This window comes from Affinirhizobium lemnae, from assembly GCF_022968395.1.
Classification (GTDB): Bacteria; Pseudomonadota; Alphaproteobacteria; order Rhizobiales; family Rhizobiaceae; genus Neorhizobium; species Neorhizobium lemnae.
In genome coordinates this window covers 115,344-172,148 of sequence record NZ_JALJQZ010000001.1, presented here as the reverse complement: position 1 = coordinate 172,148, position 56,805 = coordinate 115,344, and the positions used below count along the sequence as shown (strand labels likewise).

58 protein-coding genes (2 of these 58 running past the window's edge) are annotated in these 56,805 nt (G+C 56.8%); 12 read left to right on the top strand and 46 right to left on the bottom strand.

From position 1 onward, the window contains the following. Positions 1-756 carry the 5' portion of a BaiN/RdsA family NAD(P)/FAD-dependent oxidoreductase gene (locus MUU53_RS00835; protein WP_247259158.1) on the bottom strand. The gene continues 447 nt to the left of window position 1, outside the view, so 756 of the gene's 1,203 nt are visible here — the first part of the coding sequence; its start codon is at positions 754-756; the stop codon falls past the left edge of the window. Between the two features lie 129 nt (positions 757-885). Here MUU53_RS00835 and MUU53_RS00830 point away from each other — a divergent pair, with 129 nt between their 5' ends. From MUU53_RS00830 to edd, 5 genes are all read left to right on the top strand, one after another. Then, entirely contained in the window at positions 886-2,325 is a 1,440-nt protein-coding gene (locus MUU53_RS00830; protein ID WP_247259157.1) for a glutamine synthetase family protein, read from the top strand. Between the two features lie 15 nt (positions 2,326-2,340). Beyond that, positions 2,341-3,627 (top strand): NAD(P)/FAD-dependent oxidoreductase, encoded by a 1,287-nt coding sequence (locus MUU53_RS00825; RefSeq protein ID WP_247259156.1) that lies wholly within the window; start codon positions 2,341-2,343, stop codon positions 3,625-3,627. 90 nt (positions 3,628-3,717) lie between these two features. After that, positions 3,718-5,190, top strand: coding sequence for a glucose-6-phosphate dehydrogenase (gene zwf / locus MUU53_RS00820; RefSeq protein ID WP_247259155.1), 1,473 nt, complete (start codon positions 3,718-3,720; stop codon positions 5,188-5,190). Positions 5,191-5,194: 4 nt separating this feature from the next. Beyond that, on the top strand, positions 5,195-5,893 hold the full coding sequence (pgl, locus tag MUU53_RS00815) for a 6-phosphogluconolactonase (RefSeq protein ID WP_247259154.1): 699 nt from the start codon (positions 5,195-5,197) through the stop codon (positions 5,891-5,893). Positions 5,894-5,997: 104 nt separating this feature from the next. After that, positions 5,998-7,818 carry a phosphogluconate dehydratase gene (gene edd / locus MUU53_RS00810; protein WP_247259153.1) on the top strand — a complete coding sequence of 607 codons (1,821 nt, stop codon included), beginning with the start codon at positions 5,998-6,000 and terminating at the stop codon, positions 7,816-7,818. Between the two features lie 39 nt (positions 7,819-7,857). On the opposite strand, the gene MUU53_RS00805 is transcribed toward edd, so the two are convergent. Beyond that, the gene (locus MUU53_RS00805; protein ID WP_247259152.1) at positions 7,858-8,457 is read right to left on the bottom strand and encodes a bifunctional transcriptional activator/DNA repair enzyme AdaA; all 600 of its coding nucleotides are present in this window, start codon (positions 8,455-8,457) and stop codon (positions 7,858-7,860) included. Positions 8,458-8,569: 112 nt separating this feature from the next. On the opposite strand from MUU53_RS00805, the gene MUU53_RS00800 reads away from it, so the two are divergent. Then, complete coding sequence (locus tag MUU53_RS00800; RefSeq protein WP_247259151.1) at positions 8,570-9,505, top strand: DMT family transporter; 936 nt, start codon at positions 8,570-8,572, stop codon at positions 9,503-9,505. A 118-nt stretch (positions 9,506-9,623) separates the two neighbouring features. On the opposite strand, the gene MUU53_RS00795 is transcribed toward MUU53_RS00800, so the two are convergent. From MUU53_RS00795 to MUU53_RS00770, 6 genes are all read right to left on the bottom strand, one after another. After that, complete coding sequence (locus tag MUU53_RS00795; protein WP_062555498.1) at positions 9,624-9,980, bottom strand: hypothetical protein; 357 nt, start codon at positions 9,978-9,980, stop codon at positions 9,624-9,626. A 174-nt stretch (positions 9,981-10,154) separates the two neighbouring features. Continuing rightward, complete coding sequence (locus tag MUU53_RS00790; RefSeq protein ID WP_247259150.1) at positions 10,155-11,243, bottom strand: ABC transporter ATP-binding protein; 1,089 nt, start codon at positions 11,241-11,243, stop codon at positions 10,155-10,157. A 102-nt stretch (positions 11,244-11,345) separates the two neighbouring features. Then, the gene (bglA, locus tag MUU53_RS00785; protein WP_247259149.1) at positions 11,346-13,001 is read right to left on the bottom strand and encodes a beta-galactosidase BglA; all 1,656 of its coding nucleotides are present in this window, start codon (positions 12,999-13,001) and stop codon (positions 11,346-11,348) included. Between the two features lie 28 nt (positions 13,002-13,029). Beyond that, a complete protein-coding gene (locus MUU53_RS00780) occupies positions 13,030-14,193 on the bottom strand; it encodes a carbohydrate ABC transporter permease (protein WP_247259148.1) in 1,164 nt (387 codons plus the stop codon). Position 14,194: 1 nt separating this feature from the next. Beyond that, complete coding sequence (locus MUU53_RS00775) at positions 14,195-15,208, bottom strand: carbohydrate ABC transporter permease (RefSeq protein ID WP_247259147.1); 1,014 nt, start codon at positions 15,206-15,208, stop codon at positions 14,195-14,197. A 192-nt stretch (positions 15,209-15,400) separates the two neighbouring features. Then, entirely contained in the window at positions 15,401-16,762 is a 1,362-nt protein-coding gene (locus MUU53_RS00770; protein WP_247259146.1) for an ABC transporter substrate-binding protein, read from the bottom strand. A gap of 271 nt (positions 16,763-17,033) precedes the next feature. Here MUU53_RS00770 and MUU53_RS00765 point away from each other — a divergent pair, with 271 nt between their 5' ends. Continuing rightward, complete coding sequence (locus MUU53_RS00765; RefSeq protein ID WP_247259145.1) at positions 17,034-18,059, top strand: LacI family DNA-binding transcriptional regulator; 1,026 nt, start codon at positions 17,034-17,036, stop codon at positions 18,057-18,059. Positions 18,060-18,065: 6 nt separating this feature from the next. Here MUU53_RS00765 and folD read toward each other — a convergent pair whose 3' ends face one another. From folD to flgF, 38 genes are all read right to left on the bottom strand, one after another. Continuing rightward, positions 18,066-18,965 (bottom strand): bifunctional methylenetetrahydrofolate dehydrogenase/methenyltetrahydrofolate cyclohydrolase FolD, encoded by a 900-nt coding sequence (gene folD / locus MUU53_RS00760; RefSeq protein WP_247259144.1) that lies wholly within the window; start codon positions 18,963-18,965, stop codon positions 18,066-18,068. Positions 18,966-19,247: 282 nt separating this feature from the next. After that, a complete protein-coding gene (locus MUU53_RS00755; RefSeq protein WP_247259143.1) occupies positions 19,248-21,167 on the bottom strand; it encodes a GumC domain-containing protein in 1,920 nt (639 codons plus the stop codon). An 18-nt stretch (positions 21,168-21,185) separates the two neighbouring features. Further along, a complete protein-coding gene (locus MUU53_RS00750) occupies positions 21,186-21,773 on the bottom strand; it encodes a hypothetical protein (protein WP_247259142.1) in 588 nt (195 codons plus the stop codon). A 344-nt stretch (positions 21,774-22,117) separates the two neighbouring features. Further along, the gene (locus tag MUU53_RS00745; RefSeq protein ID WP_247259141.1) at positions 22,118-22,657 is read right to left on the bottom strand and encodes a hypothetical protein; all 540 of its coding nucleotides are present in this window, start codon (positions 22,655-22,657) and stop codon (positions 22,118-22,120) included. Beyond that, the gene (locus tag MUU53_RS00740) at positions 22,657-23,022 is read right to left on the bottom strand and encodes a hypothetical protein (protein ID WP_247259247.1); all 366 of its coding nucleotides are present in this window, start codon (positions 23,020-23,022) and stop codon (positions 22,657-22,659) included. Before MUU53_RS00740 ends, MUU53_RS00745 begins: the two co-directional genes overlap by 1 nt. A gap of 25 nt (positions 23,023-23,047) precedes the next feature. Continuing rightward, on the bottom strand, positions 23,048-23,605 hold the full coding sequence (locus MUU53_RS00735) for a rod-binding protein (RefSeq protein ID WP_247259140.1): 558 nt from the start codon (positions 23,603-23,605) through the stop codon (positions 23,048-23,050). A 386-nt stretch (positions 23,606-23,991) separates the two neighbouring features. Beyond that, positions 23,992-24,402 (bottom strand): hypothetical protein, encoded by a 411-nt coding sequence (locus MUU53_RS00730; protein WP_247259139.1) that lies wholly within the window; start codon positions 24,400-24,402, stop codon positions 23,992-23,994. A gap of 7 nt (positions 24,403-24,409) precedes the next feature. Continuing rightward, on the bottom strand, positions 24,410-25,162 hold the full coding sequence (gene fliR / locus MUU53_RS00725) for a flagellar biosynthetic protein FliR (RefSeq protein ID WP_247259138.1): 753 nt from the start codon (positions 25,160-25,162) through the stop codon (positions 24,410-24,412). Further along, entirely contained in the window at positions 25,159-27,246 is a 2,088-nt protein-coding gene (flhA, locus tag MUU53_RS00720; RefSeq protein ID WP_247259137.1) for a flagellar biosynthesis protein FlhA, read from the bottom strand. Before flhA ends, fliR begins: the two co-directional genes overlap by 4 nt. A gap of 105 nt (positions 27,247-27,351) precedes the next feature. Next, positions 27,352-27,618, bottom strand: coding sequence for a flagellar biosynthesis protein FliQ (fliQ, locus tag MUU53_RS00715; protein ID WP_247259136.1), 267 nt, complete (start codon positions 27,616-27,618; stop codon positions 27,352-27,354). 143 nt (positions 27,619-27,761) lie between these two features. Then, positions 27,762-28,283: a flagellar hook assembly protein FlgD gene (flgD, locus tag MUU53_RS00710; protein ID WP_247259135.1), complete on the bottom strand. Its 522-nt coding sequence runs from the start codon at positions 28,281-28,283 to the stop codon at positions 27,762-27,764. Further along, positions 28,274-28,723 carry a flagellar biosynthesis repressor FlbT gene (gene flbT / locus MUU53_RS00705; RefSeq protein ID WP_062555372.1) on the bottom strand — a complete coding sequence of 150 codons (450 nt, stop codon included), beginning with the start codon at positions 28,721-28,723 and terminating at the stop codon, positions 28,274-28,276. The genes flgD and flbT overlap by 10 nt, the downstream gene beginning before the upstream one ends. Continuing rightward, a complete protein-coding gene (flaF, locus tag MUU53_RS00700; RefSeq protein WP_247259134.1) occupies positions 28,720-29,067 on the bottom strand; it encodes a flagellar biosynthesis regulator FlaF in 348 nt (115 codons plus the stop codon). The genes flbT and flaF overlap by 4 nt, the downstream gene beginning before the upstream one ends. Before the next feature lie 34 nt (positions 29,068-29,101). After that, a complete protein-coding gene (locus tag MUU53_RS00695; protein WP_247259133.1) occupies positions 29,102-30,190 on the bottom strand; it encodes a flagellar hook-associated family protein in 1,089 nt (362 codons plus the stop codon). 3 nt (positions 30,191-30,193) lie between these two features. Continuing rightward, on the bottom strand, positions 30,194-31,639 hold the full coding sequence (gene flgK, locus MUU53_RS00690; protein ID WP_247259132.1) for a flagellar hook-associated protein FlgK: 1,446 nt from the start codon (positions 31,637-31,639) through the stop codon (positions 30,194-30,196). A gap of 29 nt (positions 31,640-31,668) precedes the next feature. Beyond that, complete coding sequence (locus MUU53_RS00685; protein ID WP_247259246.1) at positions 31,669-32,889, bottom strand: flagellar hook protein FlgE; 1,221 nt, start codon at positions 32,887-32,889, stop codon at positions 31,669-31,671. 223 nt (positions 32,890-33,112) lie between these two features. Next, a complete protein-coding gene (rem, locus tag MUU53_RS00680; RefSeq protein WP_062555367.1) occupies positions 33,113-33,784 on the bottom strand; it encodes a transcriptional activator Rem in 672 nt (223 codons plus the stop codon). Positions 33,785-34,067: 283 nt separating this feature from the next. Beyond that, complete coding sequence (locus tag MUU53_RS00675; protein WP_377307258.1) at positions 34,068-34,646, bottom strand: transglycosylase SLT domain-containing protein; 579 nt, start codon at positions 34,644-34,646, stop codon at positions 34,068-34,070. Continuing rightward, complete coding sequence (gene fliK / locus MUU53_RS00670) at positions 34,573-36,054, bottom strand: flagellar hook-length control protein FliK (protein WP_247259131.1); 1,482 nt, start codon at positions 36,052-36,054, stop codon at positions 34,573-34,575. Before fliK ends, MUU53_RS00675 begins: the two co-directional genes overlap by 74 nt. A 4-nt stretch (positions 36,055-36,058) precedes the next feature. Further along, positions 36,059-37,336, bottom strand: coding sequence for a chemotaxis protein MotC (gene motC / locus MUU53_RS00665; RefSeq protein ID WP_247259130.1), 1,278 nt, complete (start codon positions 37,334-37,336; stop codon positions 36,059-36,061). After that, on the bottom strand, positions 37,336-38,640 hold the full coding sequence (locus tag MUU53_RS00660; RefSeq protein WP_247259129.1) for a MotB family protein: 1,305 nt from the start codon (positions 38,638-38,640) through the stop codon (positions 37,336-37,338). Before MUU53_RS00660 ends, motC begins: the two co-directional genes overlap by 1 nt. Next, positions 38,637-39,269, bottom strand: coding sequence for a hypothetical protein (locus tag MUU53_RS00655; protein WP_247259128.1), 633 nt, complete (start codon positions 39,267-39,269; stop codon positions 38,637-38,639). Before MUU53_RS00655 ends, MUU53_RS00660 begins: the two co-directional genes overlap by 4 nt. A gap of 245 nt (positions 39,270-39,514) precedes the next feature. Next, complete coding sequence (locus MUU53_RS00650; RefSeq protein ID WP_247259127.1) at positions 39,515-40,483, bottom strand: flagellin N-terminal helical domain-containing protein; 969 nt, start codon at positions 40,481-40,483, stop codon at positions 39,515-39,517. Positions 40,484-40,808: 325 nt separating this feature from the next. Then, positions 40,809-41,771, bottom strand: a complete 963-nt coding sequence (locus tag MUU53_RS00645) for a flagellin N-terminal helical domain-containing protein (protein ID WP_247259126.1) — start codon at positions 41,769-41,771, stop codon at positions 40,809-40,811. Between the two features lie 255 nt (positions 41,772-42,026). Next, a complete protein-coding gene (locus MUU53_RS00640; protein WP_247259125.1) occupies positions 42,027-42,989 on the bottom strand; it encodes a flagellin N-terminal helical domain-containing protein in 963 nt (320 codons plus the stop codon). Between the two features lie 498 nt (positions 42,990-43,487). Continuing rightward, entirely contained in the window at positions 43,488-44,225 is a 738-nt protein-coding gene (gene fliP, locus MUU53_RS00635; protein ID WP_247259124.1) for a flagellar type III secretion system pore protein FliP, read from the bottom strand. Continuing rightward, entirely contained in the window at positions 44,222-44,758 is a 537-nt protein-coding gene (locus MUU53_RS00630) for a flagellar basal body-associated FliL family protein (protein WP_247259123.1), read from the bottom strand. Before MUU53_RS00630 ends, fliP begins: the two co-directional genes overlap by 4 nt. Positions 44,759-44,784: 26 nt before the next feature. After that, positions 44,785-45,495 (bottom strand): flagellar basal body L-ring protein FlgH, encoded by a 711-nt coding sequence (gene flgH / locus MUU53_RS00625; protein ID WP_247259122.1) that lies wholly within the window; start codon positions 45,493-45,495, stop codon positions 44,785-44,787. After that, on the bottom strand, positions 45,492-46,040 hold the full coding sequence (locus tag MUU53_RS00620) for a MotE family protein (RefSeq protein ID WP_377307259.1): 549 nt from the start codon (positions 46,038-46,040) through the stop codon (positions 45,492-45,494). Before MUU53_RS00620 ends, flgH begins: the two co-directional genes overlap by 4 nt. Further along, positions 46,037-47,152 (bottom strand): flagellar basal body P-ring protein FlgI, encoded by a 1,116-nt coding sequence (locus MUU53_RS00615; protein ID WP_376748543.1) that lies wholly within the window; start codon positions 47,150-47,152, stop codon positions 46,037-46,039. The genes MUU53_RS00620 and MUU53_RS00615 overlap by 4 nt, the downstream gene beginning before the upstream one ends. Further along, a complete protein-coding gene (gene flgA / locus MUU53_RS00610) occupies positions 47,149-47,631 on the bottom strand; it encodes a flagellar basal body P-ring formation chaperone FlgA (RefSeq protein WP_062555355.1) in 483 nt (160 codons plus the stop codon). Before flgA ends, MUU53_RS00615 begins: the two co-directional genes overlap by 4 nt. Positions 47,632-47,650: 19 nt before the next feature. Beyond that, entirely contained in the window at positions 47,651-48,439 is a 789-nt protein-coding gene (gene flgG / locus MUU53_RS00605; protein WP_247259121.1) for a flagellar basal-body rod protein FlgG, read from the bottom strand. Positions 48,440-48,460: 21 nt separating this feature from the next. Beyond that, entirely contained in the window at positions 48,461-48,796 is a 336-nt protein-coding gene (gene fliE / locus MUU53_RS00600; RefSeq protein ID WP_247259120.1) for a flagellar hook-basal body complex protein FliE, read from the bottom strand. After that, positions 48,793-49,212 (bottom strand): flagellar basal body rod protein FlgC, encoded by a 420-nt coding sequence (gene flgC / locus MUU53_RS00595; RefSeq protein ID WP_247259119.1) that lies wholly within the window; start codon positions 49,210-49,212, stop codon positions 48,793-48,795. Before flgC ends, fliE begins: the two co-directional genes overlap by 4 nt. 6 nt (positions 49,213-49,218) lie before the next feature. Beyond that, the gene (gene flgB, locus MUU53_RS00590; RefSeq protein ID WP_247259118.1) at positions 49,219-49,611 is read right to left on the bottom strand and encodes a flagellar basal body rod protein FlgB; all 393 of its coding nucleotides are present in this window, start codon (positions 49,609-49,611) and stop codon (positions 49,219-49,221) included. 53 nt (positions 49,612-49,664) lie between these two features. Then, on the bottom strand, positions 49,665-50,234 hold the full coding sequence (locus tag MUU53_RS00585; protein WP_377307260.1) for a flagellar protein: 570 nt from the start codon (positions 50,232-50,234) through the stop codon (positions 49,665-49,667). Between the two features lie 2 nt (positions 50,235-50,236). Next, positions 50,237-51,622, bottom strand: coding sequence for a flagellar protein export ATPase FliI (fliI, locus tag MUU53_RS00580; RefSeq protein ID WP_247259117.1), 1,386 nt, complete (start codon positions 51,620-51,622; stop codon positions 50,237-50,239). 21 nt (positions 51,623-51,643) lie between these two features. Then, positions 51,644-52,378 carry a flagellar basal-body rod protein FlgF gene (gene flgF, locus MUU53_RS00575; RefSeq protein WP_247259116.1) on the bottom strand — a complete coding sequence of 245 codons (735 nt, stop codon included), beginning with the start codon at positions 52,376-52,378 and terminating at the stop codon, positions 51,644-51,646. 228 nt (positions 52,379-52,606) lie between these two features. Between flgF and motA the strand changes: the two genes are divergently transcribed. From motA to flhB, 5 genes are all read left to right on the top strand, one after another. Beyond that, a complete protein-coding gene (motA, locus tag MUU53_RS00570; protein WP_247259115.1) occupies positions 52,607-53,485 on the top strand; it encodes a flagellar motor stator protein MotA in 879 nt (292 codons plus the stop codon). 5 nt (positions 53,486-53,490) lie between these two features. Next, the gene (locus MUU53_RS00565) at positions 53,491-54,438 is read left to right on the top strand and encodes a FliM/FliN family flagellar motor switch protein (RefSeq protein WP_247259114.1); all 948 of its coding nucleotides are present in this window, start codon (positions 53,491-53,493) and stop codon (positions 54,436-54,438) included. A gap of 63 nt (positions 54,439-54,501) precedes the next feature. Further along, positions 54,502-55,080, top strand: coding sequence for a flagellar motor switch protein FliN (gene fliN, locus MUU53_RS00560; RefSeq protein ID WP_247259113.1), 579 nt, complete (start codon positions 54,502-54,504; stop codon positions 55,078-55,080). A 27-nt stretch (positions 55,081-55,107) separates the two neighbouring features. Further along, a complete protein-coding gene (fliG, locus tag MUU53_RS00555) occupies positions 55,108-56,154 on the top strand; it encodes a flagellar motor switch protein FliG (protein WP_247259112.1) in 1,047 nt (348 codons plus the stop codon). Positions 56,155-56,257: 103 nt separating this feature from the next. Beyond that, on the top strand, positions 56,258-56,805 hold the 5' portion of the coding sequence (gene flhB / locus MUU53_RS00550; protein ID WP_247259111.1) for a flagellar biosynthesis protein FlhB. The gene runs 529 nt beyond the window's last position; 548 of the gene's 1,077 nt are visible here — the first part of the coding sequence; it begins with the start codon at positions 56,258-56,260; its stop codon lies beyond the right edge, outside the window.

Genomic DNA, 56,805 nt, shown 5'->3' with positions numbered 1-56,805 from the left:
TGCGTCCCCCTCGCGCCAGTAGGAAGAGATCTGCAAAATGGCAGGCCCACTCAGACCGCGATGTGTGAACAACAGCGCCTCTTCGAATCCGGTCTTCCCGCAGGATGCCCGCGCATCAACCGCAATGCCGGAGAGAGGCGAGAGCTTTTCAAGCAGCGCTGGGTCGAGCGTCAATGGCACCAAGGCCGGCCGGGTCTCCGTCACGGCAATACCAAACTGCTCAGCCAGCTTGTAGGCGAAGCCGGTTGCGCCCATCTTGGGAATGGACTTGCCGCCCGTGGCAACGACCAAGGCCCTGGCCTCAACATCCGTATGCTCAAGGCGAACCCGAAAACCATCAATCGTCTTCTCGACCGCAGAAATCGGCTGCTGCAAATGCAGTTCCACCTGCCCTTTACGCATTTCCTCGAGCAACAATCGCACGATGTCTTTTGCACTGTCATCGCAGAACAATTGGCCGAGCATCTTTTCGTGCCAGGGGATACGATAGGCATCCACCAGGGCAACGAAATCCTTTGCCGAGTAGCGCGCAAGCGCGGATTTGGCGAAATGCCGGTTGCCCGAAATGTAGTTGGCAGGGCTTGCATGAAGATTGGTGAAGTTGCAGCGACCGCCACCGGAGATACGGATCTTCTCGCCAGGTGAGCGCGCATGATCCAGCACCAGGACCGAGCAGCCTTTTTGACCTGCCTGTGCCGCACACATCATGCCCGCAGCGCCCGCACCCAGCACAATCACATCATATATCGGCTTCATGCCCGCAGTCCCTTGGTCATTTCCGGCTTCTGTGTTTGTCGGAATGCCGATAAAGTCAATGCTGGGGCCTCGCCAATCATGTGGTTGCGACTATGATGCGATGCTATCGTCAACAACGACCGGTGAATCATGCCGCCCAGAAAGAAGCCGTCTGCACCTGCTTCGAAAAGCATTCTCAAATCTGCCGCCACGCAGCCACCCTTGACCTCGCTGCGCGGTGTTTCAAGCTGGCGCGAGGCTGCAGCCTGGCTGAAGGCTCGTGGTATCGAGGACGTGGAATGCATCACGCCGGATCTTGCAGGCGTGCCACGCGGCAAGATGATGCCGACATCGAAGTTCACCTCGAATACCTCGCTGGCGCTTCCGTCTGCGCTTTATCGGCATACGATTTCCGGCGAATACCCGGATGAGACGGAAAACTTTCGCTACGAACCGCGCGACAGCGACCTGAAGCTGGTGCCCGATCTTTCAACGCTTTCCGTCGTTCCTTGGGAAACGGACCCGACTGCGCAGGTGATTTGTGATGTCGTCGGCACGACGGGCGAACAGGTGCCCTACACGCCGCGCAATGTGCTGAAGAACGTTTTACGCCTTTACGAGGAAAAGGGCTGGAAGGCTGTCGTTGCGCCAGAGATTGAATTCTATCTTGTGGCGATTAATGAAGATCCAGACTACCCGCTGCATCCGCCGAAAGGCAGATCCGGCCGGTCGATCGTTGGCGGTCAAGGCTACTCGATTGCCGGGATCAACGAATTCGACGAGCTGATCGATGATATCTACCATTTCTCCGAAAAGCAGGGATTGGAGATCGACACGCTGATCCACGAAGAGGGACCGGCTCAGCTGGAGATCAATCTGCGGCACGGCGATCCCATTCAACTGGCGGACCAGGTTTTCCTGTTCAAGCGCACGATTCGGGAAGCGGCTTTGAAGCACGGGATCTATGCGACCTTCATGGCCAAGCCCATGCAGGGCCAGCCCGGCTCTGCCATGCACATCCACCAGTCGGTCGTGGATACCAAAACCGGCAGGAACATCTTTTCGAACGAGGATGGATCGCCTTCCCGCGCCTTCTTCCATTTCATCGGCGGCATGCAGAAATACGTGCCGAGTTCGCTGGTGATGTTTGCGCCCTACGTGAACTCCTACCGGCGACTGACGCCGGACATGGCATGCCCTGTCAACAATGCCTGGGGCTATGACAACCGCACGACGGCATTTCGCGTTCCGATTTCGGAACCGGCTGCGCGACGCGTGGAAAACCGTCTGCCAAGTTCGGATGCAAACCCCTATCTGGCGCTTGCCGCCTCGCTGGCCTGCGGCTGGCTGGGCATCATGAAAGGCATCGAGCCGACGGAGCCGACCTATGATTCCGCAAACGAGGGATCGATCGAGCTGCCGCGCGGCCTGCTGGAGGCTGTGGCTCTTCTCGAGGATGAACCAGCGCTGGAAGAGGTGTTCGGCAAGGAGTTCATCGGCCTTTATGCGGGCGTGAAGCGTGGCGAGTTCGAAACCTTCATGCAGGTGATCAGCCCATGGGAGCGTGAATTCCTGCTCCTGAACGTTTGATGCGGGGCGCAGCACATGAACTGGCAAAGCCCGATTGCACCCGGCATCTCCTGGTATCAGGACAGCCTTGGAGAACGACCGGACTATCCGGCCCTTGATGGTTCCGTAACGGTGGATGTCGCCATCATCGGCGGCGGCTACACCGGGCTTCAAGCGGCCTACAATCTGGCCAAGCGTGGGGCATCGGTCGCGCTGATCGAGGCTTCACGTTTCGGAGACGGAGCCTCTGGACGTAACGGCGGCCAGCTTGGAACCGGTCAGCGCGCCTGGCCGGACGAGCAGGAGGAAGAACTGGGCTATGAGCGGGCCAAACTTCTCTTCGATCTTGCCGAGAATGCCAAACGGCATCTGCTGGAGTTCGCCGAGATCCATGGCATCGATATGGACTATATCCCCGGCCAGATGAATGTGTCGCATAAAGAGGCCTATGAGCGGGATTACAGGCGCTCGGCAGAGATCCTGGCGACACGCTACAACTACCCGCATGTGCGCTTCATGGACAGAGCGGAAACTTCGGAGCGTCTTGGTTCCAGCCGCTATCACCATGGCATTCGCGACATGGGTACAGGGCACATTCATCCTCTCAAGCTGCTTGTGGGACTGGCGCGCGTTGCCGCAGAGGCAGGTGCCAAAATCCATGAGATGACGCCGGCGAATGCCCTTCGGCCCGCGAGCGGAAAAACGACGATCGATACCCCGCGCGGTACCATCACCGCAGAACGGGTGCTGATTGCGACCAACGCCTATATCGGCAATCTGGAACCCCAGACAGCGGCTCATGTCATGCCGATCCGCTCCTTCATCGGGGCCACCGAACCGCTGAACGCATTCCCGAACATTCTCCCCGGTTCGGAGGCGGTGGCCGATTCGCGTTTCGTGGTGCGTTATTTTCGCAAGAGCCGTGACAACAGGCTGCTGTTTGGAGGACGCGAGGCCTACACCGCAGACAGTCCTCGTGACATTTCGAAGCACATCCGCAGGCAGATCGCGGAAATCTATCCGGAGCTTCAGGACATCCGCATCACGCATGGCTGGGGCGGATCTGTCGGCATTACGATGCCGCGTAAACCCTTTGTGCGAGAGGTCATGCCCGGCGTTACCTCAATCGGCGGATTTTCCGGTCACGGGGTCATGCTGTCCAATTATTCCGGCAAGATGTATGCCGATGCCATTGTCGGAAACAGCAACGAACTGGATATACTCAAGGAATTGAGGGTTCCGCCCTTCCCCGGCGGTTCGCGCCTGCGAAGTCCGCTGTTGTTTCTGGCGCTGACATGGTACGCCCTACGCGACCGTTTCTGATGTGGAAAGCAGATCCCGACGAAAGGGGCTGGCTTTTTTAAATCGATTAGATTATTGAGTAGCGAACCCCGAACTTCGAAAGAGTTAGGCATGAGCAGCCAGATCATACCCGTGGAACCCTTTGACTATGTCGTCTTTGGCGGCACCGGAGACCTTGCCGAGCGCAAGCTGCTTCCAGCGCTATACCACCGCCAGATCGAGGGTCAGTTCACGGAGCCGACCCGCATCATCGGCGCCTCTCGCAGCGCCTTAAATGATGATGAATTCCGCAAGTTTGCAGATACGGCCCTGAAGGAACATCTGAAGCCCGGCGAATACGACGACGCACAGGTGAAAATCTTCCTCGATCGGCTGTTCTACGTGTCTGTCGATGCGAAATCCGACGGTGGCTGGGACAAGCTGAAGAAGCTTCTGGACGACGGAAAGGATCGCGTTCGCGCCTTCTATCTTGCCGTATCACCTGCTATTTTCGGTGCCATTTCAGAAAAGATCCGTGATCATAAGCTGATCACCAAATCGACCCGCATCGTGGTGGAAAAGCCGATCGGTCGCGATCTCGCCTCGGCGCTGGAGCTCAACGACACGATCGGCAAGGTGTTCAAGGAAGAGCAGATCTTCCGTATCGACCACTATCTCGGCAAGGAAACGGTTCAGAACCTGATGGCGCTGCGCTTTGCAAACGCGCTGTATGAGCCGCTATGGAATGCGCAATACATCGATCACGTGCAGATCAGCGTGGCGGAATCGGTCGGCCTTGAAGGACGTGCAGGCTATTACGATACGGCTGGCGCACTGCGCGACATGGTGCAGAACCATATCCTGCAGCTTCTTTGCCTTGTCGCAATGGAAGTGCCGTCCTCGTTGGATTCCGAAGCGGTTCGGGACGAAAAGCTCAAGGTTCTGCGTGCGCTGAAGCCGATCAACGACAGCAATGTCGAACAGATGACAGTGCGCGGACAGTACCGCGCCGGCGCCTCTGCCGGCGGCCCGGTCAAGGGCTATCTCGAAGAGCTAGAAGGCGGTGTTTCCAATACGGAAACCTTCGTCGCGATCAAGGCCGAAATCAACAACTGGCGTTGGGCGGGCGTGCCGTTCTACATCCGGACCGGCAAGCGTCTGACCGGCCGCATGTCCGAGATCGTGATCACCTTCAAGCAGATTCCCCACAACATCTTTGAAAACGCTGCTGGCCGCATCACGGCAAACCAGCTCATTATCCGGCTGCAGCCCGATGAAGGTGTCAAGCAGTCGCTGATGATCAAGGATCCGGGCCCGGGTGGGATGCGCCTGCGCAACGTATCGCTCGACATGAGTTTTGCGGAAGCGTTCAACGTTCGCAATCCGGATGCCTATGAGCGGCTCCTGATGGATGTGATCCGTTCAAACCAGACGCTGTTCATGCGCCGCGACGAAGTGGAAGCTGCATGGCGCTGGGTGGATCCGATCCTCAAAGGTTGGGAAACAACCGGCCAGTTGGCGCAGGGTTACACCGCCGGAACATGGGGACCCAGCCAATCCATCGCTCTGATCGAGCGTGATGGCAGAACCTGGCACGAGGGGTAATTTCATGGCGGCACGTCTTCATTCCTTCGCAGACGCAGAGGCGCTGGCCAGAAATCTGGCCACGGATATCGCGAAACAGCTGAGTGATGCGATTTCTGCTCGCGGCAGTGCTTCCATGGCGGTCTCTGGCGGATCAACACCGAAGCGGCTGTTTGAAGACCTGTCGGCGCATGATCTCGACTGGAGCCTCGTGACGATCACTCTCGTCGACGAACGGTTCGTTCCGGCGGACAACCCGCGCTCCAACCATTTGCTGGTCGCAACGCACCTGTTGAAGAACCGGGCTGCGGCTGCAAACTTCCAGCCACTGTACCAGGATGTCGCCTCCGCCCTGCAGGCCGCGGCCATTGCGACGGAGAAGACCGCAGACATCGGCAATCCGTTCGACGTGGTCATTCTCGGCATGGGAGCGGACGGCCATACGGCGTCTTTCTTCCCGGGCGGCAACCATCTGGCGCGCGCAATCGACGCCGATGCACCGCGTGGCGTGATGACGATGGAAGCCGAAGGCGCTGGCGAAGAGCGGTTGACCTTTACCTTTCCGAGCCTTGCCGATGCGCGCTTTCTGGTTCTGCACATCGAAGGTGATGCGAAGAAACAGGTTCTGGAAAAGGCAGAGGCCGGAACGGACGTGTTCGAGATGCCGATCCGCGCCATGTTGAACCGCGCGCCATCGACCGTCGAGATTTACTGGGCGCCCTGAACGAACCCGACGCTGCCTTTCAAGCAGCATATGAAACTAGATAAGTACACATTGCGCCAGCATGGTCTCCCAACCGTGCTGTTGCATCTGAAGGAGGATTGAGCATGGCTGCCCATTCGAGCATTGAAGCAATCACCCGCCGTATCGTCGAGCGTTCCAGGCCGCATCGCGAAGCCTATCTCGACCGGGTCCAGAGCGCTATTTCCCGCGGCGTTCACCGCTCCACGCTCTCCTGCGGTAATCTTGCCCATGGCTTCGCTGTCTGTTCCCCCTCGGAAAAGACTGCTCTTGCGGGCGATGTCGTGCCGAACCTCGGCATCATCACCGCCTATAACGATATGCTGTCTGCCCATCAGCCTTATGAGATTTTCCCGCCGATCATTCGCGAGGCGGCGCGGGACGCCGGTGGCGTAGCACAGGTTGCCGGTGCCGTTCCTGCCATGTGCGATGGCGTGACCCAAGGCCAGCCAGGCATGGAGCTTTCTCTCTTCTCCCGCGATGCGATTGCCATGGCAGCGGGCATCGGCCTATCGCACAACATGTTCGATGCAGCCGTCTATCTCGGCATCTGCGACAAGATCGTGCCCGGTCTGGTGATTGCTGCGCTGACCTTTGGGCATCTGCCAGCCGTGTTCATTCCAGCGGGACCGATGACATCCGGTCTGCCCAACGACGAAAAGTCGCGCATTCGCCAGCTCTATGCCGAAGGCAAGGTCGGTCGCGCCGAACTGCTGGAAGCGGAATCCAAGTCCTATCATGGCCCCGGCACCTGCACCTTCTACGGAACGGCAAACTCCAACCAGATGCTGATGGAAATCATGGGCTTCCATATGCCGGGTGCTTCGTTCGTCAATCCCGGCACGCCATTGCGCGAAGCACTCACGCGCGAGGCCGTCAAGCGCGCACTTTCGATTACCGGTCTTGGCAATGAGTTCACCCCGGCAGGCGAGATGATCGACGAGCGGTCCATCGTTAACGGCGTCGTTGGTCTGCATGCCACGGGTGGCTCGACGAACCACACCATGCATCTGGTCGCCATGGCGCGTGCGGCGGGGATCGTGCTGACCTGGCAGGATATTTCCGAGCTATCCGATACCGTGCCTCTGCTTGCCCGCGTCTACCCCAATGGTCTGGCAGACGTGAACCACTTCCACGCGGCTGGTGGCATGGGCTTCCTCATCAAGCAGCTTCTGAAGACCGGCCTGTTGCATGACGATGTGCGCACTGTGTTCGGCCAGGGGCTTGAGGCCTATACCGTCGAGGCAAGGCTGGATGAGAACGGCGCTGTCGTGCGCGAGCAAAGCCCCGAGGAAAGCGGCGATGCGAAGGTTCTGACGAAAATCGAAACACCGTTCCAGCCGACGGGCGGCCTGAAGATGCTGACCGGCAACCTCGGCAAGGGCGTGATCAAGATCTCTGCGGTAAAGCCCGAGCGCCATGTGATCGAGGCACCGGCCATCGTCTTCCACGATCAGCAGGAATTGCAGGACGCCTTCAAAAAGGGTGAATTGAACAAGGATTTCATTGCCGTCGTCCGTTTCCAGGGTCCGAAGGCCAACGGCATGCCGGAACTGCACCGCCTCACCCCGCCGCTTGGCGTGTTGCAGGACCGTGGGTTCAAAGTGGCGCTGGTGACCGATGGCCGCATGTCCGGCGCATCCGGCAAGGTGCCCGCCGCCATCCACGTTACCCCGGAAGCGTCCGATGGTGGCCCGATTGCCCGCATTCAGACCGGCGACCTCATTCGGCTCGATGCCGTCAACGGCACGCTGGAAGTGCTGGTGGATGCGGCAGAGTTCGCAACGCGCGCCTTGGCAACCGCCAATCTGGATGACAACGAGTTCGGCATGGGCCGCGAACTCTTCGCCCCGTTCCGCCGCCATGTCGGCCCTGCCGATCAGGGTGCCAGCGTGTTTTTTAGCTGAACCAAATCATAATGAAGGGCAGTGTCTGGACACCACCCTTCAAACTTCCCCTAAGCCAAGGTGATCGGGAACCATTTTGCGCCTAATGGCAGTGGGCGGACGTTTGTAGATTTCGAGAAAAACCGCATTGAAGCGCCTTAGACTTCCGAAACCAGATTGCAACGCGATGTCCATTATCGGCAGATCCGTTTCGGTCAGCAGGCGTTTCGCACGTTGTATACGCGCTGTTTTTGCCAACTGCGTCGGGCTTGCCCCAAGATGCTTCTGAAACAATCGAGAAAGATGGCGCCCACCGACGCCAACCCGCTCCGCTAGCGCATCGACTGTTGCGCCAGATCTATCAAGCGCGCCCTCTTCCCGAATGAGCCGTGCGGCTTTTTCAACAGTCGCTGCGCTGCCCCTCCAAGCGGGGCAAAATGGGGCCGACTCCGGCCTGCAGCGTAGGCAGGGTCGATAACCTGCCAATTCAGCCGCAGCGGCACTTGGCAAGAATTCAACGTTGCGGCGATAGGGAAGGCGGACCGGACATACACAACGACAATAGATCCCCGTCGTTCGGACGCCGATGAAAAAGCGGCCGTCAAACAGCGGATCACGGTCGAGCCAAGCCTGTTCGTATAGAGCGATATCCGAGTTCATTTCCGGATGCTACATCAGCGCAAACGCCTCTGAAAGGACAGAGTCCGAATCTGGCGAGCGACCGATTGCCGATAGTTTCATTATGCGCCGACATTCACAGTGGGATTGCATCATGAAGAAAACGCAGAACATGGGTCTGATCGATTGGGCTCTTTTGATCTTTTTATCCGTCTTATGGGGCGGCTCGTTCTTCTTCTCTAAAGTCGCGCTTTCTGAACTACCACCCTTAAGTATTGTAATGGCCCGTGTCGCGATCGCCGCGACCGCGCTATTCTTCTACCTAAAAGCAAGGGGATTGCAAATTCCCGCATCTCCAAAGATCTGGACAGCATTTTTCGGTATGGGACTTTTAAATAATCTCATTCCGTTCAGTCTAATTTTTTGGGGTCAAACCCAAATTGCCAGCGGGCTTGCCTCGATACTCAATGCGACAACACCAATATTTTCGATCATAGTCGCGCATTTTCTTACGGTAGATGAACGGATGATCCTGAACAAATTGGCGGGGATTATCCTTGGGTTCCTTGGGGTCACAGTGCTCATGGCAGGGAATGCCTTCTCGGCCAAAGCACTTCCTGTCACGGCTCTGCTTGCATGCTTGATGGCGGCGTTATCATATGGTTTCGCAGGCGTATTTGGTCGACGTTTCCGCCGCATGGAAATCGCACCGGCAATCAGCGCTTTTGGTCAGACAGCGGCAACGACCGTTATGCTGATACCGATTGTATTGATGATCGATTCGCCATGGAATTTAGCCCTCCCAAGCGGCCAAACCATCGCAGCTCTTCTTGGTTTGGGGCTATTTTCAACTGCCCTGGCTTACATCATTTTCTTCCACATACTCGCAACGGGCGGTGCGATAAACAGTTCGCTTGTAACACTGCTGATCCCTGTAAGCGCAATCCTGCTTGGTAGGGTATTTCTGGATGAGGAGCTGGCAATCAACCATCTGGCGGGCATGGCTCTGATTGCTGTTGGTCTTCTGTCGATAGATGGACGGATTTTTGTCGCGATCCGAAGAAGCCGATTGTTGAGCGCGCGCCGCTAACTTCGCGAAACAAGCTTTTGCAGGGGTATACCGTGTTTGCTTTCTCAGAGGAGCGAAGCTCGGCCTCGAAAAGGACAGGTCCCTCTGGCCTTCGTCATACATAGTAGTACGATCTGGTTTACCAGCTTCGCACATCCAGCGTCTTGTCCTTATGCGCCGGATGGGTGGAGAAGATGAAGATGCGGTCGAGCTCCTTCTGCGTCAACAGGCGCAGGAAGCGGACTTCGGCAGAATTGTTGGAATTCTGACGCATCAGCACGCAGCCGATTTTCATGATGCGGGCATCGGGGATATCCAGCACGAATTCACGCGGCAGATCCGTCTTGGTGAGGAATGTCAGGGTAGCGCCGCTCATCGAAATCCGCACGACGTCGCAACGGCGGGCAGCCATGTGCATGACATGCTTTTCGGTATATTCGATGCGGCCCGCATTCATAGTATCTTCCATCTTGAACCGGCTTTCGCGGTCGTACATGAAAGATTCTTCGCGCTTCAGATAGTTCTTCTGGCTCGTTGTCATGGCAGCCCCGGCATTTCACTGCATTCAATGCGAAAAGCCTAGCCTCGAGAGCTTAACAGACGGTTTGGTTGGCACGCAGTTGCTCTTTATCAGCACATTCATGACAACCAGAATGCCAACAGCCTTAACTCATCGTCTATAGGTTTGGCCTGCAGCGTCGAAAAGATGCATCTTTTGCGAATCTGCTGAAAAACGCAGTGACTGGCCACGCTCTACCTTGTGGATGCCCGGCAGCTTGGCGATGATCGGCTCCTCATCCGTCAGGCCCTCGATGTAGAGAAGCGTGACTTCGCCGAGAGCTTCGACGATGGAAACCTTGCCCTCGAACAGATAGTCCTCACCGGTCGTAACGGTCAGATCCTCTGGGCGAATACCAAAGCTTGCCACCTTTCCGCGCTCGGACGCATCGGTCGCAACCGGCACCAGAACCGATTTGCCGCCCTTGAGATCGACCCGCGTCTGAGGTCCGGTGTCTACCACAGTCGCAGGGATGACGTTCATTGCGGGAGAACCGATGAAGCGGGCAACGAAGAGGTTCTGAGGGCGTTCGTAAAGTTCCAGCGGTGCACCGACTTGCTCGATATGTCCGGCGGACAGAACGACAATCCGATCGGCCAGTGTCATGGCCTCGACCTGATCATGGGTGACGTAGATCATGGTCGTGTCGGCCATCTGCTCTTTCAGCTTGGCGATCTCGATACGGGTCGCCACGCGCAGCGCCGCATCCAGGTTCGACAGCGGCTCATCGAACAGGAAGACCTTGGGATTGCGGCAGATGGCGCGACCGATGGCAACGCGCTGACGCTGGCCGCCAGAAAGCGCCTTGGGCAGGCGTTCCAGATATTGCGTGAGCTGGAGGATGTCCGCCGCAGAGCGAACACGGCGGTCAATCTCCTGCTTGTTTTCGCCCGCAATCCGCATGCCGAAGGCCATGTTGTCGTAGACGGTCATGTGCGGATAGAGCGCGTAGGACTGGAAAACCATGGCGATACCACGCCGCGAGGGCGGGACATCATTGACACGGTTGCCATCGATGAACATGTCGCCGCTGGTGATTTCCTCCAACCCGGCAATCATGCGCAGCAGGGTTGACTTGCCGCAGCCGGACGGACCAACGAACACGACAAATTCGCCCTCGGCGATATCCAGATCGATTCCGTGCAGAACCTTGACCTGTCCATAGGCTTTGCGAATATCCTTCAGCACCAATCCCGTCATGTCTCTCCCCATTTTTTGTCCGTCGCTTAGCCGCCGATGGGCGTCGCGATGCTCATTCTCAAGACGCTCCGGGGGAGAAAGGATCGCCCCCGGAGTTTTCCATCAGGCATGCCTTGCGAAGCTGGCACCCCAAGCTGGCAGCGTCACGCTGCGCTCTGTGACCTCGCAGGCAAAGCCGTGGCCTTCCAGCAGGCTCCAGTCGCCGGACGGTAGCTCCGTCGTGGTTTCTTCCCCGCTCATATTGAAGATGCAGAGCACGACTTCATTTCCGAGCTTGCGAAGGTAGCGCAGAACCGGTCCATCCACGGCGAGGAACTCGATCTCGCCCTTCGCAAAGGCCGGATGCTGCCTGCGGAAGGCGAGAAAGCGACGATAATGCTCCATGACGGAGTTCTCATCGCCCTGCTGCACATTGACCGCCCGCAATTGATGCTCAACCGGGATAGGCAGCCAGGTCTTTTCCGCACCGGAAAAGCCCGCATGGGTAGAGTGATCGTCCCAGGCCATCGGCGTGCGGCAGCCATCGCGGCCCTTGAATTCCGGCCAGAACTGGATGCCATAGGGATCTTGAAGGTCGGCGAAGGCAATATCCGCCTCGGTGAGCCCCAATTCCTCGCCCTGATAGATGCAGACGGAACCCCGTTGCGTCAGCAGGATCGAGGCCAGCAGCTTTGCGAAACTTTCGCGATCGATGACATCAGCGCCCCAGCGCGACACATGACGCACCACATCGTGGTTGGAAAATGCCCAGCAGGCCCAACCTTCCGGTGCCGCTTCCGCAAAAGCATGCTGCACTTCCACCACGCGCTCCGGCGTCAGCGGGTCGGGTGCAAGGAATTCGAAGGCATAGCACATCTGCATCTTGTCGCCGCCGGAGGTATATTCGCCGACAATCTCGAGACCACGCTGGCTGTCACCCACTTCGCCCACCGCAGCAATGGCCGGGAACTCGTTCAGAACTGCGCGGAATCGCTTGAGGAAGTCGATGTTTTCCGGGCGGTTCTTGTCGTAGATATGCTCCTGGAAGTTATAAGGATTGACGGCCGGCGCGGTCGAGGCATTGCGCCGCTCCGGTGCAAGCGACGGGTTGCTGCGCAGTTCCTTGTCGTGGAAATAGAAGTTGATCGTGTCCAGACGGAAGCCATCGACGCCGCGCTTCAGCCAGAAGCGAACCACCTCCAGCAGGGCGTCCTGCACTTCCGGATTATGCAGGTTGAGATCCGGCTGGGACGTCAGAAAGTTATGCAGATAATACTGCATCCGGGTGGGATCCCAAGCCCAAGCCGACCCGCCGAAAATCGACAGCCAGTTGTTGGGTGGGGTGCCATCCGGCTTCGCATCGGCCCAGACATACCAGTCCGACTTGGGATTGACGCGGCTGGAACGGCTTTCGATAAACCATGCATGTTGATCGGAGCTGTGCGAAATGACCAGATCGATCATCACCTTAATCTTCAGGCGATGCGCTTCCGCAATTAGCGAGTCGAAGTCGGACAGCGTTCCGAACATGGGATCGACATCCGTATAATTCGAAACATCGTAACCGAAATCCTTCATGGGAGACGGGAAGAAGGGCGAAATCCAGATGGCATCCGCACCGAGCGCCGCGATGTGCGGTAGACGTGCGGTAATACCCTTCAGGTCGCCGACGCCATCGCCGTTCGAATCCTGATAGGAGCGTGGATAGATCTGATAGATGACCGCGCCACGCCACCAGTCGGTATCCGGCGCTTCGGTCGTCTGAGGATAAACAGTCATGCAGATTGAACCTTGAATGAAGAGATACTCAGCCGCCCTTGACCGAACCGGCAAGGAGACCGCGTACCAGATAGCGTTGAAGTCCGAAGAAGACCGCCAGCGGCACAACGATGGTGACGAAGGCAGAAGCCGTCAGGATTTCCCAATTCCCGCCGCGTGACCCCAGCAGTGCATTCAGACTTCCGGTCAAGACCAGTTGATCACGGCCCGTGCCCAGGAAGACGATGGCCACCAGCAGATCGTTCCAGACCCAAAGAAACTGGAAGATCGAGAAGGACGCCAAAGCCGGGAAGGATAGCGGCAGCACGATCTTCAGGAAGATCTCGAAGTCGGAAGCACCATCGACGCGTGCGCTCTCGATGATCTCCTTGGGAAGGCCCGCGATGTAGTTTCGAAGCAGATAGATGGCGAGCGGCATGCCGAATGCAGTATGGGCCAGCCAGATGCCTGCGTAAGTCTTGGACGACGTTCCAAGAAAATTACCCACCTCGTTATAGAGCCTCAAGAGCGGGATAAGTGACATTTGCAGCGGCACGACAATGAGACCGACGACCAGCGCTATGATCAGCGCGCGCCCTGGAAAATGCATCCACGACAGAGCATAGGCAGCAAAGGCTGCGATCAGGATGGGAATGATGGTGGCGGGTATCGTTACCGTTAGTGAATTGATGAAGGCCTGACCGATCCCTTCCGAAAAGAGAACAGTGCGGTAGTTATCGAGTGTGAATGTGGGCGGTGTCGTTACCGTCAAGTAGATGCGCTTACCGCGCGAGCCTTCGAACGGCGCGTTCTTGGAATAGACATAAGCACCATCCTCCTGGACGGTCAGCGTCTCGCCTTCGCCCAGATCGGCAGGCTTACCCACCGGAAAGGCAGCCGGCTCCTGAACACGTGTGCCGAAGGCCTTGACGGTTCCGCTTTGCCCGTTTTCGAACACGGACCCCCTGATGACGTAGTTTGAGCCTTCCTGCTTGGCGGTGCCAGGATCGCCCAGTCGACCGGCGCTTGTTTGCGAGGAACTGCCGAACGCAGTCCACCAGCCAGAGGTCGTGATCTGGCCCTTGTCTCGGACGGAGGTGACCAGAATACCGAGCGTCGGGATCAGCCAAAGTATGACGATGAACAGGACGGAAAGGTGAACTACGAGGCGTGGAAGACCGACACGCTTCAGACGGGTGGTGAGGCTTGCCATATCAATGTCCTCCTGCGTCTTGGTTGGCCTGCCGAATGTTCCAGATCATTATCGGCGTGACAGCTGCCATGATAATGAGCGCGATGACAGCACTTCGCCCACTATCGCCGCCGCCTCGGAACATCCAGTCAAACATCAAGTTCGCCAGAACCATGGTGTCCCACTGCCCGTTGGTCATGGTCAGTACGATATCGAAAACCTTGAGAACAAGAATGGTGATCGTGGTCCAGACGACTGCGATCGTTCCCCAGATTTGCGGCACCATAATCTTCCAGAAAATTTGCCAGCCGTTCGCGCCGTCGATGACCGCGGCCTCGATGGTTTCCTCGGGAATGCCTCGCAGCGCCGCCGACAGGATGACCATTGCAAAGCCGGTCTGGATCCAGATCAGGATGATCATCAGGAAGAAGTTGTTCCAGAAGGGAATCGATATCCACACTTGCGGGTCGCCACCGAACCAGGTGACGATGGCGTTGAGCAGGCCGATCTGCGTATCGTTGCCACCGCGGTATTCGTAGATGAACTTCCAGATAACTGAAGCGCCGACGAAGGAGATGGCCATCGGCATGAAGACAATGCTCTTTGCGATATTGCCCCACCAGATGCGATCCGTCAGGACTGCGATAACGAGCCCAAAGAAGGTGCAGGCGGCTGGAACGACGGCAAGCCAGAGGATGTTATTGAAGATGGACTGACGAAAGCCGGAATCGAGGAAAGCCCAACGATAGTTCGCAAAGCCGACATATTCCACACCTGCCCTGTCATAGAAGGACAGGATGAAAGTCGCGACCACCGGATAGACCAGATAGATGCCAAGCAGCAACAGAGCCGGACCAAGGAACAACCAGGGACGCACAACGGCACGGCGATTGAGATTGCGGGAAGCAAGCGTGACGTTTCCCACCGGAACCGGGAAGATGGTATTCAGAACCTTGTCGGATATCCAGTAGTAGAGCGCACATATAAACACGCCAACGACCATCACACCGATGGCCGACACAATTTGCGAAACCATGTCCCCTCCTCACAAGCCCCGCTTCGGGCCATTTCTTGTCCGGCTGATCATGCCGGATTCTTGGGCAAGGCGCCGCCCGAAGCCTCAAGCTTCAGGCGGCGTCTCATCAGGGCGCAGCAATTCCCGTCGAATTGCTACTAGACCTCGCGGACCGCCGGAGAATAGACGTCCGGTAGCCCATAAATCGCGAGCTTACTTCAGACCGTCCCAGGCCTTCTGAATTTCATCACCCACCTGCTTAGCAGATTTTCCGCCGACATAATCCACCATACCGGTCCAGAATGCACCAGCACCAATCTTGCCAGGCATCAGATCAGATCCGTCAAATCGGAAGGTGGTGGCAGTGGAAAGAATTTCTCCCTGCTTCTTCAAGGCATCATTTGCGTAGGCGTTCGTATTGACACCCTTGTATGGCGTGAGGAAGCCAGACTGCGCCATCCAGATTTCATGCGCAATTGGGGTCTTTAAGAATTCCACAAACGCGCGGGCGGCTGGCGAATCCTTCGTGATGGTTACAAGTGTACCAGCACCCAGTGCAGGCGTTCCAAGTTCCGGCTTGGATGCGAAAGTCGGCATGTAGAAGAAGTCTGCATCCGTGCCGAGTTTCGTGCCTTCGGGGAAGAAGGTCGGGATGAAGGAGGCCTGATGATGTAGATAGCATTTGGGCGGAATGCCGAAGAGACCCTTCGGGCTATCGCGGAAATCCGTCGAGGCCACGGCGGCAACGCCACCGTTTACATACTTCTCGTTCTTGGCGAACTTGCCGAATTCTTCGATAACGCTCACGACCTTCGGATCGTTGAACTTGACTTCGTTGCTGACCCACTTGTCATAGGTTTCCGGCGTATTCATGCGCAGCATGAGGTCTTCGACCCAGTCGGTTGCCGGCCAGCCGGTCGCACCGCCCGACCCCAGACCGATGCACCAGGGCGTTCCGCCATCCTTCACGATCTTGTCGGAAAGCGCGACCAGTTCTTCCATGGTCTTCGGCACTTTGTAACCGGCTTCCTCGAAGTTTTCCGGAACGTACCAGACAAGCGACTTCAGGTCCGCCTTGTAAGGGAATGCAAAGAAGCCATCCTTACCGTCCTTACCCTTGTAGGTGCCGAGCTGCACCCAGGACTTACCCGCGCCATAATTCGTTTCCACCCATTTGCCCGTCTCGGCACCGAGATTAACCAGCAAGCCCTTGGCTGCCAGATCCTGCAAAAGGCCAGGCTGCGGCAGTATGGCGATGTTTGGCGGCGAACCGGCCTGCGTATCGATGACGATCTGCTGTTCGTAGTTTTCCGAGGAGGAATACTGAACATTGGCGCCGGTCGCATCGTTGAAGTAGGCGAGAACGCTGCGGAAAAGCTTCTCGTCATCGCCACGCCAGGGCCCGAAAATCGTCAGCGTCTGCCCTTTGATGTTGGCATTGGCCTTCTTGAAGTCCTCGTAGCTCTTCCAGTTGAACTTCGCATCCTGACCCGGTGCGAATTTGAGATCGGCAGCGGATGCTGAAGCCACGCCAAGGCACAAGGCTGCGACACCAGCCAGCAGGAAATGTTTCATAAATCGTCCTCCCATCATAAACGGATTGGCCCGGCGGACCAAAATCTAAAGCGTCTCCAAAGCGCTTTGGAAATCAAATACACACAGCATGTGGGGGAGAGTCAATAGCGATACTACACCTATCACGAGCAAACGTGACGAAATAGCACAGGGCATAGCGCCAAGAATTCGAATTTGTTGATTTTTTCTGAAATATAAAATTTTGGCTTCCGAAGCGCTTTGAACGAGGGTAATACGGTATTTCTCAGCAGCCCGAAGGGAGTAAAGGGTTGTGAATCTCAAGGAATTGTCCAATCTCCTGGGTCTGTCCCAGACGACCATAAGTCGCGCCTTGAACGGGTATCCGGAGGTAAACGAAGAGACGCGCGCGCGCGTTCTGAAGGCAGCGGAAGAAACGGGCTACCGGCCAAACCGGGTGGCCAGAAGGCTTGCGACCGGGAAAGTGGGATCGCTCGGCATCATCATGCCCATTACACCCGAACAACCGGTCGACATTCATTTTGCAGAGTTCCAGAGCGGACTTGCGGACGAATGTCTTAAGCACGACTTCCATTTCGTCATCATGCCAGCTGAGCGCGATCAGGAAGAACAGGCGATCAGAAATCTTGTCTCAAGCGGCTCTATCGACGGCTACTATATCGCCTACATGCGGGAGCGGGATCCACGTATTGCCATGGCAAAGTCCTTGCCCCTGCCCTTCATCGTTCATGGTCGATCCATGAACCTCACGGAAGACTATCCCTATCTCGACGTCGATAACGAGAGTGCGTTTTCCGAAGCCACGGCGCATCTGCTGGACCTTGGCCATCGCCGGTTTGCCATGTTGAACGGTCCCGCCGATCTCGATTTTGCACAGCGGCGAAGAGAGGGAGTCGAAAAAGCGCTGCGGGCGCGCGGACTTACGCTCGATCCCGCTTTGGTGAGCAGTACCGTGATGACAGATGGCCATGGCTTCCAGCATATGGCTCGATTTCTCGAACACAAAGACCCTCCGACTGCCGTCCTTTGCGCCAGTACGGTTCTCGCCCTCGGAGCCGTACGGGCGATCCGACAGGCAGGTCTGGAAGTGGGTGCCGACATCTCGCTTATCGCTCATGATGACGACCTGCATCTGCTGCGACCGGAGCATTTCAGTACGCCGCTTTCCACCACGCGCTCATCGATCCGGGAGGCGGGACGCCGGGTCGCCGAACGCCTGATTGCAGCTGTGAACGGCGAAGAGATTGATGCGCAGCAACGGGAACTCTGGCGCGCCGAACTGATCCTGCGCGCCTCAACGGCGGTGGCACCCGCCTGAAGCGGATCAGAATTTCGGGATCGGCCTACCCACGGATCGATAGGCGGCGATCACGGTATTTGCCATCAACATGGCAATCGTCATTGGGCCAACACCGCCCGGAACAGGGGTGATTGCGGATGCAACAGCAGCACATTCATCAAAGGCCACATCACCGACAAGACGCGTGCCGCCTTCGCCCTTCTCAAGCGCGGCAATCCGATTGATACCGACATCGATAACGGTTGCGCCCGGCTTTACCCAATCCTTCCGGACCATTTGAGCGCGGCCAACGGCAGCAACGAGGATATCGGCGCCGCGGCAAACAGCAGGCAGATCCTTTGTCCGCGAATGAGCCATCGTGACGGTCGCGTTGGCGGCGAGAAGCAGTTGGCCCATCGGCTTCCCAAAGAGATTGGAGCGACCAATGACGACCGCGTTCAGGCCGGAAAGATCGGCGCCGAGGCGATCACGCAGGAGGAGCATTGCGCCAGCGGGTGTGCAGGAGATCAATCCGCTTGCGAGATCGCCCGTCGCAAGTTTGCCTGCGTTGACGATGTGAAGCCCATCTACATCCTTTTCCGGGCGAATGGACTGGATCACCGGTTCGGATTGAAGATGCCCTGGCAGCGGCAGCTGAACCAGAATGCCATGGACCGACGGATCAGCGTTCAGCTTTTCGACGAGCTGTTCCAACTCATCCTGCGTCGTCTCTTCCGGCAACGTGTATTGCATGGAGTTGAAGCCGCACTTCTTGGCCATGCGACTTTTGGCTCCGACATAGGCATGGCTTGCAGGATCGTTACCGACAATGACCACGGCGAGCCCCGGCTGCAACCCCGCTTCACGATGAAGACGGCCAGCAGCCTCGCTCACCGCATCGGTAACCACTGCTGCGGATTTCTTGCCATCAATGATATCTGCCAAGGCATGCCCTCCTGCTCAGGCGCCGAACCACCGCCAGATATGTGATGCATCTGAAAGGCCGGGTGGTCGCACAGATCAGGCATCAGGCCGAACCTCGACAATTCACCGTACCCATTTGCTGATGATCACCATCAGGGATCCGAAGTCCCTTCAAGCGCCTGCTTGTGTTAGACGAACTTCAGAAGCAGGTGACTAGGCTCTCGGGCGTTGGAATGCAAGAGGGAGGCACAATCCCCTGCACAGGGGCCGGACCATAACCCGATAGCGGATGAGGATCCGTCTTCAGATTGCCATTGCGAAGCGGTTTTGTCGTTCAGCGGCTTCGTGCTGCGCCAATTCGCGCCGCAGGATCTCGAGCTCAGCCAGAAGCTGCTGAAGTTCAGCCTCGGTTGCCTCGTCCGTAGCCTCGGGGATTTCACTGGCAAAACTGCGATCCTTTAGAATTGAAGCCAGAAGGTATGGAAGCGGCTCACCACTTGCCTCCGACATCTTGTTCGCAACAACAAGCTCTGTCAGCCAGGCCAGGGAGCGATCGTCATTCGCTGCAACCGCTTCAAGCTCCTCAACCTTGGCGCGTCGCTCGCCGTATTCGTGTCCGTCAGACGCGCGATCCTGCATCTGATCGAAATTGGAATCGTAATAATCCTCGAAATGAGGCAAGCGAACCGGCTCATGGCGGGGCTTCGGCTGGCCGAGATCCAGAGCAACCTCGTCCAGTTCACGCAGTGTCTGCTCAGTGAGTTGCAAAGGAACAGGGGGCTGCATGAAAGTGGGAGCCCGTTCCGGCTGCGGCTCTACGACCAGAGACACGTCGTGATTGGCAGTTTCGACATCCTCGATGAGCGGATAAATCTCAGGAGAATCGGCACTACCCACCGAATGCGACAGACGCCTTGCCGGAAGGCAGGCACCACCAATGCATAGCCCCGCCAGCGCTCCGAACATCATATAGATCCAATGCGGCATCCCGATAGCCGACGCATTGGTCGCTGTTGCTGTTGTGGTCAGTTCTGCCCTGACCGTTGAGGCCTGGGATATGTTAGCCTCGCGGAGGCGATCCAGATAGATTTTTCGCGCATTCTCGACATTCTTTTCAAGCTCAAGACGTCGCGTAATAGGCTCTGGAACGGTTCGTTTCTGCAGCATTTCGAGCTTCGGCTTGACGTCATCGAGTTCCTTGGCGGTTCGGGCTTTCTGCCGGTTGAGATCAGTCACGATGCCTGACAAGGCCTTGGCAACTGCGGCCCGCGCTTCGTCAACGGCAGCCTTCGCGGCCAGGAAACGCGGATGCCGGGGACCGAGTTCGGCAGAAAGTTGATCAACATTCATTTGAGCCGAAAGGTAACGCTGGCGCAGGCTCTCCAAGCCGGTCTGAGCCAGTTCCTCAGGCAATGGCTGAGAGAGCACATCCGAGAACTTCATCTTCAGGAGCGTTTCTACCTGCTTCGTCAGATCGTCTATTTGCCCCTGAAGCCGCTCGACATCGGCGGCCAAGGCATCGCGTTCAACCTCGATCTGGCGTTCGGCGCGTACTGCCTCATCTGTAACACCGGCATTGTCGAGCGCGATCTGGGCCTGTTCGAGCGCTTTTCGGGCAATATCGATCTGAGAGCCAATTCCGGAGGACGAAGCTCCACCTTCAAGCGAAGCGAGTTGCATCGCGGCTGCATTGGCTGCGTCGGCGGCAAACTGCGCGTTAGTCGAGGATGCCGAGACAAGAATACCGCCCGGATAGCCCGCCGCAGAAACCAGAAGCATTCGCTCCAGTCGCTCACGTTGAGCCGCTTCGGAGCGTCCAAGCGTCATTTCCCTGCCGGTCATCAATTCTCTAAGGAAGCCAAGGCTTGTCTGCGATTGTTCTCCCGTTTCCCCCAACCGGTTCCAATCGAGCTGTTTTGCAATGGCGTTCAGAGTTTCTTGTTGTGCAAGCCGCGCGCGGGCGGCTTCAGCGATCCCGTCCGTCGACGGCGGCAACGGCTTGACCAAGTAGACGGCGGACGCCTGATAGCTCTGCTGCAGATCGAAGGGAAGAACGCCCGGGATGAACGCACCAAGGGCTGCGCTTGATAGAAGGATTGCGCCAGACAGCAGTGATTTGCCGACGCTCCTGTTGGAAGCATCCGGTGATTCGGGCTCTGCAAGCCGCACATTTTTCCCGCTGCCGATCGCCATCGTCGTGTCAACCATGCCATTGGCGCGCATGGACGCGCCTGCCTTTGATTAAGACAAGCTAAATTTATTTGGCGAACAAATCGTTAACGAGGGGTCGTCAGCAAGGCTGGAACTGTTGGAAATGGCTGGGGCACTTGCAAAATAGGCAGGCGCGATCAACGCCAAGCCGTCATAGGCGCTGGCAAGCGCCGACTCCATGACGATTTCGTCGCGCAGCGTCTCGCAATCCAGGAGGACCAGATGCGGACGAACACCACCGATCTCGGCACGCAGCCGATCAGTCTGTTCCGCGGGGCCAGCAGGCGGCAGATGGGTTGCATAGACCTGATGCCAGGGAACCTGCGCGCGAATATGATCCCGTGCTGCCGAAAGACGGATGCGATCACGTCCAGCGAGCACAATCCTGCGCGGCTCTGCCATGAAAGAGAGAAGGACAGGTACAAAATCCTGAGGCGGCATTGCAGTGCACAAGGATCTGCCTGTCACCACCCGGATTATCCTTGCGACGCCCGGCGTACCTGGCAAGAGGATTCGTTGTTGAAGGCGCTCGCGATAGGCGGGATTGACGGCACTCTTGAGAAGTTGCGGCAGGTTGACGAAGGAAACAGCCCGATAACCGACCCGCACCTCCGTCATCGCTTCGAGGAGAGAAAGATTTTCCAGCTTGCTGTGGAAGGAAAAATCGAGGCAGAAGCCGAAGCTGAGTTTTCCCCCCCCGAACGGATCTCAAAAAGGTCATGTCAGCACCCCAATCTGCCAATTGACAGGCCGACAACCCATCCGGCAGCCCGGTCGGGGTCTATATATTGCGGTCGGCTTGCCTGCATCAGAACGGAGCATCAATTCACTCGATTGGTTGCGTTCGTATTTCCTGCCCTGCGCATAGCGATGCGGTCGAGCGGATCCTGCTCATCTCCCTAGCCCGTTTCAACAGAACCTGAAGCGATAAGCAGACTGGGAGTAAGCCCGACTGGATACGATCAGTGACCGGATTTCGCGGGAGCTTCGAGTTTTACGCCTTCAACAATTTTTGTCGGCTGAACCTGCTTTCCCTGCGGACGCTCGCCATTGGTTCGGATGTCGTCCTTGGAGAGATAATCCAGCTGTTCGACCAGCACATCCAGGACATATTCGCCCTGGAATCGCTCATTTAGCTTTTCCTTTATTGTCTTTCGAAAACCGTCGAGATCGAAGGCCTTGGTATTGCCCAGATCGACCATCTTGTTGCCGACGAGCAGGGTGAACAGTTCGTCAGTCATCAGTTCGGTCGTTGGAAGATGCACTCCCTTGATCTTTTCCTTATCCATCAGGAAGGAAATGCGGGTTATGAAGTAACCCTGAACTGCGCCGTTGCTCAGCACAGGCACGTTGATGCCCTCTCCCTTCACCAGTTCCGACTTGTTGCGCAACTGTGTTGCTTCGTCGATGACAGGCTTCGGCTTGGACATCTGGACGGATCCGTAGACCGCGCCCAGGGTCACGGCGCATACCCAGAGACCGGTGAGAAGGAGTTTGATCATCAGACTTCGCTGTAGAGGAATTGTTCTTGAGTATAGGTGCCATCGCCATCGGCATCCCTTGCGGCATTCTTGAGAATGTCGGCGACCGACCGCACGGCATGAAGATGCGCTTCAACCCGGCGGGCATTCAAGGCAAGCTTGTCCTTCAGAACATGCATTTGCTGCTTGTGGTTAAGAGCCAGTTCCTTGGGATCGGTCGTACGAACCAGCATGGTCAATTCGTAAAGGCATCTGCTCTTGTGCGCATTCGAGACCTTGAGGTCGAACATCGCGTCCTTGCCGATTCGCTCGTTCTCATTGTCGATGATCATCTCCAGGCGGCCCAGCACCGTCTTGATGCGATAATCGGTGGAAATGACATCCATGTTTTCTGCCCCAATGGTATTCATATTATGCCTCGCTGCGCTCTGACGGCGCCAGATCGAAGACCTTGCGTTCGAATTCGTCGATCATGCTGATTGCACGATTGCGGCTGTCCTTGTCGGTGGCTGCATTGGGCGTGGCTTCATTGCGCATGCGATCCAGGGATTGCTTGAACACCTGCTCCGCAATGCCGATGCCGCCGCTCTTGGACATTTGATCGGCGATCTGCTCCGACATCATGCTCTGCCAGAATTCACCAGCAGAACCCTTGCCGTAGACCGCTTCACTGTCTTTCGGCATCATCGTATTGACGAAGTTCTGAAGAATCGAAGCCTCGAACTTTCGATACTCTTCCGGCATTTCCGCGGACTTCTTGCTTTCGTGAGCAACATCGACACGGGTCTTGTGTCCAATACCATCGAGCCCTTCCAAAGCGGCACCGAAGCCCTTCCCGGCGGCTGCGAGCTTCGTCGCACTATAAGCCGCGCGAGTCGCAGTCAACTTGGCCTGCGCCTCCTGGACGGCGGTCGGATCGGCCGCACGCAGCACATCCATTACAAGATCTGTTGGAGGAGAGATTGCCATCTCAACTTCCTTTCGTTGAACAAGCGCCGCGACCTGCAACATCCAGGCCTCGCGGTCTTTCCATCAGTTGGACCGGAAGGCTGTATGCACACACAGATGCAACGAATGCCTGCCGAACGCACGGACACCGGGTGATCGATCATCTGCCGACAGCAGCCGCACTGAGATCACGGAACAAGGAGCCCTCATGTCGTGTTGCAAGCGATTATGCTGAGTGAACCTTGCTGCAGGCTGGCGTTATCCTGGCAAAATTGGAGACAACGCAAAAAATATTAGTTGCATCTTATGGATTGCGCGCGCGAAAATTGTTTAATCTGTAAGTATTTGTATTCAATAAATTATTGATCAAAAAATCCAAAGATTAAGACGAAAAAAATCGTAAAGGATCAATTGTGGTCCTTGCCAGAACCGGTCAGGAGGGTCAGCTCCAGAAGCTCGTACACGGCATTATCGTCGCGCTCCCGATCTTCGAGTTCACGCGCCTCCTTCATCTGCTCCTCGAGCCGGTCCCCCTTGGTTCTTTCGCGCAGAACCTTGCTTTCCAGAACCTGCTGCACACCGGCAAGCTGCTTGTCCTTGATTGTCAGACGACCATAGCGCTCGGAGTAGTTACGAGAGAATTGCATATGAATCGGCTTGCTGGAACTAATCGCTTCCATCACGACGTCCATGGATTGCTCCACCTCCCGACGCTGCTCGGTGTTGGCTGCAAGCTCTCCTTCTGCCATCCGCTCCAGCTGTCGCTGGACGTTGACGAGGCGTTTCAACTTTTTCGAACGTGGTTCCTGGCCAGCCATGGCACCCTCAGAATGCGTTGAACATGACTTCAAAACCTTCGGCAAATTGCCGTATCATGGCGCCGATGGCCAGATAGAGCATAAACATGCCGCCCGCGATCAGGAATGGCGTCGAAATGAAGAAGACAGGGATCTGCGGAGCAAGCTTGTTGATCAGGCCGACGGCCACGTTGAACAGAAGACCAAAGATCAGAAACGGGCTGGCCAGGCGCAGCATGATTGATGTCGAGGCGCGCAGAGTATCCGTCAGCGTAATCAGCATCTTCTGGGGTTCGATCAGAGCGCCGAGAGGGGTCGTATCGTAGGAATCGACCAGCGCCCGGAATACGACATGATGGAAATCCATCATGAACAACAGGAGAAGCCCGCTGAAGGTGAGAAAGCTGGTGACACTGGTTTCTGATGTGTCTTCGAGGATGTCGTGTCCGGCGGGCGCGGTAAAGCCGATCGAGCTTGTCAGAACGGCCCCTGCAAATTGCAGACCAATTACGTAGAGCCTTGCAATCATGCCGTACATAACACCAATGAACAGCTCCGAGAAGATCAGCCCCATATAGGCTGCCGTCGGTGCTGTTGTCCGGCTATAAATGGTGGGCCAGAGGACGGGCAGCACCGCGAGCGTGATGGCAATCGTTACGATCAGCCGAACGTTCAAGGGAATGCGTGCGCTAGAAAAACCCGGCAGGACCATGAAGCAGCCGCCAATCCGGCAAAAAGCCAGAAAGAAGGCGAGCATTGAGCCCTGCGGGTCGGTTATCATCCAATCGAGCCTAGAATCTTGATTTCGAGTCCCTTTGCCAGTTCCACGTGGGAAAGTACAGGCAGGGTGGCGAACAATCGTTCGATGATCATGCGCACATAGGAGCGTGTTTCAGGTGATGTGACAAGCACGAATGGCAAACCACGGTCCATGAATTCACGAATGACACGGCTTGCCTGCTCACTGAATTCTTCCAGCTGTCGGGGATCGATATCGAATTCGATCACATCACCCTTGGCATCACGCTTCAGTGCCTGATGGAATAGCAGATCCCACTTGCTTCCGAGACGTAGAACACGAAGCACGCCGTTGTCGGCGAGGTCGCCGCAAAGCTGCTGGGACATGCGCACTCGCACATGTTCCACGATCTGTTCGGTCTTGCGCACATGGGGAGCAAGCTCGGCCACCGCTTCCAGGATGAGATGCAGGTTTCGGATGGAAACGCGCTCCGCCAGAAGAAGCTTCAGAACCGCCTGCAGGCCGGAATAGGACATGTGCGAGGAGCAGATCTCATCGGCGAGCTTCTTGTATTCAGGATCCATTCGATCGATCAGGATCTTCAGATCCTTGTAGGACAGAAGTTGCGGCAGATTGTTGCGAATGACTTCGCTCATATGGGTCAACACGACCGAGACGTTGTCGATCGGGTGGAAGCCTTCACGCTTCAGGTCTTCCGCAAAGGTTTCGAGAATGGACATGGCAGGCATGCCGAAGGCCGGTTCGCGGATCTCATCCCCCGGAATGCTGGGCTTGCGACCGGAGCCGGTCACGACAAGAACATCGCCCACACGCAGCATGTTGGACGCAACCGTCGTGCCATGGATGCGGATCTGATAGGATTTCTCAGGGATGGCGATGTCATCGGTAACCTTGATCTCAGGCACGACGAAGCCGTACTGGGTCGCGAACTTCTTTCGCATCTTGCCGACGCGGAACGCAAGCTCTTGATGCGCGCCCAGAAGACGTGTCGAAACCTGCTTGCCTAGGGCCAGCTCGATCTCGGATGTCTTCAGCATCGACTTCACGGAGTCCTTGTCGGCTTCCTTGGTCTGCACTGCCATCTTTTCTTCGGCATCCCGACGCTGCTTGCTTTCGGCTTCCAACCGGCGCGGAACGATCCAGGCACCAAATGCCATGATGCCGCCAAGTGCGACGAAGGGAATGAAGGGCAGGCCCGGAACAAGAGCGAGCGTCGCCATCAGGCCCGAAGACATCCAGAGCGCGCGCGGGTAGCCGCCCAACTGATCGATAACGGCCTTGTCAGCGGTGCCGGAGCTGCCGCCGCGGGTGACGAGCAAGCCAGCTGCCAGCGACACGATGAGGGCCGGAACCTGCGAAACGATACCGTCGCCCACGGAGAGCTTGACGAACACATCGGCTGCCTGGCCGATTTCCATGCCATGACGGAAGTAGCCGATGATGATGCCGCCGAAGATATTGATCCCCGTGATCAGGAGGCCGGCGATCGCATCGCCGCGGACGAACTTCGACGCACCGTCCATGGCCCCGAAGAACATGCTTTCTTCTTCGAGCTCCCGACGGCGGCGCTGTGCTTCCTTTTCATCGATGATACCGGCGGAAAGATCGGCGTCGATGGACATCTGCTTGCCGGGGATGGCATCGAGGGTGAAGCGGGCACCGACTTCCGCGATACGCGTCGCACCCTTGGTGATGACGATGAAGTTCACCGTGATCAGAATACAGAAGACGATCACCCCGATCATGAAGTCGCCGGACATGACGAGAGAGGCAAAGCCCGCGATCACGCCACCGGCAGCATCATGCCCCTCGTGACCATGAGACAGGATCGTTCGTGTCGTCGCAATGTTCAGCGACAGGCGGATCATCGTCGAGATCAGGAGAATCGTGGGGAATGATGAGAAATCCAGCGGTCGCTGGATCCACAACGCGACCATCAGGATAAGGACGGAAAAGGCAATGGAAAATGCCAGACCGATATCAATCAGGAAGGTCGGAATAGGCAGGAAGAGCACGCACAGGATTGCGATAATGCCTGTGGCAAAGCCAATATCGCGGCCGCTGGGATTAACCTTCGGAATTGCTAATGCAGGTGGTTGTGCCATCGCTTCTTTCCATCTCCTCATGAGAAGGCGGTGCGCAGAACGCACCTCGTCATGGAGAGAATAGGCGCTGAAGCTTGCGCGAGGATGGCAGGATTGTTCAGGGCGTCAGAAGCCGGACTGGACGCGGGAGAAAACGAGTTCCGCGAACAGGTTAATCTGCGATCCGATGAAGGGAGCAGCAAGACCGCAGCACAGAAGGATCGCGACGATCTTCGGGACGAATGTCAGAGTCATTTCCTGGATCTGTGTCAGGGCCTGGATAAAGGCGATGACGACACCGACCAGCATGCCCGCCAGAACTGCGGGACCGGCTGCAATCAGCACGGTGCGCATTGCTGCCTGCATGATCTCCAGGGCATCGGCTTCGTTCATATCGCCACTCCAAGGCCCCGAATCATTCAGGACCGTCCAAGCTCTTCGCTTAGACCATCTCCGCGCAAAGGTGGAAACGCAAATTTGCGCGGATAGAGGTCAAATGTGATGCCACGAACCCCTCAGGACGACGGCTCAGCCGTTCAGCTGGAGCTGCCGTTGTTCGAATTCGTATTAGTGTTCGTCGTTGTGCCAGTCGATGAACCGGTCGCGCTCGTCGTCGTTGTCGTCGGCTTTGGAATTTCGCGGTCAGACACCACGACACCAGCCTGCAGCAGAACCTTGCCGCCGCCCTCCGTCACAGCCATAACGCCATCCGAATAGACCTGAACTTCCTTGACCTTGCCGGTCACGGTGTCATCGGCACTCATGATGTATTTGCCGACAATGTCACCGGCGCGCGTCAGGGCTTCCGCCTGAAGCATGCTCTTCAGGTGGTTGTTCGTCTGGATGGTCTGTTCGACCTGCGAGAAGGAGGCAAGCTGAGAGATCTGCTCCGACGCGTCCATCGGCGAGGTCGGATCCTGGTTTTTCATCTGTGCGATGAGAAGCTTCAGGAAGCTGTCATAGTTGACGCTTGCCTTGTCCGTATCCTTGGTCGAAGCCCCGGCATTGGCCCAAGGGTTGGACGCGGTGGTCGATTTGGAAACCGAATCTACCGCCATGGCGCGATCTCCCGGCGAATCTGCTCGACCGTAGCCGGCGTCATTTCCTGGTTGTTGAGGATACGATCCTCAATGGCGTAGAGGCCGCGGATGGCCTTCAGGGCATCGAAGGCACGGCCGCTGACAACCATTGCATCGATGCGCTTCAGTTCGGCTAGAACTTCGTCATCCTTGAAGCAGGCCAGCAGCATCGTGATAGACTTCCGGAACATGGCGAGCGATTGCTCCTTGCCTTCCGGATTGATCAACATCATCTGCGCGATAAAATAAAGCTGACGCAGAGGGGTGGTCGCGTCTTCCAGCTGCAGAACATGGTTCTCCAGCAAGAATGTCACGTCATTGAGAAACTCAAGGGCTACCTTGCGGTCAACGCGCAATACCGCGCCATTGATGAAGATTCGTTCGCCAGACTTCAGCGAAATGCGCAGCGTACTTTTCATTTAAGTCCATCCCTGATGATGGTGGTCACGTCGATGATGCCCTGGAAATTCTGCGATTGTCTCTGACGAATCCGCTCGCATTCCTTCAAGATCCAGATGGCGATGGAGATGAGGTTGGCTCTCAGCTCGGCGTTGAGCTCGTTCTCCGGCTGGCGTAGATCCTCGATAAAGCGGATCCAGACACGCCTGGTGAAAAACAAGGCCTCGATAGTTGTGCCGGAATACTCGGTAGAATCACGGGCCGCCTTCAGCAGCTCGATCGAGCGATCGAGCGCCTGGCGTTCGCGGCTTTTGGCGTCCGCGACGTCGTCCTCCATGATCTCGGCATATGAAAACTGGTACATTCATGTATCCTTCATTTTCAGTCACTTCCTTCAATCATCTAAGGAAGTTTACGAGGCTCAATTGTTGTATTCTTGAAGTCAACGTATAAGACGCTTCAAGCAAAGCCTTCAGCGATGTTACGCGGGTCGATGCCTCATAGGCATCGACACCTTGCAGATCATTCAGATGAAGTTCGAAGATCTTCTTCTGGGATTCGAGAGACTCATTCGCATTCTTCACGCGCTCGCTGGAAATACCTAGATTTGAGCGAGCCGCGGTGATCCCGGTTTCAGCCCGGCCGATAGCACCGCTGGCAACCTTGACCGCTGCCTGCCGCGAAGCTTCCGGGACGTCGGTCGTCAAGAATTCGTTGGAAACGACGGCGGCGAAGACGAAGCTGCGGAAACCGGACCCGTTCGCATTGGTGGATGTATCGACCACCTCATTGGCGCTGATGCGCGTCGTCATGTTCGTATCGTTCGCATTGGAAACGAACGTGGTCCAGAAATCCTGTCCGGCCTGGCCCGCGTGGGGCGGGTCGGTCAAGGTCGTGGTACCGCTGAACTTTGCTTCGAGATCCGTCAAGAAACTGTCCACCTGAGCTGCCGTCATGGCGCTCTTGGAAGGTATCCCGTTGGCACTTAAGAATTGGTTCAGTTCCGCATCGTAAGCCGCTTTAAATGGCGATCCGGCTTCCGTGAAGGATGTCAGCGGCTTGACGTCGGTGTTCGTGCCCGCGAACAGATATTCACCAGCAACCGACGAGTTCGCCGCATCGGTGAACGAATCGAGCGCGGAGGTCAGCGTGCGTCGGGCATCGTCCAGGGTCGAGGCACTGGAGGTCAGCGAGGCGAGTGCGCCGCGAACCTTGTCGACCGATGTCGACATGTTGCTGAGTGCCGCCTCGGAAGAGTCCAGACGCGTAACGGCGACCGAATTTGTTGTCAGCTGCGACTCGATCCGCATGACATCGCGCGTCAGATCAAGATTGCGTGCGGTCTGCGATCCGAGAGAGACACCCATGTCGGCGTGAACGCCGGTGGTGACCTCCTCGTTTGCCTTCATCAGTTCATTCTGGGCTTTCGCCATTGCCGTTCTAAGGCTGGTTTGAACTGAAATCGTCGAGCTGAATGAAGTCTTCATGTCTTATCCTGCCGCTTGTAGTAAGGCTGCCATCATTTCATCGATGGTGCTGACCAGCTTGGTCGCCGCCTTGTAGGACTGCTCGATATCGAGAAGCAGCGAGAGCTCCTCGTCGAGGCTGACGCCGGTTTCGCTTGTGTAGGCTTCCGAAGCACGCGCCTCCATGGCCGTCTTGGTTTCGTTTGCAGCGGTGGCCGTGCTACGGATCGCTTCCAGCCAGGACGTCGAAGCCGACGAGTAGGTCATTAGGCTCAGGGTGCCCTTCACCTCCGTCGCCTGGTCGAAGCTGCGGGTCGTCTTCATCGCCTGCGTATAGCTGTCGAGCAGCTTCGAGTAGCCTGAGCCGCCCGTGTTGACGACATAGGCAGCGCCATTGAACCCGCCATCGCGGATCATGGTCGGATTGCCTTTCGCCAAGGGATTGACCTTGATGGATGCGGCAAGACCGGGAATGACGGTGCCGGTCGCATCGACCGCATCATCCACGCCGTTGGTAAAGAGACCCGCAAGAGGCGGCAGCGCTCCGGAAGGACCGGTTTCGGCAAAGGACACGATCAGGGTGCGTGCGACTTCGTCGAGCTGGCTCTGGAATTTCGGCGCGATCTCGTCACGGATCTGCAGAAGTGCCTGGAGCGAACCGGATGCGCTGGTGTCTCCGCCCTCTCCTGCCGTGATTGCAACGCCATCGATGTAGATCGGGTTGCCGGTGACATTCGCCGCGTAGGCATTGGTCGAGTTGAACGATACCGTGCGCGGAATCGTTTCGAAAAGCGTGGTGCCCTCAGAAGTGTAGATGGCCATATCGCCATTGTCGCGAACGACGGTCGAGACACCCACGATGCTGGAAATCTGCTTCAGGATCGTTTCGCGACTATCCAGCGCGTTGTTGGCATCCGATCCCGTGATCTTCGCGCCGACAACCTGATTGTTGGCTGCTTCGAACTGGGATAGCAGGCCATTCAGCTTGTCGACCTGGCTCTGGATTTCTGCGTCGGCGCGGGTTCGAATGCCCTGAACGCCAGCGGAGATATTGTTTAGCGTATCAACCAGATCCTGCGCGTTCGACACGACGGTCGATCCGAGCGTGGTGGACGTCGGCGAGGCAGCATAGGAGCCCAGTTGGTCGAAGAGGTTTTGAAGCCGCCGGCTCGGCGAGTTGTCATACTCGTTGTTGCCCATCAGGTCGCGCATTTCCTGCAGACCGGTCAGAAGGGTGGACTGGCCGGTGGAAACGGAGGTTGCCGTGATGGTCTGCCGAAGCAGCGAATTGTTCTGGGCTCTGTCGACAGACGCAACCAGCGCACCGTTGCCAGCCGTAGTCAACGAGGCGGAACGGCGAACATAGTTCGCGTTCTGACCGTTGGCGATATTCGACGAAACGACCTGTGTCTGCTTCGAGGTATTGTTGAATATGGCCTGGGCTGTATTCAGTGCGGTGGAAAGCGTCATGTCACATTACTCCAGCGAGAGCCCTGGCGTTAGCGCTTCAGGTTCACGAGTACGTCGAGAAGTTCGGAGCCGGTCTGGAAGACCTTCGAATTGGCCGTGTAACTGCGCTGCGATTCGATCATCGTGGTCAGCTCTTCGGCAATATCGACGTTGGAATCTTCCAGCGCGCCGGACAGAATGTTGCCGTAGCCGACAGAACCCGCATAGCCCATGACGACCACGCCGGAGTCATTGCTCTGAGAGTAGACATTGCCAGCAAGAGGCCGAAGGTTGTTGGGGCTCTGCACGTTGGCCATCGCGATACGATAGGTCGGAACCGATTGGCCGTTCTTGTAGAGAATGGAAACGACGCCATCCTTGCTGATCTCGACCTTGTCGACGGCGCTTGCACCCTGACCGTTGATGTTACCGGTAATGGAGTATGCGGCGCCCAACTGAGATAGTTTTGAGAGGTCGATGTCCAGCGCACCCAGTTCAGCACCGCCGAGGCTGGTGGATGGAATGGCGGTAGTGGTGATCGGCGCCGTTGGCGCGGTCAATTTGCCCTTTGCGTCGAATGTGAGTGTTGTGGTCGACAGGTTGGTGGTGACTGGCGGCGTCCCGGAATCGGTAAAGTCGACTGACAATTCCCACTCGTTGTCGTTCGTCTTTTCGTAGGTCAGGTTCAGCAGTCGACCGTTGCCCTGCGAGTCATAGGCGACAAGCGAAGAGGACTTTTTGTATCCGATTGCTTCCTTGGCTGGCAGGTTGCCTGCCACGAGACCTTCCGTTGAAGGCGTTGCCGTCATCCCACCGGATGTGACGTTGATTTCCGTCAGACCTTCGAAACCATTGATGACGATCGTGGGATCCTCATTTGCCTTGTAAGGATAGCCCATCAGGGTGAAGCCAGCCGAGTTCTGCAGCGTGCCGTTTTCCTGCACTTCGAAATTCCCTGCGCGTGTCAGGTAATCGGTGCCATCGGCTCCAGCGACGATGAAGAAACCATCGCCATCGATAGCCAGATCGGTTGAAGAGGTCGTGTAGCTGAAGGCGCCCTGATCGTTGATGGAATAGCGGACCGTGGTGTTGACGCCGCCGGAATTGTAGGAGCCTTCGGAAGACGGCAGGATCATCGACGAAAACTGGGTCGACGATTTCTTGTAACCGGCCGTGCTGGCGTTTGCGATGTTATCGCCCACCGTGCTGAGACGATTTGCCTGGGCATTCATTCCGGACACGCCGGTCCGCATGGTTCCGTAAAGGCTCATATCAATTCCTCGTTCTGCCTGTGGTAGCAACACTAGATGACGGGCCTTGCGTGAAGCTGGCTGTTTCGGCTGTTCATCAGCCATTCCGAACATCCTGAAGCAAAGTCAGACCGAGAGCGCTACAGGCAGATACAAAATACAAACCCCGGAAATCGCTGTCGATTTCCGGGGCTAAACTCGGCTAATGCCAAGTGAATCACTGTCTATTTTCGGGAAAGCTCAATCAGCTCCAGTCGATGCAATAGCCAAGGAAACGCTTGCTATCGATCGGGTCGAAGCCGAGCTTCTTGCGCAGCTTCTTGCGCAGCTTGCTGATATGGCTTTCGACGACGTTCTCTTCGACTTCCTCGTCGAAGATGCCGTAGATGGCGTTGAAGATCTGGGTCTTCGACACGCGACGTCCGCGGTTTGCGACTAGATATTCGAGAATGCGACGCTCACGCCGCGGCAGGGGGAAGATCTCGCCCTGGATTTCCGGATCGCGACCATCGTCGAAAACGCGGATCGGTCCGATATCGGTGTAGTTCGTCAATGCCTTCACACGACGGCGGATTGCCGCCGCACGTGCCAGGATTTCCCGGGGATGAACCGGCTTGCGCACGACATCGTCGACGCCGCTGTCGAACAATGCCAGCGTTGCTTCCAGCGAAGGCTGATCACTCACAGCAATCACTGGTGCTGCGGTACGATCCCGGATTGCACGCGGCAGTTCCAGCGCATGCTCGGTCTGACCGATCAGAAACGCTTCAACCGCTGCGATATCCGTATCGGCCGCAGTCGATACCCACTCGCCAAACTCTCTGGGATCAAACCCTGTTGAGGGTACTCCCTCACGCCCAAACAATGAGGTGTAACCCTCTTTCACGAGCTCACGCTCATCAACCACTACGATCATTCGTCCGCCTCCGAATCAGTGTGGTGCCTCGATGATCTATGGGTACGAATCGGCGGCTTCATGAACAACTACGCAAAATTAACCATAGATTTTAATAGTTGATTAAGGGTCGGCTCCTGATTTGCTCTATATCTAGTGGGTGCGACAATTTTTCCCCACAAAAAATGAGTGGAAAAGTTAACGTAACGTAAAACTGATCTTTTCTTGCCACTTTTTCGCCAAATCAGTCTATCTGCGATCACCCACTATTCGACGTTGCCATACAACCAATTTATGGTTGTATTCACTGACAAAAATTTGCAGCTCCCGGTGTCCACTTGCCGTAACCCGTTGCGACAAGATTCGCAATCACGCGGCAGACGTACCGCTTTTGTGCCGGGTCGTTGTTCGGTCCTGCATGGTATCTGGCTACCGCCATCGTCCATGTTTCGTGGCGGTCGTGGAGGTTGCGGAGAAACTTCGCGGCGTATTCGACGTTCCGTCGCGGGTCCAGCATCTCCTGGGGAGACGAAAAATTCTCGCCATGGAAGTGGTGATTGATCTGCATGCAACCCATATCGATAAGTTGTCTGCCCTCCCGGCGAGCCGTTTCGAAGACCTGCATTGCGGCCATCGGGGTCTCCGGGAAGTAGGCTTTGCCCTCGATATTGAGCGCCCAGGGATAAAGGCTGCCCTTGCGACCGGTCTCCGTCAGACCGACCGAATAAAGTATACCTTCAGGGATCTGGTACTTTGCTGCAGCCGATTGGATTTCCTTCTCACAGGCGCCAGGCGCCACGGCAGCGGCATCAGAGATAGATATCGCCAGCGCGAACATCGCGCCCAGAAGCAGCGCCAGAGCGCGGATCTGCGGCTGTTTCATAGTCATCATTTCCTGTCATGAAGGGCACTCCGGCTCGTCCAGATTGCTGTCCCTGCCCCTGCCCCTGTCCCTGCCCTGCGCTACCATTGCCCTGTTGCCCGGCCATGGCACCACGCTGTCCGGCGTCATTGGACTGCTGCGAATTATCCGATTGTGCCGTCGGCGTGATCGTCACCGTCACCTGATCAACCGCGAAGCCTTGCGAGCGCAGAGCGTCCAGAATGCCACTGCTATCGCTTGTCAGCTGACTATGGGCCGCCCTCGTCTCGACAGTCAGGTGAACGCTCAATTGCTCCCCAACGAGCTTCAAGGTGGCCGTAACGGAGCCGAGATCAATGGGGGTCATCTGCAATTTAAGCGTATTGACGACGTTTCCGGTGCTGCTTTGGGCAGCGGCATTCGACAAAGCGGAACTGGGATGCATAGCGGCTGCCCAGTCCTGATCCTGCGCGATAGCTGTCGTCAGGGCCGTTGCGTTCTGTGACGTACCAAAGCCCAAGAATCGGCGTGCATCGAGCACCGTGACCTGTTCGGCACCGCCATTACCGCTGCGTCCGGTCTCAAAGGTCGTCTTTCCATCGGCACCCGTGCTGATGATCATGTCCATGCTGCTCCCGCGCGGACCCGCAAACCGGAAGGTCCTTTCACCGCCTCCAGCGCCAGTCTCCGGCAGTTCAACCGGCACATCGAGTTCGGTTGTCATCAGAGTATCGCCAGTGGCGCCCTGTTTCTGGACAGGTGCAACATCGCGGTTCCCGTCATTGGAATCGCCGGATCCAGATGCCTTGCCGCTGGTGATCTTGGCGCTTGAATGAGCAACCGCTGCCACTTCAACTGAGCCCGAAAGAAGCGACAATACGGAATTTGCATCTGTAGCAATCGTCTTCGGATCGACCTTCTCGACATCCGTCTTCTGTACGCTGGGCTCATGGTCGGCGGTTATCTCAGTCTTGTCGGACAAGACATCGTCATCGTTGCTCTTGTGCTGCGCCTTGACCTCGGCCTTCTGGGCCTTGTCCTGCTTCTGGGTTTTTGGCTCGTCCTCAATCTGCAAAGATTTGGTACCCATTTCGCGGTCGTCATCAGCCTTGACCTCGGCGTTTGCTTTCCCGCTCAGCTTGCCTGCGATTGTGAGATCGAGGCGCAACACTGCCGAAGCGGCAGAGTTATCTGCAATACGAACGCGCGGAACTGGTGTTGGCGGCAGCACCTCGGCATCAGCCTCCAGATCAACAGATGGCAGGGTCTTTTCCTGATCCTCGCCCTGCCCTCTCGATTCGCGTTGAGAGACGCTGGAGAGAGCATTGCCGAAGCCGTCTGATTTTTCTTTTCCACCGCGTCCCTGCACGGCGTCCTGAGGCGCCGCGCCGCTGGCGGGCGCGCCCAAATTCAAGGCCGACGTAATCATCGCGCTACTTGTCCTTTTTCAGCAGTTCATCGATAGCGCTCAGCTTGGACCGACTCTTGTCGACATACGTCTTGAAGTCGGGGTCGAGCGCTTTCGCCTCACCGGCGGGAGATTGAACTCCCTTCTCCGTGGCTCCTGCCGCATCATGCGCAGGAAGTGCAGAGGTTTGTTCTGCACTAATCTGATTTGGGATTGTCTCTGCTTTGTCTTGCCCGAGGCTTTCGAGGTTGGGGGCCTTCAAAACCTCGGCGGCAACCCGTCGTGCGGCATCACGCAGAGCGCGATCCTCTACACTGAGTTCATTATCCGGAATTTGATCGAGGGCCTTGACGGCCTCCTGCATCTTGCCGGCAGGCATGCGCGCTACATTGCTGAAAAGGCTGGCGGCCGACAAACCGTTGGTGGAAAGCGATTTTCCGCGTTCTGCAGCCTTATCTGCAGCAAGTTTGGCAAGCTCGGTCTTTCCTTCGATGGTCGCCTGCCGCGCAAGTCTTAGATAGATTTCTCGCGCCCGATCATCCGCCATGACCTCCAGAGCTCCGTCTAGATCCTCGGCGGTAATCTCTCCGAAATGAGCAGAAACCAGAGTTACAAAAAGATCCGCGAACTGGCTGGCATAGGGAGAGTGGGAGAAGCGTCTCGCATACTGGCGCGCATAGCTGAAGCCCTTCGCAACGAGCCCCTGCTCGACCGCCACCGCGATGGACCGGCGCAGAGCCGCTTCCTCAATAATGGTTCCCGGCGCCAGCAGGCGCGCCGTATCATAGAATTCAAGGGCCTTCTTCTGATCCGTCGCAATGATTACATTGCCCGCGACCAGTGCAAGGTATGGGCCGATCCGCTGATCACGGTATTCCGGCACCATGCTCGCAAGACCACCCGCAACCATCGTACCGCGACCGCTTAAGTATTTGCGAAGCGCATTGGCGACACGGTTGTCGAAATTGCCAGCAGTATCCTTCGAGACGATCAGTTCCAAGGTTGAGGGATTGCCGCCGCTCATGGCGTAGATCAGGGCTGCGTCCACATTCCTCGGATCTTCGAAGACGCGCATATCGGCAGTGCGCAAGCGTTTGTCGATAGTGGACAGCATGAAGCGCTGCATAGCGCCAGCCGAGTGATCGCCCATCACAACCGTGTCCTGCACGAATTGCAGGGACCGCAGCATCTGGTAGGGCTCCAGCGTCTCTTGCGATTGCTGGGCGCGGCTCTCCGTCGGCAGAACCAGAGCGATGGCGGTTGCCGCGAGCAGAGACAGGGCATGGCGCGCTCGCCAGTTCATCAGGCTTTGCCGTCCTCAAGCAGAATTTCAATACGCCGGTTCTGATCAGCCAGCGGATTATCGGGAACCTGAAGGCGCCGATCCGCATAGCCGGAGATCTGCTTCACCCGATCTTCGGCAAGTCCGCCCTTGGTGAGCATGAAATAGGCGCTGTGGGCGCGCTGCGAGGAAAGCCGCCAGTTGTCGTTTTCGCCTGACTTGAACGGACGACCGTCTGTGTGTCCCCGAATGACGACGCTTCCCTTCCGATCCTTCAAAATTGCACCGATCTTCTCCATGGCCAGCACCAGTTCCTTGCGAGGAACGGCTGAACCGACATTGAACATCGGCGTATCGAGCTGATCGGAAATCGTGATCAGAAGCCCACCTTCAGCCGGCGTCACGATCAAACCTTCGGCCAGCTTGCCCGAAATGCCTGCAATCTGGCTTTCGATCTGCTGCTTCAGTTCATCAGCCTTGCGCGCCTCGACAGCTGCCGCCGCAGCCGCAGCCGCGGCATCCGCCTGCACCGTTGCAGGGTCTGGTCTTGGTCTCGGGAGAGCGACGGATGCCAGTTGCATATCAGCGGCCGGAGCACCGGCCTGCGCGACGTTTGCCGGATTCTTCGGCGGTTCTCCGCGCGTTTGCGTCACGGAAGGCGGCGTCGGCGGCAGCATTTCCGGCATGGTTTCGTTGGAAGGATTGACCGGCTTGACTTCTGCCGGCGCCTTGGCCTGTCCATCGGCACGGGTGACTTCGACCTGCTTGGTCCAGAAGTCGGGATCAAACGGATCGCGATAGGCTTCCCCGCCGTCTGCGCCGGTTGCAGGACCCGATGAACTCGCACCGCCCTCGCCCTTGGCGCTGACATTGGCCTGCTGCCCCACTTCCTGAGCGATTTCCGCCAGAACGGAATAGGGATTCTGGAAGAAGTCCGCTTCCGAGAAATTGGCTTCTTCACCCGAGGCCTGTGTCATATCTTCGCCTGTTGCGGCGGCAGCCCCGACCTTATCGGCATCGGCCTTGACCTTGGAGCGCTCCTTGCTCTCCTCGCCTTCAGCGGCATCGACCGGCTTTTCCAGGCCCTTCTTTGCCGGAGTCTGGTCCGAAAGCTTGATGGGGTTGAAATAGCTGGCGACAGATGCCGTCGTTTTTTCGTTCGCAGCATTAACCAGCCACATCACGAGGAAAAACGCCATCATCGCTGTCATGAAGTCGGCATAGGCGATCTTCCAGGCACCACCGTGATGTCCGTCGTGCCCACCGCCATGCTTCTTGACGATGATGATTTCGTTTTTGCCGTGATGATGATTCTGTTCGCTCATGCGAGCACTTTCTTCAGGCTACCGGCCCAGGCTGAAAGCCGGGTGACCAGGACAGCCTCATTGATATCGACGGACAGATCGAGATCGGGTGTCTCGACGTGCCGTATGTCCGGGGCATTCTCGCCCAAGGCTTTGGTGAACATTTCAAACAGGCTCTGACTACCGTGGACCGTCAGTTTCGCGACATCCTCGCTTTTCAGGACCTCAATGACCTGCTGCGCGAGTTCGCTCACCATGGCTTGCGCAACAGCATCTTCCATCACTGGCGCAAGAACTGCAGTGACCGCCGTCTCCAGGGCGACAGCAGCCTCCTCGCGCATGCGCTCGAGGCTTTCAGCAAGACGTTCAGCGGTTTGTCTTTCCATTTCATGGCGCAGTTCAATCAGAGCCGCCTCATGCTCGGCCACAAGCCGCTCGCGTTCCGCTTCCCAGCGCGCATCGCTGGCCGCCTCGCCTTCGGCGCGCCCTTCCGCAAATGCAGCAGCCCGTTCCGCCTCCAGATCGACAGAGGGTTCGGGCGCTGGCGGCTCGAAATGAAAATCATTATCGAGCTCAAAAGCGACGACCGGAACCGGCGCCGCGGGAGGCGTGGAAAAGTCCTTCAGATATCGCGTCAGGGATGCCGTCATCGTCCCTCTCCTGCACTGCGAAAGGCCGGACCTTCGCATGGTGAACCGCTCGAAGGCACATGTCGTCGAAAGCTAGCCACCATGATTTTCGCCATACCCTACTGCATGCCAAACATGTCCCGACAAATTTATCGGATCAGCGTGAATTTTTTGGAACTTTAGGAATTCAAACTTGTGCGAGGGTGAAGATAGGGGCCGCCTTTCTGACGACCGGCGGCCCCTGGTATCGTTTCAGCGATTTGTGATTAATTCTGGAAGAGCTGCAGAATGTTCTGAGCGTTAGTGTTCGCGATGGAGAGCGACTGAATAGCCAGCTGCTGCTGGGTCTGCAGCGCTTTCAATCGGGTCGACTCCTCGTTCATGTCTGCATCCACAAGTCGACCGATACCAGTATCAATAGCATCCATCAGGGTCGATACGAACTGCTCCTGCATGTCGATACGACTGGTGATTGCACCAAGCGCTGAAGCCGAATCAGTCAGGCGCTGAAGAATCTTTTCTGTGGCACTCAACATTCCCGCGAGATCTTCTGCCGAGGTCGTATTGCTGATCGCGATTTCGGTTCCGGATGCACCGGACGCCGAGTCAGCATTGATCAGGAAGTAGTCCGCTGCAACCGTACCGCCGTTGCCATCTGGCTGATCTACGGTCCAGTCCATGGTCAGAACGCCGCGCTGGGCGTCTTCGGTATCAATGAGGGTCGACGTTGCCGTATCGAAAGCGAGCGTCGTCAGGCTTACAGCGCCATCGGAGGCGCGATTGAACGATGCAACGATATTCTTGACGCCCGGATCTGCGCTGTCCTTGTTGAAAAGCCAGTTTTCTCCGGAGAATGAAGCTGATTCGGAGATCGATGACAGCTGGTTCTTTAGCTGTTCGATTTCCTTGTTGATCTTGGTTTTATCGACACCGGGCTGTGATGCAGCCGTTATCTTGGATTTGATCTGATCGACGACCTTTATGGCGGAGTCCAGACCCGTATAGGCCGTGTCCGTGGTCGCTGCGCCAAGACCGAGTGCATCCTGAACCGTACTGAGCGCCTTGTTGTCAGAACGCATGGTTGTTGCGATCGACCAATAAGCGGCGTTATCGGCAGCGGTCTCGACGCGGTAACCCGACGAAATACGCGCCTGCACCTGTTCCATGTTCTGATTGACGGAACGCAGTGTTTGGAGCGCCGCCAGAGCGCCCGTGTTGGTTATAATACTTGTCATTTCGAATATCGCCCCTGGATATGATTTGGGACATGCCGGACCGGGCTAAACGCGCGATTGCTTCATGCAGACGTGAGCCGACCAAGAAACTCGGCTGACGTTCGGGCGTATGTGAATGGGCAGCCCGATCTGCTCTGAACAGAGCAGGCAGCAGACTTGCATCCCGGTATCGATAAAGCCGTATTTGTCTTGTGCGAAGCTGATCTTCACCCGGCAAAAGAAGCAGCAGGGAGATATAGAAAAAACAGTGTTCTTCCCTGGAACGAAAATGGGAGGCCGCGCGAGCCGCGCGGCCTCCCTCTAGAATGGACGGGATTTCCCGGGATTAGCGGAAGAGCGTCAAAATGTTCTGCGAATCGTTGTTGGCGATCGATAGAGCCTGAATGCCTAGCTGCTGCTGTGTCTGCAGAGCCTTCAGCCTTGTCGACTCTTCGTTCATGTCGGCATCGACGAGTTTGCCAACACCCTTGTCAATAGAATCGATGAGGTCCTGAACGAAATTAGACTGCAGATCGATACGAGCGTTGATAGAGCCGACGTCAGCTGCCGCATCGGTCATTTCCTTAAGCGCCTGATCGGTCGCGACCAGGTACTGCGCCATTTCATCACGGGTCGTCGTGCTGGTGATAGTCAGCCCCAACACACCGTCTGCCAATGCACCGTTTGTCTGGGTCGTACCCGTCTCATCGACATAGGTAAGACCGGTCCGTTCTTTCGACAGGATGCCTGCGCCTGCGGTATCGTTTGCACCCGCTGCATCAAGGCTGACCAGAGTGGACTTCGTGGTGTCGTACTCAAGAGTTGTGAGGCTGATATTGCCGTTCGCATCTCGGTTGAAGGAACCGATAATGGCCTTGGTTTCCGGGGTTGTGGTCGGATCTTCGAGAACCCAGTTCTGACCGGAGAAGGATGCAGACTTGGCAATCGACTTCAACTGGTCCTGGAGCTGCGTGATTTCTTTCTGGACCTTTTCCTTGTCGACGCCAGGCTGCGAGGCAGCTGTCAGCTTTGCCTTGATTTCGTCGACAACTTTGATGGAGCTCTGGAGAGCCGTGTAAGCTGTATCGGTCATCGCGGCACCAAGGCCAAGAGCGTCTTTAACAGTACCAAGAGCCTTGTTGTCCGAACGCATCGTCGTGGCGATCGACCAGTAAGCAGCGTTGTCCGAGGCCGTTTCGATGCGATATCCGGAAGATACGTGGTTCTGCGTTGTTTCCATATCGCTTGCGATATTGCGCAGCGTGGAGAGCGCTGCAATCGCTGCGGTATTGGTCAGAATGCTGGTCATAATTGGCCCCTACAAGAAAACAGTGGACTTGGTATTCCGGGTCTACCGGCAAGGGGTGTTGCGCCTCATGCTCGTCCTGCTTCCAATGGTTATCGGGACGCACCGCCTGTATGAGTACATATCAACTGATTAAGGTTAACAAATATTGAAGTGAACAAGGAAAATATTAGGAAATTGGATCGCAGCATCTACCGAGAACAAAAAAATCGCGCCCTGATAGGGCGCGATCTTAAGGTTTGCTTAACTTGAACTATTTTAGCGGAAGAGAGACAGGATGCTCTGCGAGTCGTTGTTGGCGATAGAGAGCGCCTGGATACCCAGCTGCTGCTGCGTCTGGAGCGCCTTGAGGCGGGTCGACTCTTCGTTCATGTCTGCGTCAACGAGCTTGCCAACGCCCTTGTCGATCGAGTCCATCAGGTCTTCGACGAAGGTGTTCTGCAGTTCGATACGGGAATTGATGGCACCAACGTCAGCGCCAGCATCCGTCATTTCCTTCAGAGCCTGCTCAACGCCGGAAAGGATCTGGGCCATTGTGTTACGGTCGGTTGTCGCCGTGATCTTGAAGCCCAAGATGCCGTCGGCCACTTCACCATCGGTCTGGGTTTGACCAGCGTCGTCCACATAGGTCAGGCCTGTGCGCTCCTTTGACAGGATGCCGTCGCCGGATGTATCGTTGGTGCCGTCGGTCTGGAGGCTGACAAGCGTGGAGTTCGTTGTGTCGTATTCGAGCGTCGTCAGGCTGATGTTGCCACCAGAGTCACGATTGAAGGAGCCAACGATGGCCTTCGTTTCTGGCGAATTGTTGTCATCCTGGAGAACCCAGTTCTGACCGGAGAAGGAAGCGGACTTCGCAATAGACTTCAGCTGATCCTGGAGCTGCGTGATTTCCTTCTGGACCTTGTCCTTGTCGACGCCCGGCTGGGAAGCGGCAGTCAGCTTGGTCTTGATCTGGTCGACAACCTTGATGGAAGATTCGATTGCTGTGTAGGCTGTGTCGGTGGTAGCAGCACCCAAACCGAGAGCGTCCTTAACGGTGCCGAGCGCCTTGTTGTCGGAGCGCATCGTTGTAGCGATCGACCAGTAAGCGGCGTTGTCGGAAGCGCTTGCGACGCTATAGCCCGATGAGATCGCCGACTGTGTCTTCTCCATGCTGCTGCTGATGGAGCGCAATGTGGAGAGCGCTGAGATAGCCGAGCTATTCGTCATAATTGATGACATAGTATTCTAGTCCCTTGTTACTGGATACTCGTTGGGGACATACCGGACTTAGACTACCGGCAATGACGATTGGCTTCATGCCCACTCGGTTCCGTGCACTCATGGAAACCAAACGCGTCATATGCCGAAGATATTTGCAGAGATTCATTGCGGATTCCTTAAACCGCATTCTAAAGTTCGACCTATGCAAACAGTCCGGTGGATAATGATTTACAGACGATGACCGCAGCAATTATCTGATTGTTTTAATTTGTTTTTATTGACCCGCTTCACTTAGTGACAAGATGTATCACAGTGGCATCAATCCAGCTCTGAATGGCTGTATCTTAACAGTTGGGAAGCCTTGTTCAAAGTTGCCAAACGTACGATATGAGACGCTCTCGATTGCGTAAAAACGCCTCGAAAATGAGCAACCGGCGCGCAGCTGCGGCGAGCGCGAGTTGGAGGAAGTCGGATCAGGCCGCACTTGCAACGGCGAGGCCGCCTCTTATTCGCCCCCTAGTTGAACGAGCGGACGAGGCTCCCCACCAGGAGATTCCAACCGTCGATCAGGACAAAAAACAGGATCTTGAAGGGGAGAGAGATCGATGTTGGCGGCAGCATCATCATACCCATGGCCATGGTGATGGCGGCGACGATCATGTCGATCACCAAAAATGGCAGGACAATCAGAAAGCCGATCTCGAAGCCGCGCCGGATTTCAGATAGCATGAAGGCCGGTATCAGGACGCGATAGTCCACGGCCTCGGGTGTTCCGACGGACTGACCCTTTTCGCGCGCGATGTCCACGAAGAGCGTAAGATCCTTCTCACGCGTGTTGGCGCTCATAAAAGCTCTGAAAGGCTCCCCGATCCGTTGCACCGCTTCCGCCTCGTTGATCTCGTTGCGCAGCAAGGGCTGCACACCCTCAGTCCATGCACGATCAAAAGTTGGCGTCATGACGTAAAAGGTCATGAACAGAGCCATCGAGATAAGGACCATATTCGAAGGAGCGGTCGCCAGACCCATACCGGTCCGAAGGATCGAGAACGCAATGATGAACCGCGGAAAACTCGTAACCATCACCAGGATGCCCGGCGCAATGGAGAGTACCGTCAACAACCCGAAGGTACGGATAATCCATGCCGCCGCGGAGCCATCCACCGGGAGGTTCAAAAGGTCGGCTGGCGATTGCTGTGCAAATGCCAGTCCCGGTGCCATCAGAATGACGGCGAGCAGCGCAAGGAGTCGAATCATTCGATCACGAAGGTTCTGAACATCACTTTCGATACTTTGCCTTGCGAGCGCAGGTCAACACGTTCCTGAATGTCTTCCTTAAGATATTGAAAGCCGCGTGGCCCTTCGATCTGCTGAAGAGAAACCGTGCGCATATAGGCGGCGATATCCTGATGGATCTGTTCAGCAAGAGGCATTTCCGGCACTCCATTAAAAGCCAGTGCAACCTCCAGACGGACCCAGTTGTCGGAAGGATATGCCAGATTTGTGGTGATTGGCTCCAGCTGTACGACGCCAGTGGCCGGGGTAGAGATGTGGGGGATGCCCTCCTCCTTCTTAGCCCCACCATGCGCGCCAGCTGCCGCGGCTGCCGCCGCTTCCTGCTTCTTTTCTTCAGCAGCCTTTTCTGCTGCCGGATCCTTCGGCGCGATCATTCCACCGAGGAACCAGCCGCCGCCTGCGCCGACCAGGGTGACGATGGCGACACCCGCAATGGTGGCCACCATGCCACCACCCTTTTTCTTGGTCTCAGCGCCTTCTGCTGCGTCTTCCATGATCCCGGTATCCCTTCAGTCCGTCATCAGAAAGGTGAGAACAGGTCGACGACCTGCTGACCGACGGGCGGCTGCTGCACCTCCATCAGACGACCTCGGCCGCCGTAGGAGATGCGTGCTTCAGCGATCTTGTCATAGGAGATCGTGTTCTTGGCATTGACATCCTGTGGCCGCACGATCCCCGCCACATTCAATATACGAATTTCGTGGTTGACGCGTACTTCCTGCGAGCCGCTGATCAGAAGATTCCCATTCTCGAGGACGCCAGTCACAACCGCTGCCACCAGTAGATTCAGCTTTTCAGAACGTTTAGTCGAACCCTTGCCCTTGGAAGAGGTATCGGAATCGGTGCTAAGGTCGCCGTTCGTACTGGGCTTCCAGCCCAAAATCTTTGCTCCAACATCCCATTTGAGACCTGTGGAGTTGGTCCGGCTGCGGTCGGTTTCATTGTCGAAGTCGGCCCTGTCGTTGATCTGAATATCGACTGTCAGAATATCGCCGACGTTCAGCGCACGCGCATCCTTGAACAGGGCGGCCTGGCTGTCGCTCCAAAGCGAATATCCATTGGCCATATGACGTGGCTGTTTTGGATAGGACGACATCTGTGGCGTCTGGGCGTATTGCAGGCCGCTCCCGATCGGGCTCATCGAAGGAGCGTTGCCGATTTCCTTGACCGTCTGACTGGCGCAACCTGTCAAAAGCAGGCCTACACAGAATACTGAAAAGCGCTTGATCATGTGCGGCGATCCTTGGATGTGTTGGGGTCGGACGCGCTGGACATGATCATGGAAATCTGACCCGCCTTCAGCGGATCCATCTCACTCAGGATCAGGCCGGACTGACGTGCCGGAAGTTTCATGATGATCGCCGCAGCCAGTTCAAGCCTCATCTGCTCAAGCCGGGGCGCTGCCGCGTCTGCTTTCATTGTCTTGAAGATTTCGATCAGGCCGGCATCTGCCTTTGCCATGAACTCGTTGCGAACCTTGAGCCACTGCTCGTATTCCGCCTTGCGCTTTTCCAGAACGGCGATGCGTTCGTCCACATCCGCCTGCAGCTTTTCGAGTTCCTGCTTCTGCAGAAGGTAGCGCTGATCGCGCGCTGAATCGGCGATGTTCGTGCAGAACTTCTCGATATCGGCAGCGGTCGAATCTTTCGGCAGCGACGTCGCCTGCTGCGCATTGACCTGTGGCACCAGAAGCAGAAGCGCTCCAACCGCCGCCATTCGCAGGAAGGATTTCCTGCGGCCAAGCGCGAAAATGACAGGTTCCAGATCAGACTTCATTGTATGACGAGCTCCGCCTGAAGCGCGCCTGCGGACTTGATGCCCTGCAGGATCGCGATGATTCCATCCGGCTTGACACCGATGCTGTTGAGACCTGCAACCAGCGTCCTGAGATCCGGTCCGTTGAGGATGGCAACATTGCTGCCGCTCTTCATGACGCTGATATCGGTCTGGGGTTGAACGGCGGTCTCACCATTGGAAAAGGGTTGCGGCTGAATAATCTGCGGTGTCTCCGTGACTTGAACGGTCAAGGTTCCATAGCTGACGGCCACACGCGATACCTTCACATCGGCACCGATGACAACCGTACCGGTTCGCTCATTGACGACGACCTTCGCGGGTGTATCGGTTTCGACCACAAGATTTTCAATCTCCGCCATCAGCCGCGTCAGATCAGCCGTCTTCGGCTTCGCGACCGAGACCTCCTGTGAGTCGCGAGGCTCTGCTATTGCACCGCCATAGCGCTGGGCCGCAAAGCGGTTCACGGTATCGGCGATGCGGACCGCCGTGGAAAAATCCGGGTTGCGCAATTGCAGCACCAGATTGACGGCGTCCTTGAATTTCGATGGAAGTTCACGCTCTATGATGGCGCCGTTCGGAACGCGGCCCGCTGTCGTCACACCTTCGGTGACGGAAGCTGCCTGCCCTTGCGCGGAGAAGCCGGACACGATGACCGAACCCTGCGCGACGGCATAGATCTGGCCGTCGGCACCGGTCAACGAGGTCATGATGAGGGTACCGCCACGCAGCGACGTTGCGTCGCCGAGGGAGCTTACCGTGACGTCCAGACGGCTGCCGGGGCTGGCGAAGGGCGGCAGATTGGCCGTCACCATGACGGCCGCGGTGTTCTTCGCTGCCGACTGGCCGCCTTGTGTCGATATGCCGAGATTCTGCAGCATGGCGCGCATGGACTGCTCGGTGAAGGGTGAGGATCGCAGGCTATCGCCCGTTCCCTGGAGACCAACGATCAGACCGTAGCCGATCAACTGGTTGTCACGACCTGCCTGAAGGGACGCGATATCCTTGATGCGCGAAGCATCGGCAAAGGCCGGCTGAATTGGTGTTAGAAGGCACAGGAAGGCAAGGCCTGCCACAAGAAGACGCTTCATCATTTCGCCATCACCTGCACTGTTCCATTCGCCATGACCGTTCCCGAAACGGTGACACCCGAATCCAGATTGCGAACCTTGATGACGTCGCCGACCGCTGCATTGTCGAGAGGCGTACCTGTTGCACTGATCGTCATGTTGCCGAGGCTGAAGGTGAGGCGGACAGGCGCGCCGCGCTTGACCGCGTAGGGCTCACGCAGGGCACTGAGCTGGATGGTGCGGCCCGGCAGCAGCGTGCGGTTGCTGACCTTGCCCATGACCTGGTCGATACCGGAGGCGTAGCCGCCGGCAAGGTTCGGATTGGTGACTTCGACTTCCTGAAGCTGGGCGGCATCGATTTCCTGACCCGGATAGATGATCTGCTTCGGCACGACCGCATAGCCCATATCGGCGTAGGCGGACGGCGCCAAAAGACCAGCAAGAAGACCAAGGGCAATGCCCTGCAATCCGACCCGCTTCCGGCTATTCCGGCGAAACATCATGTCTGCCACCCCTTCAAGATTACTTCAGGTTCTTACTGACGATCGACGCCATTTCGTCTGCTGTCGTGATCACCTTCGAGTTCATTTCATAGGCACGTTGTGCCGCGATCAGGTTGGTGATTTCCTTCACGGCATCGACGTTCGAGGATTCGAGGTAGCCCTGCTTGAGGTAGCCAAAGCCCGGATCATCGGGAGCCGCAACAATGGCCTCACCAGAAGCAGCCGTCTGCTGGAAGAGGTTGTCGCCCATTGGCTTCAGGCCTGCTTCGTTGACGAAGTTTGCCATGGTCAACTGACCGAGGGGCGTGAAGGTGTTGGCATTGCCGATGCGGACGCTGACTTCGCCGGAACGGTTGATTACGGTTTCCGTCACGTCCGCCGGGAAGGTGATGTTGGGAATCACCGCATAACCATCAATCGTGACAAGCTGGCCTTGTGCATTGGTATTGAATGCGCCTGCACGGGTGTACATGGTCGAGCCATCAGGCGCCTGCACCTGGAACCAGCCGCGACCGATGACGGCAACGTCGAGGGAGTTCTCTGTCTGCGTCAGTTCGCCCTGCTGGAAGATGTTGCGCACGGCGGCGGTCTGCACACCCAGACCGATGTTTGCACCTTCCGGAACAATCGCCTGGTTGGCCCGGTTGGGAACGCCGCCAGCCCGCTCGGTTTGATACAGCAAATCGGCGAACTCCGCGCGGGCGCGCTTGTAGCCGGTTGTATTGATGTTCGCGATGTTGTTCGCGATGACCTCGAGGTTGGTCTGCTGGGCATCCATGCCCGTCGCTGCGACGGAAAGTGCTCTCATCGATCTGATGTCCTTGAACCGCTAGATTTGCATTTTGGTGATGTCGAGATAGGCACTGACGATCTTGTCGCGGAAGGCGATGGCCGTCTGCAGCGACTGCTGCGCCTGCAGAACTGCGTCGACGACTTCGCGCGTGTTCGCCTTGCCGGTAATTCCGTCGAAGGAAATGGCTTCCGCGCTCTTCAGGCTGTTGGCGGCATCGACCGCCATATTGCCGAGAACTTCGGAAAAGGAGGCGCCCGTGCTTGCTGCAGATCCGGCGGCGCCAAATGCAGAGGCAGCACTTGAAGAGGAAGTGACCTCACCGAGATCTCGCGTCATGGAGAGACCGGCGACTTTCTGGATGCCGTTAATCATTGCGAGCCCTTCAGAAGATCGAGAGTGGATGAAATCATTTCGCGCGTTTGCTTGATGGTCTGCAGATTTGCGTCATAGCTGCGATTGGATTCCCGAAGGTCGGCCATTTCGATCAGCACGTTCACATTGGGCATCTTCACCATGCCCTTGGTATCGGCGGCCGGATTGCCCGGATCGTATTCCTCATGAAAATCCGAAGAGTCGACGCCGAGCTTCTTGACGTCGACAACCTGGGCACCAGACAGCTTATCCAGTTCCGATCCGAAGGTGATTGTCTTGCGGCGATACGGATCGGCACCGGGCGTATCGCCCGTGGTACGGGAGTTGGCAATGTTTTCAGAAACAATGCGCAAGCGGGTAGATTGGGCTTCCAAACCTGAACCGGCAATCCTGAGCGATGCGGCTAGCGGATCCATGGATCATTACCTCCTGACTGTCATCAGCATCATGCTGTGAAAGGACTTAACCAGCGTATTTCCGATGTCGTACTGCCGCTTGATTCCGCCCATCTTGGAAAGTTCCTGGGCCAGGGAAACGGTGTTTCCCGACTCCTGGACCCCGATTTCCTGATTGAGATCTTCTTCTTCGATGTTCACATCGATTGAACTATCCAGGGAGTGACCCGACAGGTGCGCTGCATTGGTGCGCGCCATGGCGATGTTGGTCTCGTTCAACACCGCAGAAAAGGGCGTGACGTCCTTGGATTTGTAACCTGGCGTGTTTGCATTGGCGATGTTGCCAGCAACGACCTGCTGGCGAATGGAAAGCCATTCCGCTTGACGCGATGCCAGATCGAATAATTGAATGGGTTGCATAGGCTTCTCTCCATTTTCTAATTGAAGCCTAGGCTGATATCCTTGCGTCAGACTTACGGACTACCCGAGGCCTGATCGTTTAACACCTCACCGGTGGAGGTTATGATCACCCAGCGCCCGCCGCGCTGCTCGATGGTGGCTAGACGGCTGTTATCCGGCAGGATCGAGCCGACGCGGACCATGTACATGCCCTTGCTGTCTTCAATCAGCGCCCGACCATTGGCAACATGCATGAGGCGGAACGTATTCTTGCCGGGCAGCGGCTGCATGAGCCCCGCCCCTTCATTCCCATCGGTCTTGTCAGGCGAGGCAACCGTCGCCGTCGTCAGATTGTCGGTGGGCTCCAGAGGATCCTTGGGCTTGTCCGAAGGTGTGTTATCGATCATTGCCAGCGGCGATACGCTGAACACGTTGCGCGCTGGCGTATCCGGCAGATCACGTGTGTGATCCATCGTTTCGACACGAATCCCGAATTTGTCCTCGTTGAAGAAAACGTACCAAGGGAAAAGCGCTGATGCGGTTGCCAGAAGGATTCCGGCACCAGCCAACATGCGATCACCGGAAGATCCAGATCGCCGACGGGTGCGCGAAGGCTTCATCTCTTCATCATTGTCCTGCTGCATGTTCAACCTCTTTGTCTCAGGTTTCCGGGGCCTGCACCGGCCCGTAAGGCGCCTGCCAGATCCGCATAGGCATCCTCAGCCGGCGGATCTCCTGGACCTTGCTTAAGTACGTCGTAGATGATGGGAACCTGCTTGATCGCCATGTCGAGATCGGCGTCACTGCCGGCGCGGTACCCCCCGATCAGTCGCAGATCCCGCGTCTCCTCAAATTTATGGATGAGGGATTTCAACCTCGAAACGAGCTTTTCCTGATCACCAGTCCAAGCCTTTCGTGCCAGACGCGAGATGGACGACAAGGGATTGATGGGCGGATAACGTCCCTCTTCGGCAAGGCTACGCTCCAGCACCACGTGTCCATCCAGAATTCCGCGCGCAGAGTCGGCAATCGGATCATTGTGGTTGTCGCCATCCACCAGTATCGAAATGATGGCGGTGATGGTACCTGTTCCTTCCGGTCCGGGACCCGATCGCTCCAGCAGACGCGGTAGTTCGGTAAACACGGAGGCAGGATAGCCACGTGCGATGGGCGGCTCGCCGGACGCGACCGCGACCTCTCGGATTGCATGCGCAAATCGGGTGATACTATCGGCGATGAACAGCACGTTTTCGCCGCGATCGCGAAAATGCTCCGCAATGGTTATCCCGACCAACGGCGCCATCTTGCGCAGCATCGGGCTCTCGTCACTGGTGGCAACGACAGCAATGGATTTCGCCATGTTGTCGCCCAGCGTGTCTTCGATGAATTCGCGCACTTCTCGCCCACGCTCGCCAACAAGCGCTATGACGACCTTGTCGAAGGCCACCGCGCGCGCAATCATGGAAAGAAGCGTCGATTTGCCGACACCCGACCCGGCGAATATACCGAGACGCTGGCCAAGGCACAGCGGAGAAAAGATGTCGATGGCACGCACGCCGGTTCGAAATCCTTCTTCGATACGCTGTCGCGTCATGGATGGTGGGGCTGTGTTGGAAATCGACCGTTTCCCCGGTCCATTGACCAGCGGGCCCTTCCCGTCGATGGGATCACCCAAGGCACTGATGGTGCGGCCACACCAACTGTCGTCCGGCGCAATGCGGAAAGCGCCCTTGCGGATAACAACGTCACCAATCCCGATCGGTTCACCGGGTTCGATGGGGCAGACATAGACCAGATCCGGTTCAACCCGGACGACTTCGCCCAGATGGATCCCGGTCTTGCTGCGGTGCGCGACGAATTCGCCGAGCCGTACCTGTTTGGAAAGGCCAGAGACTGTGTAATGACCGGCTGCAATGGTGCGCACGTGACCACCAGGGGCTACGGCGACCTCGGGCTTCGTAAAGCGCTGAACGAGCGACGCCATCTGGCTCAGCTTGCCATTCGGCACTGGTTCCACAGGCTTGCCGTTCATGATTCAGCCTTCACAGAGAAATTAGCGCGAGCCGCCAAGGGTCTTGATGGCTTCGCTGAAATTGGTTTCCGTATCGCGCATCAGCGAGGAAATGGCTTCGAAGCTGCGGTTGACCTGGATGAGTTCGGTCATCTGGCCGATGCCGTTGACGTTGGATTGCTCAAGATAGCCCTGGACAACGCTAACATCGACCCGATCGACCACCGGCTGCGGCGCCTGCGTGGGAATTACGCCACCATTTTCAAAGCGCAGATAGCCCTTGGAAATATCCGTGGTGAAAACTCCTAGCGTGGCAACAGGGCGGTCATTCTGCGTAACGCGACCATCAGGGCCGATGACGGGCGGGCCGGCGGTACGGTCCAGCTGGATGGGTGCACCACCGGCATCGAGCACCGGGTAGCCCATATTGGAGACGAGCTCGCCCGTCTCCTTTAGCGTGAATCGTCCATCCTTCGTCAGAACCTGACCCTGAGGGGTGTCGATTGCAAACCAGGCATCGCCCTTGATCGCAACATCCAGCGGGTTGCCCGTACGATCCAGGCCGCCGCTACGCGTGGACAGATAGTCATTGCCCTGGCTGACAAAGGCGACCTTCGCGTTGAGTTCGTTGCGTGTCTTGCTGAGCACTTCGTCGAATTTCACTTCCGTCGCTCGAAAGCCCACCGTGTTCATGTTCGCCATATTATCGGCGATCGTGTTCAACCGGCGCTCAAGCGCGATCTGTGAAGAAATACCGACATACAAACCGGACTGCATTCGTCTCTGGCTCCGTAATGGTTCAGATGTTTCCGACACGCTGGTGGGGTCGAATGTATGGGATCCACAAGGAACCCTGATCATGCCAATCCATAGGCAGAGAGACTTGTGCGAGGCTGTTCCATGCCGCTGCAATTTTTCGATTTACTTAAACAGCTATAAACCCAGCCTCACGCAAGCCAGCGCCAGTAATTCAGGAACCTGATACGAACATGGTGCAGGTGTACGATGACCATCATAATCGGATTTATAGTCACATTGGGCTGCGTTCTCGGCGGCTACATGGCCATGGGCGGGCATCTGGACGTGCTTGTCCAGCCCTTCGAGCTCGTCATCATCGGCGGTGCCGGAGTCGGCAGTTTCATCATGGCCAACCCGATGAAGGTTGTGAAGGATTCGGGCAAGGCGATCGGAGAGGCTTTCAAGTATGCGGTTCCGAAGGAGCGCAACTACCTGGATGTTCTGGGTGTGCTATATTCTCTCATGCGCGACCTTCGAACCAAGTCGCGTAACGAGATCGAAGCGCACATCGACAACCCGGAAGAATCCTCGATCTTCCAAACCGCTCCGACAGTTCTGAAGAACAAGGAACTGACCTCCTTCATCTGTGACTATGTTCGTCTGATCATCATCGGCAATGCCCGAAGCCATGAGATCGAAGCGCTGATGGACGAGGAAATCGAAACCATCCTGTACGACAAGATGAAGCCTTACCATTCGCTGACGACCATGGGTGACGCGTTTCCGGCGATCGGTATCGTCGCGGCTGTTCTCGGGGTTATCAAGGCGATGGGCAAAATCAACGAATCGCCGGAAGTTCTCGGCGGCCTGATCGGTGCAGCGCTCGTCGGCACCATGCTTGGCATCTTCCTGTCCTATTGCATGGTTGCACCGCTTTGCAACCAGATCAAGATCGTGCGTTCCAAGCAGCATCGCCTCTACATCGTCGTGAAGCAGACCCTGATTGCCTACATGAATGGCTCGGTTCCGCAGGTCGCGCTTGAGTATGGTCGCAAGACGATCTCCGGCTATGAGCGTCCGTCGATTGACGCCGTTGAGCAGGAAATGATGAATCCGGGTGGCGGCGGCGAAAGCAAGGCGGCCTGACCCAGATGACCAAGAGCACCGACGACATGGCTTCCGGTATGGATCTCGCGCTTCTTGCAAAGCTCACCGGCGGATTGGGCGACTACAAGACCGTGGAAAAGCTTGCCGCCGATTTCGGCCAGCTCTATTCGGAATTTCTGCCGGATGTCTTTCACAGCGAGACGAATATCCACATCGACGTTTCCTATATCGGCTTCCAGTCGGGCCTGATGCAGGACCTTATCGCACAGCTGGGCGATGTCGTATGCCTGGCTGACGGATCCTTGCGCAACTGGTGCCCCAACTTCGTTCTCGCCTGTGGCAACAGCTTCGTCATCGCATTGATGGAGCGTATGCTGGGCGCAGATCCGGCCATCATCGTTCAACCGGATCCTCGTCCCCTTTCGGACATTGAAATCGATCTGGCCTCCATGGTGTTCGAGCGCATTGCGAATGTTCTGCGTTCGGGCGTCAATGCAGCCGGTGGTTTCGAAGCGATGCTGGAGCGCCCCTATAACGCGGCCGCCAGACCGGAAGCGGACAAGGATGAGAAGCCTGAATTCGGCGCTACTATCCGCATGGCCGTCGAGATCGGAAATGTTTCATCTGAAATCGCTCTGATCATACCGCAGACGGCACTCCTGAAGACAAAGGTCGTGACCCCGAAATCTCGGGCGCAGCTTTCAAAGCAAAAGCAGGAATGGGCTGATCGCATTGCCGAACAGGTACGTCGCTCGCAGATCACGCTACAGGCACGGATCCGTCTCCAATCGCTGACGCTGAAAACGATTTCCAAGCTGATGGCGGGCGACGTCATCGCCTTCGAAGACAAGGGAGATGTACGGGTCGATGTCAGCGCCAACGGAAAAGATCTCTACGCGTGTGAGTTCGGTCGCTCGGGTGATCGCTACACCGTGCGCGTCAAGGACAATATCAGCACCGAAGACGAGCTGCTGAGACATCTCATGAAGTGACACGTCAAGTTGGTAATTTAGCATGGGCAGCCTGACGCAAGTTTCAACAGGAATAATCAATTCATGGCTACGAATAAGACACCTTTCAATCCGGACGATATGTTCGCCCCTTCCAGTGACGAAAAGGAACTGGACCAGGCGATCGACGATCTGCGCGGCGTGCTGAAAGCTGACGAAACCGGCAGCCTCGGTGACGATTTCGGCATGTCTGCATCGGCCTCCGAATCCCCGTTCGGTGCCGATCTTGGATCGGATACTGCCTTTGGTGGCTCCGACTTCGGCGGCGGTTCTGATTTCGGTGGCGCCTCGCTCGGAGGTGACTTCGGTGGAGCTGCGTCCTTCGGCTCGTCGGCTTCTTCCTCCATGCCGGAGCCAGGGAGCGCGCTCAATTCGAACCTCGACCTGATCATGGATATTCCGATTACGGTCGAAATCGTCCTGGGCACAAGCAAGATGCAAGTTTCGGGGCTTATGGGTCTTGAGGAAGGCGCCATTATCGCGCTGGACAAGAAGATCGGAGAACCGGTCGAGATCACCGTCAATGGCCGCAGGATTGCCAAGGGTGAGATCACAGTGCTCGAAAATGACGACACACGGTTCGGCGTCAAGCTAACGGAAGTGTTGAGTACAAACAAAGTCTGATCCCATGAGGGACAGTGAGGGAAGACCATGATGGACTTTGACGATTTCGGAGGCCCAGTCTCCAAGAAACCGTTATCCCAAGCTGAAAAGGCCGCCGCCGTCCTTCTTGCGATGGGCAAGGGGGTTGCTGGCAAGCTGTTGAAGTTTTTTACCCAGAGCGAGCTGCAAACAATCATTGCAGCTGCGCAGACCCTGCGCGAAATTCCGCCGGATGAACTTTTGCAGCTGGTCAATGAATTTGAGGACCTGTTCACCGAAGGTGCGGGTCTCATGGACAACGCACGCGCCATCGAAAGCATCCTCGAAGAGGGCCTGACACCGGAAGAAGTGGACGGGCTGCTTGGCCGCCGTACCGCCTTCCAGGCTTACGAAACATCGATCTGGGACCGCCTGCAGGATGCCGACCCGGCTTTTGTCGGTCGCTTCATGCTGAAGGAACATCCTCAGACCATCGCCTACATCCTCTCCATGCTGCCCTCGTCCTTTGGTGCGAAGCTCCTGATGCAGCTTCCCGACGCCCAGCGCGCCGACATCATGAACCGTACGGTCAACATGAAGGATGTGAGCCCGAAGGCGGCGCAGATCATCGAGAACCGCGTCATCGAGCTGATCCAGCTGATCGAAGCCGAGCGCAACTCGAACGGCTCCAACAAGGTGGCGGAACTCATGAACGAGTTGGAAAAGCCACAGGTCGACAATTTGCTCACGTCTCTGGAGACAATCAGCAAAGAATCGGTCAACAAGGTACGTCCAAAGATCTTCCTGTTCGAGGATCTGCTTGCCATGCCTCAGCGCAGCCGCGTGATGCTGCTGAACGACATTGCCGGCGATATCCTGACAATGGCGCTGCGTGGCGCTCCGACAGAGATCAAGGAATGTGTGCTTTCGGCGATAAGCCCTCGCCAGCGCCGCATGATCGAAGCCGATCTCGGTGCGACAAACGCGGCCATCAATCCGCGCGAGGTGGCTATTGCACGGCGCGCTGTGGCGCAAGAAGCCATTCGTCTGGCCAATGCGGGCCAGATTCAGCTCAAGGAAGCCGCGCCAGCAGGTGAGGCACCGGCGGCCGCATAAGCGGGCGAACTCGAAAGGTTCATTCCGCAGCTTTGCGGAGATCATGACGATCTTCGGTTGAAAGAGCGCCAAGCACCTGGCGCTTTGACACAGGAATGAAGCCTTGTCTGAGGATAAAGAAAGTAAAACAGAAAGCCCGACCGAGAAAAAACTTCGCGACGCGGCTGAAAAAGGTAACGTTCCATTTTCTAAAGAGGTGACGCTTTTTGCGTCATCTCTTGCGTTTTACTGTTACCTCATCTTCTTCCTGCCGGGCCGGACTCTCGACCTCGGGGAAACACTCAAGGATATCATCGCACAGCCGGATCAGTGGCAGCTCGAAAACGCCTCGGATATCGTATCGATCGGTGTGCATCTCGGCTGGGCCACAGCGTCGTTTCTTCTGCCAGCCATGCTGATGTTCAGCCTGTTCGGCTTGGCCTCCTCGTTTGCACAAAATCTTCCCTCTGCCGTTCTCGAACGAGTACGTCCACAAATCTCCCGCGTTTCACCCATGAAAGGGCTGGAACGCATATTCAGCGTTCCTGGACTGGTAGAGTTCGCAAAATCGCTCTTCAAGATCATCGTCGTCAGCATCTGCATGTTCTTTGCGATGCGTGGCGACTTCATGCATTCGCTCGACGCGATGTTCGCGGACCCGAAAGTGGTTCC

Bases quoted from the DNA above. Each gene is read 5' to 3' on its own strand.
- MUU53_RS00775 (WP_247259147.1), bottom strand. From the start codon at position 15,208: ATGGTTTCGCAAATTGTGTCGGCCATCGGTGTGATGGTCGTTGGCGTG.
- MUU53_RS00780 (WP_247259148.1), bottom strand. From the start codon at position 14,193: ATGGCAAGCCTCACCACCCGTCTGAAGCGTGTCGGTCTTCCACGCCTC.
- fliK (WP_247259131.1), bottom strand. From the start codon at position 36,054: ATGATTACGTCGGCCTTGAATTTGGGCGCGCCCGCCAGCGGCGCGGCG.
- MUU53_RS00640 (WP_247259125.1), bottom strand. From the start codon at position 42,989: ATGTCATCAATTATGACGAATAGCTCGGCTATCTCAGCGCTCTCCACA.
- flgB (WP_247259118.1), bottom strand. From the start codon at position 49,611: ATGCAACCCATTCAATTATTCGATCTGGCATCGCGTCAAGCGGAATGG.
- MUU53_RS00770 (WP_247259146.1), bottom strand. From the start codon at position 16,762: ATGAAACATTTCCTGCTGGCTGGTGTCGCAGCCTTGTGCCTTGGCGTG.
- zwf (WP_247259155.1), top strand. From the start codon at position 3,718: ATGAGCAGCCAGATCATACCCGTGGAACCCTTTGACTATGTCGTCTTT.
- fliR (WP_247259138.1), bottom strand. From the start codon at position 25,162: ATGATAACCGACCCGCAGGGCTCAATGCTCGCCTTCTTTCTGGCTTTT.
- flhA (WP_247259137.1), bottom strand. From the start codon at position 27,246: ATGGCACAACCACCTGCATTAGCAATTCCGAAGGTTAATCCCAGCGGC.
- flgK (WP_247259132.1), bottom strand. From the start codon at position 31,639: ATGACGCTTTCCACCGCACTGAATACAGCCCAGGCCATATTCAACAAT.
- pgl (WP_247259154.1), top strand. From the start codon at position 5,195: ATGGCGGCACGTCTTCATTCCTTCGCAGACGCAGAGGCGCTGGCCAGA.
- MUU53_RS00755 (WP_247259143.1), bottom strand. From the start codon at position 21,167: ATGCGCGCCAATGGCATGGTTGACACGACGATGGCGATCGGCAGCGGG.
- MUU53_RS00790 (WP_247259150.1), bottom strand. From the start codon at position 11,243: ATGACGGGATTGGTGCTGAAGGATATTCGCAAAGCCTATGGACAGGTC.
- fliN (WP_247259113.1), top strand. From the start codon at position 54,502: ATGGCTACGAATAAGACACCTTTCAATCCGGACGATATGTTCGCCCCT.
- edd (WP_247259153.1), top strand. From the start codon at position 5,998: ATGGCTGCCCATTCGAGCATTGAAGCAATCACCCGCCGTATCGTCGAG.
- MUU53_RS00565 (WP_247259114.1), top strand. From the start codon at position 53,491: ATGACCAAGAGCACCGACGACATGGCTTCCGGTATGGATCTCGCGCTT.
- MUU53_RS00795 (WP_062555498.1), bottom strand. From the start codon at position 9,980: ATGTACGACCGCGAAAGCCGGTTCAAGATGGAAGATACTATGAATGCG.
- flgH (WP_247259122.1), bottom strand. From the start codon at position 45,495: ATGATCAAGCGCTTTTCAGTATTCTGTGTAGGCCTGCTTTTGACAGGT.
- MUU53_RS00695 (WP_247259133.1), bottom strand. From the start codon at position 30,190: ATGAAGACTTCATTCAGCTCGACGATTTCAGTTCAAACCAGCCTTAGA.
- fliG (WP_247259112.1), top strand. From the start codon at position 55,108: ATGATGGACTTTGACGATTTCGGAGGCCCAGTCTCCAAGAAACCGTTA.
- flaF (WP_247259134.1), bottom strand. From the start codon at position 29,067: ATGTACCAGTTTTCATATGCCGAGATCATGGAGGACGACGTCGCGGAC.
- MUU53_RS00730 (WP_247259139.1), bottom strand. From the start codon at position 24,402: ATGGCTGGCCAGGAACCACGTTCGAAAAAGTTGAAACGCCTCGTCAAC.
- MUU53_RS00630 (WP_247259123.1), bottom strand. From the start codon at position 44,758: ATGGAAGACGCAGCAGAAGGCGCTGAGACCAAGAAAAAGGGTGGTGGC.
- MUU53_RS00825 (WP_247259156.1), top strand. From the start codon at position 2,341: ATGAACTGGCAAAGCCCGATTGCACCCGGCATCTCCTGGTATCAGGAC.
- fliI (WP_247259117.1), bottom strand. From the start codon at position 51,622: ATGAACGGCAAGCCTGTGGAACCAGTGCCGAATGGCAAGCTGAGCCAG.
- MUU53_RS00645 (WP_247259126.1), bottom strand. From the start codon at position 41,771: ATGACCAGCATTCTGACCAATACCGCAGCGATTGCAGCGCTCTCCACG.
- MUU53_RS00615 (WP_376748543.1), bottom strand. From the start codon at position 47,152: ATGATGAAGCGTCTTCTTGTGGCAGGCCTTGCCTTCCTGTGCCTTCTA.
- MUU53_RS00740 (WP_247259247.1), bottom strand. From the start codon at position 23,022: ATGGATGTCATTTCCACCGATTATCGCATCAAGACGGTGCTGGGCCGC.
- MUU53_RS00650 (WP_247259127.1), bottom strand. From the start codon at position 40,483: ATGACAAGTATTATAACCAACACGGGCGCTCTGGCGGCGCTCCAAACA.
- flgG (WP_247259121.1), bottom strand. From the start codon at position 48,439: ATGAGAGCACTTTCCGTCGCAGCGACGGGCATGGATGCCCAGCAGACC.
- fliE (WP_247259120.1), bottom strand. From the start codon at position 48,796: ATGATTAACGGCATCCAGAAAGTCGCCGGTCTCTCCATGACGCGAGAT.
- MUU53_RS00800 (WP_247259151.1), top strand. From the start codon at position 8,570: ATGAAGAAAACGCAGAACATGGGTCTGATCGATTGGGCTCTTTTGATC.
- MUU53_RS00620 (WP_377307259.1), bottom strand. From the start codon at position 46,040: ATGAAGTCTGATCTGGAACCTGTCATTTTCGCGCTTGGCCGCAGGAAA.
- fliQ (WP_247259136.1), bottom strand. From the start codon at position 27,618: ATGAACGAAGCCGATGCCCTGGAGATCATGCAGGCAGCAATGCGCACC.
- bglA (WP_247259149.1), bottom strand. From the start codon at position 13,001: ATGACTGTTTATCCTCAGACGACCGAAGCGCCGGATACCGACTGGTGG.
- MUU53_RS00655 (WP_247259128.1), bottom strand. From the start codon at position 39,269: ATGACGGCATCCCTGACGCGATATCTGAAGGACTTTTCCACGCCTCCC.
- MUU53_RS00660 (WP_247259129.1), bottom strand. From the start codon at position 38,640: ATGAGCGAACAGAATCATCATCACGGCAAAAACGAAATCATCATCGTC.
- motC (WP_247259130.1), bottom strand. From the start codon at position 37,336: ATGAACTGGCGAGCGCGCCATGCCCTGTCTCTGCTCGCGGCAACCGCC.
- MUU53_RS00805 (WP_247259152.1), bottom strand. From the start codon at position 8,457: ATGAACTCGGATATCGCTCTATACGAACAGGCTTGGCTCGACCGTGAT.
- MUU53_RS00585 (WP_377307260.1), bottom strand. From the start codon at position 50,234: ATGCAGCAGGACAATGATGAAGAGATGAAGCCTTCGCGCACCCGTCGG.
- rem (WP_062555367.1), bottom strand. From the start codon at position 33,784: ATGATCGTAGTGGTTGATGAGCGTGAGCTCGTGAAAGAGGGTTACACC.
- MUU53_RS00745 (WP_247259141.1), bottom strand. From the start codon at position 22,657: ATGATCAAACTCCTTCTCACCGGTCTCTGGGTATGCGCCGTGACCCTG.
- MUU53_RS00735 (WP_247259140.1), bottom strand. From the start codon at position 23,605: ATGGCAATCTCTCCTCCAACAGATCTTGTAATGGATGTGCTGCGTGCG.
- flgD (WP_247259135.1), bottom strand. From the start codon at position 28,283: ATGGCGGTAGATTCGGTTTCCAAATCGACCACCGCGTCCAACCCTTGG.
- MUU53_RS00675 (WP_377307258.1), bottom strand. From the start codon at position 34,646: ATGAAACAGCCGCAGATCCGCGCTCTGGCGCTGCTTCTGGGCGCGATG.
- MUU53_RS00685 (WP_247259246.1), bottom strand. From the start codon at position 32,889: ATGAGCCTTTACGGAACCATGCGGACCGGCGTGTCCGGAATGAATGCC.
- flgF (WP_247259116.1), bottom strand. From the start codon at position 52,378: ATGCAGTCCGGTTTGTATGTCGGTATTTCTTCACAGATCGCGCTTGAG.
- flbT (WP_062555372.1), bottom strand. From the start codon at position 28,723: ATGAAAAGTACGCTGCGCATTTCGCTGAAGTCTGGCGAACGAATCTTC.
- MUU53_RS00830 (WP_247259157.1), top strand. From the start codon at position 886: ATGCCGCCCAGAAAGAAGCCGTCTGCACCTGCTTCGAAAAGCATTCTC.
- motA (WP_247259115.1), top strand. From the start codon at position 52,607: ATGACCATCATAATCGGATTTATAGTCACATTGGGCTGCGTTCTCGGC.
- flgC (WP_247259119.1), bottom strand. From the start codon at position 49,212: ATGGATCCGCTAGCCGCATCGCTCAGGATTGCCGGTTCAGGTTTGGAA.
- MUU53_RS00750 (WP_247259142.1), bottom strand. From the start codon at position 21,773: ATGACGGAGGTGCGGGTCGGTTATCGGGCTGTTTCCTTCGTCAACCTG.
- flgA (WP_062555355.1), bottom strand. From the start codon at position 47,631: ATGATGTTTCGCCGGAATAGCCGGAAGCGGGTCGGATTGCAGGGCATT.
- fliP (WP_247259124.1), bottom strand. From the start codon at position 44,225: ATGATTCGACTCCTTGCGCTGCTCGCCGTCATTCTGATGGCACCGGGA.